We start from the raw sequence: 54,905 nt of genomic DNA, 5'->3' as shown, positions 1-54,905 counted from the left end.
TCCGGGGTAGCCGGGGTGGCGGGCGTGGCAGGCATGGCCGGCGTTGCCGGTGCGGTGGCCGCCGGCTTGGCTGGCGTCGCGGGGGTTGCCGGCGTGGCGGTGGTCTGTGCAAAAGCGCTGGCGGCGATCATCGGGGTGACCAGCGCGCACATCGCGATCAATTTCTTCATGCTTGCTCTCCTGGGTGTGGAAAACTTCATGGCCGCGCGCCATTGCCGGCGTTGCAGCTTCCGTAACGGGCGCGATGCCCATTACAGCACAAAACGGAGCATGCCTGAAGAACGTTGACGTTCTGCGTCAACGCCGTTGTAAGCAAATGAAAACGCCGGCGCTCAGAGCAAGCGGCCCTGGCCGCGCGATACTGCATCGGCCTGCATCGCGGCGCGCTGCCGGTCCATGAAGTCGCGCAGCGTATCGATGCCGCGCAGGCGCAGGATGGTGTTGCGCACCGCGGCCTCGACCAGCACGGCCAGGTTGCGCCCGGCCGCCACCTGGATCTTGACCATGTGGATCGGCAGGCCCAGCACGTCGAGGTATTGCGAATCGAGCGGCAGCCGCTCGAACTCGCCGTCATTGCGACGCACCAACTGCACCACCAGCTTGATCTTCATCTTCCGGCGCACCGCGGTCTCACCGAAGATGGTCTTGATGTCGAGCAGGCCCAGACCGCGTACTTCAAGCAGGTTCTGCAGCAGCGGCGGGCAGCGGCCTTCAATGAAATCCGGCCCCAGGCGCACGAAGTCCACGGCATCATCGGCCACCAGCCCGTGGCCGCGCGAGATCAGTTCCAGGCCCAGTTCGCTCTTGCCCAGGCCCGATTCGCCCATGATCAGCACGCCCATGCCCAGGATGTCGAGGAATACCCCGTGCATGGTCACGCGCGGCGCGGAGATACGCGACAGGTACAGGCGCAGGTGGTCGATCACCGCGGCCGACGACACCGGCGTGGTGAACAGCGGCGTGGACGAGCGCGTGCAGCGCAGTTCCAGGTCGGGCGGCGGCTCCATGCCGTCGGCGATCACCAGGAAGGGCGGCTCCAGCAGGATCAGCTCGCCCATCTGGCGCTTGCGGGTCTCGTCGTCCAGCCGCTGGTAATAAGTGATCTCGGGCTTGCCGAGCACCTGGATGCGGTTGGGGTGGATCAGATTCAGGTGGCCCACCAGGTCGGCGGCGGAGGTGGCTTCGCGGGCGAACTCCACATCGAAGGCGCGATCCGCACCTTCCAGGCCGGCCACCCACGAGAGTTTGATGTCGGCTGCGTTGTCGTCGAAGATGGACTGGGAGGTGACGCCGGTGAGTTCCATGCGGTATGACTGGTGGGGCGGTTTGCGAAGCGCCTTGGCGCCTGCCCGGTCTGGTGCCGGCCCGCTTGAGGGATCAGGGGATCAGGGATGCCATGCGATCAGCAACTGATGGACGGCATCGGGCGTGGGCAGCGTGGCCAGCCCTTCACGCATGTCGCGGTCGGAAAGCAGTTGCGCGATTTCGGACAGGATTTCCAGGTGCTGCTGCGTAGCCTGTTCGGGCACCAGCAGGAAGATCAGCAGCGATACCGGCTTGCCATCGGGCGATTCGAACGGAATTGGTTCGGCCAGGCGCATGAACGCGGCCAGCGGCTGCTTCAGGCCCTTGATGCGGCCGTGCGGGATTGCCACGCCGGCGCCCAGGCCGGTGGATCCAAGCGACTCGCGCGCGAACAGGTTGTCCGTCACGATGGCGCGCGCCACACCATGGTTGTTCTCGAAGAGGAGCCCGGCCTGCTCGAACACACGCTTCTTGCTGGTGACGCTGACGTCGAGGGTGATGTTGCCGGGTGGCAGCAATTTGGCCAAACGATTCATGGGCGATGCGCAGGATTTCAGTTAGCGGGCGGACCGTTCCGCCGGGCAGTGGGCTGGCTCCGGCCTGCCGTTGGCCTGGCCGGAGGCGTCCGGCCCATTATAGAGCAGCGACTACTCCCGCATTGTGCAGCGCAACGGGGCAAGCCGGTGCAGAAAGATACATGGTGATGCAATGGTGCCTCCGCGGCGGGGAGCCGGTGCACCGGTGCGGGGCACGGCCAGGATTCCCTCTCTTTGTATGGCGCAGCATACACCTTGGCGCAGCGCTTGCGAACACCCTTGCTCATTCGGGTGAAAAGCATCGGCTCCGGCGCCACAGCCGGGGCGCGCCGCCAGTGCGGGCGCGGCATGCCGGCGGCAACCGGGAACGCGAGGGCGCAAAAAAGCCGCGCTTCTTGGCGCGGCTTGCCTGTTCAATCCTGATTCAGCAGCCCGCTGCGGGGCTGCCGGGCACGGTCATTGCTGCATTTGCGCTGCGGCCATCTGGTACTTGACCGCTTCGCGGTCGTGGCCTTGCACGCGATCCTTGTAGCGGATCACCTGACGGTCCAGCTTGTCGACGAGTGCGTCGATCGCTGCATACAGGTCTTCGTGATGCGCTTCGACAAAGATGTCCTTGCCCTTGAGATGTAGATTGATTTCCGCGTACTGACGCCGGTCCTTTTCCTTATGGTTGTCGACAGAGAGCAGCACACTAACGCCAATGACTTGATCGAAATGCCTGACGATTCGCTCCAGCTTCGTTTCCACGTACTCACGCAGAGGGGGCGTGATGTCCAGGTGGTGTCCACTGATCTTGAAGTTCATAGCGCTTCTCCTTCTGAAAGAGCCTCACCAGGCAGGCGGTGGGCTCGGCTACAAAGACTTGCGGAGATTGACTGCGGGGATCTTCAGGGCTTCGCGATACTTGGCAACGGTGCGGCGTGCGACAACGAAGCCTTGTTCGCCCAGCAGTTCGGCAATGCGACTGTCGGAAAGGGGATTCCTCGGGTCTTCGGCTCCTATCAGTTGCTTGATCAAGGCGCGGATGGCCGTTGACGAAGCCGCGCCACCGGTTTCGGTGGACACGTGGCTGCCGAAGAAGTACTTCAGTTCGAAAGTACCCATCGGCGTTGCCATATATTTATTGGTCGTCACCCGGGAGATGGTTGACTCGTGTAAACCCAGTGTATCGGCAATCTCCCGCAAAACCAAGGGGCGCATGGCGATTTCGCCGTGGCTGAAAAAGTTCTTTTGACGCTCGACAATGGCCTGCGAGACACGCAGGATTGTGTCGAACCTCTGCTGGATGTTCTTGATCAGCCAGCGCGCCTCCTGCAGCTTCTGCTGCAGCCCGGCGGTGCCGGACTCACCCTTTGCGCCACGCAGGATTTGCGCATACATGTCATTGATGCGCAGCCTCGGCATCACATCCGGATTGAGCTGCGCGATCCAGCCGCCGCCACCCTTGCGCACGAACACGTCCGGCACCACGAAGTCCGCCTCCGGGCGGCTGTATGCATGGCCGGGGTAGGGCGCCAGCGAACGGATCAGTTCGTGTGCGGACTTCAGCGCCGCTTCATCCACCTGCAGCGCCTTCTTCAGCCGCGTGTAGTCGCGTACTGCGAGCAACTCCAGGTGGTTGGTCACGATGTTCAGGGCCAGTTCGCGCTGCGGGTGCGTCAGGCGCCGCAACTGCAGGGCCAGGCACTCGGCGGCGTTGCGCGCGCCCACGCCGGGCGGGTCGAAGCTCTGCAGCAGCGTGAGGATGGCGTGGACCTCCTCGATCTCGAACTCGAGTTCTTCCGGCAACTCCGTGCAGATCTCCTCAAGCGATGCGCTCAGGTAGCCATCGTCGTCGAGCGATTCGATCAGGAAGATGGCCAGGCCCTTGTCGCGCGCCGAGATCTTCAGCGGCGTGAGCTGTTCCATCAGGTACTCGCGCAGCGTGGGCTCGGCTTCGCGCAGCTGCATCGGCGTTTTTTCGTCCTCGTCGCCCTGGGGGCGGCGGGCAAAGTCGTCCAGGCTCCAGTCGCCGCTGCCATAGTCGTCGCCGTTGCCGCTGTCGCCATAGCTGTCGTCGTCAGCCGCGCCGTCGGCGCGGGCCTCGCCATTGCCCTGCGGCTCTGCCGGCGCGGGCGCCGGTGCGCTCTGCAGGTTGACCGAGCCATCGGCCGCCACGCGCAGCGGGCTTTCGATCCAGTCGTTCTCGCGTTCGAGCAGAGGGTTTTCCGTCAGTGCCTGTTCGACCTCTTGCTGCAGTTCCAGCGTGGAAAGCTGCAGCAGCCGGATCGACTGCTGCAGTTGCGGGGTCAGGGCCAGATGCTGGGAAAGGCGGAGCTGTAGCGACGGTTTCATGCGACCTATTCTATGCGCATCTTTCCGTTGTTGGAACGGAAATTGCTATCGCTTATGCGGTCTGATCGCTGCTGGCTGTGGCAGGCCCACGTGCGCCCGCGAATAGGCCTGCCGCTCCATGGCAGGCCGCTGCATCACATGCGGAAGTTCTCACCCAGGTAGACGCGCCGCACTGCGTCATTGGCGATGATTTCCTCGGGCTGGCCCGCGGCCAGCACCGTGCCTTCGCTGATGATGTAGGCGTGGTCGCAGATGCCGAGCGTCTCGCGCACGTTGTGGTCGGTGATCAGCACGCCGATATTGCGTGCCTTGAGGAAGCTGACGATGCGCTGGATCTCGCCCACGGCGATCGGGTCCACGCCGGCGAAGGGTTCGTCCAGCAGGATGAAGCGCGGCGACGACGCCAGCGCGCGCGCGATTTCCACGCGGCGGCGCTCGCCGCCCGACAGCGACAGCGCCGGGTTGTTGCGCAGGTGCGCGATCTGCAGGTCGTCGAGCAGCGAATCCAGGCGGCGCTCGATCTCGGCCTTGGGCAGTGGCTTGCCGTTGCTCACCTGCAGCTCCAGCACCGCGCGGATGTTCTCTTCGACGTTGAGCTTGCGGAATACCGAGGCTTCCTGCGGCAGGTACGACAGCCCCATGCGCGCGCGCTCGTGGATCGGCAGGCCGCTGATGTGGTCGCCGTCGAGCACGATATCGCCTTCGTCCAGCGCCACCAGGCCCACGATCATGTAGAAGGAGGTGGTCTTGCCCGCGCCGTTGGGCCCGAGCAGGCCGACCACCTCGCCGCTCTTCACGTCGAGCGAGACGTCCTTGACCACCGTGCGCGAGCCATAGCGTTTCTTCAGGTGGCGCACGACCAGCGTGCTGCCGCCGGCAAGGACGGTGGAGGCTTCGACGGAAGGCTTGTCGGCGATGGTTGCGGTATCGGTCATTGGCACAGTCTGGCGTTCAGGCGTTTCTGGCGCCGGCCGCATGCGATGCACGCAGCCGGCGCCAGGCGTCAGGGTTTGTTGGCAGGCGCGGGCGCCGGCTTCAGGTCCAGCGGCGAGCCGCCGCTGCCCGTGGCGCCGGCCTTCTGGTCCTGGCGCGGCGACAGCACCGCGCGCACGCGGCCGGACGGATTGGCGGCCGCGGCGTCGCCGCTACCGCCGCCGGCAGCCGTGTAGAACTCCTTGCGGCTGTCGTAGGTCAGCACCGCGCCGCGGATCTCGTCGACCTGCTTGGCGCCCTGCAGGCGCGCCATGCGGGCATTGCCGATCAGCTTGGAGTACTCCTGCTTGCCGTCGTACTCGATGCGGTCGCCCCAGCCGTCGATGTATTCGTCGACGCCTTCGCGCTTCTGCCGGATGTAGGCCTGCTTGCCCGGCTTGGCGGTGGCCACCGCGAACTGGTAGCCCTCGGGATCGGTGCGCAGTTCGGCGGCGTCGGACTTCAGGATCATGGTGCCCTTGGTCAGCACCACATTGCCGGTCAGCGTATAGATCTGCTTGACGTCGTCATAGCTGGCGTTGTCCGCCTCCAGCACCATCGGCTTGTCGCGGTCCGCGCGCTCGGCCAGGGCGGGCTGGGCCAGCAGGCCGAAGGCCATGGCCAGGGCGAGCAGGGCCGGGGCGGTGCGTCGACGGGACGATGTCGTCAGGGAAGCAGTCATGTTGGCAGGGTTGCTTGAGGGCGTCTGGGTACGTTGGTGCGGGTTGGTGCGGCCCCCGGGCCGGGGCTCAGGACCCCGGCGCGCGGCCAGGGGTCGGCCCGGTGATGATGGTGCCGCGTACATTGCCGAGCAATTGTACTTCGCGCGTGACGTTGTTGAAGATCAGGCCGTTGGCGGTCATCACCGACGGGCCGCGCGTCAGCTTGACCGGCTTGTCGGTCTTGACGATGTCGTCATTGACCAGCAGCTGGAAATAACTGGATGCGGCGGTCAGCTGCGGGTCCTTGGACACGTCCACGCCCTGCTGGCGCATGACGAAGCCGTTGCCGTACAGGTCGATCACCGAACCCTCGGCGTTCATGCGGCCCATATCGGCGCGGGCGGTGACCGGCGGGCGGTCCGGCTCATACGCGCGCATGGCGGGCCGGGTCACCTCGTAGGTCTGGTCATCCTCGAAATGGACCATGCGCTCGCCGGTAAAGCGGATTTTGGTGCTGCCGTCCGGCGCCAGCTCAGTGGCCGAGAAGCGGTCCATGAAGTAGTCGGGCTCATGCTTCTTGGCGCTTTGCGCGGCCGGGTCTTCCTTGGGGGAGTTGATCTGGACCAGCCAGAACGTGCTGCCCGCCACGAAGGCCATCAGCAGCAGCGGCAGCAGCCGCATGACGATGCCGCTGAGGGAGGCGAGGAGTGCCTGCATGGTGTCCTTGGCGTTGTGCCGGTTGTGCCGGGCCCGCGCCCGCTCAGATGACCTTGGCGCGGGTCAGGTCGTGGATATGCAGCGCGCCGGTCAGGCGGCCGTCGTCATCCACCACCAGCAGCTGGTTGATGCGGTTGGCCTCCATCACCTGCACCGCTTCGACGGCGAGCTGGTTCTCGTTGACCACGTGCGGGTTGCGGTGCATGACGTCGCCGATGGGAACGGTCTTCCAGTCGCGCGGGGTTTCCAGAAGGCGGCGCAGGTCGCCGTCGGTGAAGACGCCGATGGCGTGTCCGTCCGGGTCCACCACGGCGGTCATGGCCATGCCCTTGCGGGTGATTTCCATCAGCGCCTGGGCCAGCGGGGTGTTTTCACGCACCTCGGGCACGGCGTTGCCGGTGCGCATCACGTCGCGCACATGGGTCAGCAGCTTGCGCCCGAGCGCGCCGCCGGGGTGCGAGCGCGCGAAGTCTTCCTCGCCAAAGCCGCGCGCATCGAGAACCGCCACTGCCAGCGCATCGCCCAGCGCCAGCGCCGCGGTGGTGCTGGCCGTCGGCGCCAGGTTCAGCGGGCAGGCTTCTTTCTCGACCGCCGCGTCCAGGTGGACGTCGGCCAGCTTGGCCAGGTTGGAGTCGGGGTTGCCGGTGACCGAGATCAGCCGCGCGCCGATGCGCTTGACGATCGGGATGATCGACAGCAGCTCGCCGGTCTCGCCCGAATTGGAGAAGGCGATCAGCACGTCGTCGCGCGTGACCATGCCCAGGTCGCCGTGGCTGGCTTCGGCCGGGTGCACGAAGAACGCCGGCGTGCCGGTAGAGGCCAGCGTGGCCGCGACCTTGCGCCCGATATGGCCGGACTTGCCGATGCCCGAGACGACCACGCGCCCGGTGCATTGCAGGATCAGCAGCACGGCACGGGCAAAGTCGCCGTTCAGGCGTCCGGAAAGTGCGGAAACCGCATCGGCTTCGGTCTGGAGAGTGTCGCGGGCGAGCCTGAGTGCTCGATCCGCATCGAAATTGGCTATCATGGCGACGAAGTATACCAACGAATGCGATGGCGCCTGGCCCGACCCATGGCGCACGTCGTGCTTGCCGTGCTCGCCGTATTTTGCCGGCTGGGTGCCCGTGCCGGGTCGGACGCGCGCCTGGCCGGTCACCCAGACCGCCTGATGCATTCTCCGCTGGAACTGACCCTGGTGCTGCTGGCCGCCGCCGTCTTCGGCGTGGTCGCATTCCGCATGCTGCAGCTGCCGCCGATGCTCGGCTACCTGGCCGTCGGCATCCTGATCGGCCCCCATGCGCTGGGGCTGGCCAGCGACACCGCGCAGACCAAGTACCTGGCCGAATTCGGCGTGGTCTTCCTGATGTTCTCGATCGGGCTGGAGTTCAACCTGACCAAGCTGCGCTCGATGAAGCGGCTGGTGTTCGGCCTGGGCGGCTCGCAGGTGGTGCTGTCGATGCTGGCGGTGGTGCCGGCCAGCTGGGCTTTCAACTGGCTGTTCCCGCTGTCCTGGCAGGCGTCGGTGGCGCTGGGCGGGGCGCTGGCGATGTCTTCCACCGCGATCGTCTCCAAGATGCTGTCCGAGCGCATGGAGCTTGAGAGCGAGCAGGGCCGCAATATCATCAGCATCCTGCTGTTCCAGGATCTGGCGGTGGTGCCGCTGCTGATCGTGATCCCGGCGCTGTCGCGCGATCCGGGCGACCTGATGGTGGCGCTGGGCCTGGCCACGGTCAAGATCGTGGTGGCCCTGGGCGTCATCTTCTTCCTGGGCCAGCGCCTGATGAGCCGCTGGTTCCACGTGGTGGCGGCGCGCCGCTCGCAGGAACTGTTCATGCTGAACCTGCTGCTGGTGACGCTGGGCATGGCGGCGCTGACCGAGCGGCTGGGCCTGTCGATGGCGCTGGGCGCCTTCATGGCGGGCATGCTGATCTCCGAGACGCCCTACCGCCACCAGGTGGAAGAGGACATCAAGCCGTTCCGCGACGTGCTGCTGGGACTGTTCTTCGTCACCATCGGCATGCTGCTCAATATCCGCGTGGTGCTCGACCACGTATGGCTGGTGCTGGCGCTGCTGGTGGTGCCGGTGCTGTTCAAGCTGGTGCTGATCGCGCTGCTGGCGCGGGTCTTCGGCTCGCGCCAGGGGGTGGCGATCCGCACCGGGCTGGGGCTGGCGCAGGCCGGCGAATTCGGTTTCGTGCTGCTGAACCAGATCGACGGCCTGAACCTGGTCGACCCGGTGCTGATCCAGGTGATCCTGGCATCGATGCTGCTGTCGATGCTGGCCGCGCCCTTCCTGATCCAGTACAGCGACGCCATCGTGCTGCGCTTTGCCGCCAACGAATGGCTGATGCAGTCGCTGAACATGACCCGCATTGCCGCGCAGAGCCTGCAGACCGAGAAGCACGCGATCATCTGCGGCTTCGGCCGCAGCGGGCAGAACCTGGCGCACATGCTCGAGCGCGAGGGCATCAACTACGTGGCGCTGGACCTGGACCCCGATCGCGTGCGCGAGGCCGCCGCGGCCGGCGATACCGTGGTCTACGGCGACGCGGGCCGGCGCGAGGCGCTGATCGCCGCCGGCATCCACCGTGCCGCCGCCCTGATCGTCACCTATGCCAACACCCCATCGGCGCTCAAGGTGCTGCACCACGTGCAGGAACTGGCGCCGGCGCTGCCGGTGATCGTGCGCACGGTGGACGATTCAGAGCTCGATACGCTGCAGAAGGCCGGCGCCACCGAAGTGGTGCCCGAGATCATCGAGGGCAGCCTGATGCTGGCCTCGCACGCGCTGGTGCTGCTGGGCGTGCCGATGCGGCATGTGCTGCGCGGCGTGCAGGAGGCGCGCGACGCGCGCTACAGCCTGCTGCGCGGCTATTTCCACGGCCGCGACGATGATGAGGACATGGTCGAGCGCGATTCGGTACGGCTGCATTCCGTGTCGCTCGGGCCGCAATCCACGGCGGTGGGGCGGCGTCTTGGCGTGCTGGGGCTGGAGCGGATCGGCGTGGAGGTGACCGCGGTGCGCCGGCGCGGCATCCGCGCCTTCGATCCGGAGCCCGAGACCGTGCTGGAGCCGGGCGATATCGTGGTGCTGCGCGGCCCGCCCGAGGCGCTGGAGGCTGCGGAAACGCGCATCCTGAACGGCTGAGCCGGGGCGTCGTGCGCGTCAGTGCGGACGCGCCTCGACCCAGGATTCCGGCAGGTTGTCGAGCACGGCGCGTGCGTCCAGCGAGCGGATCGGCACGCTGGCATCGGCCGGGATGCGGCCTTCGCCCTGCAGCATCAGGTAACGCAGGCAGCACACGCGCAGGAAGGACGAGAAATTGCCGGCCACCGCCTCGCTGCCGCGATGTTCGGTCAGTTCATCGTGCAGGCGCGTGATCAGCTGGTTGACGGTCATGTCGTCGCGCCGCGCCAGTTCTTCCAGCACCTCCCAGAACAGGCTCTCCAGCCGGATGCTGGTGGCCACGCCATGCAGGCGCAGCGAGCGCGACTGGCTTTGGTACGACGCCGGATTGGCGCGGATAAAGATTTCACACATGGATGCTCCCGTGCGGGCGGCGCAGCCTGCGGGCATGTGCACGGCTCGCGGATGGGGCGGGCCGTGCCTTCACGCGTGGGGGCGCCGCGTGCGGAAAGCTCTAATGTACGATCCGCGTGCCCAGCACGGCAAGGAACTGCGCCAGCCAGGCCGGATGCGCGGGCCAGGCCGGGGCCGTGACGAGGTTGCCGTCGGTATGGGCCTGGTCGACGGGAATATCGGCATAGGTGCCGCCGGCCAGCTTCACCTCGGGCGCACAGGCCGGGTAGGCGGAGCAGGTCTTGCCTTCGAGCACGCCTGCCGCGGCCAGCAGCTGGGCGCCGTGGCAGACCGCGGCGATCGGCTTGTCCGCCTGGGCGAAGTGGCGCACGATCTCCAGCACGCGCGCGTTCAGGCGCAGGTATTCCGGCGCGCGGCCGCCGGGGATGACCAGTGCGTCGTAACCGGCGGGGTCGATCTCGGCAAAGCTCGCGTTGAGGGTGAAGTTGTGGCCGCGCTTCTCGGTGTAGGTCTGGTCGCCCTCGAAGTCATGGATAGCGGTGGCGCAGGCGTCGCCCGCCTGCTTGTCCGGGCAGGCCGCATGCACGGTGTGGCCGACCATCTGCAGTGCCTGGAACGGCACCATGGTTTCGTAGTCTTCGGCGTAGTCGCCCACCAGCATCAGAATCTTCTTTGCCATCGCGCTCTCCTGTATGGTTACGGGTGTCCGGCGGGTGCCGGACGCGGCAGCCCGGCCCCTGGCCAGCCAAGCGGGCCGGCAGGGCCATTGTGCTGGCCGCCCCGATGGCGCGGGTGGTAACTGGTTACCGCGCCGGCGGCCATCCTGCCGCGACCCACTGCGACCCCTCTTTCTGATTGGCGCGCCACGCTGCGCGCCTACCGTTTCCAGACCCCTATGGCAGACTCCATCATCCAGTCCCCCGAGCTCGGCGACGTCACCGGCTACCTGCGCGAGCGCATCCGTACGGTGCCGGACTGGCCCATGCCGGGCGTGATGTTCCGCGACATCACCCCGCTGCTGCAGAACCCCAAGACGCTGCGCGTGCTGATCGATGTCTTCGTGCACCGCTACATGGATGCGCAGCTCGACCTGGTGGCGGGCATCGACGCGCGCGGCTTTATCCTGGGCGCGATCGTCGCGTATGAGCTGAACCTGGGCTTCGTGCCGATCCGCAAGAAGGGCAAGCTGCCGTTCCAGACCGTGGCCGAGGAGTACGAGCTGGAATACGGCAGCGCCACCGTCGAGATCCATGCAGACGCCTGCAAGTCCGGCGACCGCGTGCTGCTGGTCGACGACCTGATCGCCACCGGCGGTACCATGATGGCCGGACGCAAGCTGCTGGAGCGCCTGGGCGCGACGGTGGTGGAGGGCGCCGCCATCGTCGACCTGCCCGAACTGGGCGGCTCGAAGCTGCTGCAGGACGGCGGGCTGCCGCTGTTCACCGTGTGCAAGTTCGAAGGGCACTGAGCCACGTGACCGGCCCGCAAGATTTCCACGCAAGGAGACCCCATGCCTGACCTGTTGCTGTTCCTGCTGACTTCAATTGCCGTGACTGTGGCCCCGGGGCCCGACAACCTGCAGGTGCTGGCGCGCGGCATGGCGCAGGGCCGGCGCGCGGGGCTGGTCGCGGCACTGGGCTTTTCGGTCGGGTGCCTGTTCCACACCGTGATTGCGGCGGTGGGGCTGGCCGCGGTGCTGCGCTCGTCGCCGCTGGCGTTCCAGCTGATCAAGTATGCGGGCGCGGCCTACCTGATCTGGATCGGCATCCAGGCGCTGCGCGCAAAGGGCGGGCTGGCGCAGGGCGGTGATGTCGATGCGGTGCCGCTCGCGCGCGTGTTCCGCCAGAGCGTGCTCGGCAACATCATGAATCCCAAGGTGACGCTGTTCTTCCTGGTGTTCCTGCCGCAGTTCGTGCGCGCCGATGCCGCGCACCCGGGGCTGCAGTTCCTGCTGCTGGGCGTGGTCTTCATGCTGCAGACGGCGGTGGTGTTCTCGCTGTTCGGGCTGTGCGCGGGCTGGCTGGGCGCCTGGCTGCGCCGCCGCCCGGCCACCGGCCGCTGGCTGGACCGCGCCGCCGGGGCGATCTTCGTCGGGCTGGGGATCAAGGTCGCGCTGCCCTGAGCGGCGCCGCTGGCGCGCATCCGGGCGCCGGTGTTGCCCGTTGCCCGCGCGCCGCGCCCATGCCGTTGCCGCTGTCGGGTGACGGGCGCATAATGCCTCATTGACAACTACACGATGACCGGGCCTAGCCTCCAGGGTTTTGTCGGCACTGGTCACACAAAGGCGCACCATGGGCGTACTCCTTCACCTGCTATCAGGCGTTGCCCTGCTCGTCTGGGGCACCAACATCGTCAAGGTCGGCATCCTGCGCGTCTACGGCGCGAACCTGCGCCATGTCCTGTCGACCAGCGTCTCCAACCGCTTCACCGCCTTCCTTGCCGGGCTTGGCGTCACCGGGCTGGTCCAGAGCAGCAACGCCACCGCGGTCATCGTCAGCTCCTTCGTCGGCCAGGGCCTGATCGCCGTGGCACCGGCGCTGGCCATCATGCTCGGCGCCAACGTCGGCACCGCGCTGATGGTGCAGGTGTTCTCGCTGGACCTGTCCTGGCTGTCGCCGCTGCTGATCTTTGTCGGCGTGATCTGCCATCTGACCTGGAAGGGCAGCAGGGCCGGCCACGTCGGCCGCGTGCTGATCGGCCTGGGCCTGATCACGCTGGCGCTCGAGCTGATCTCCATCGCCACCCGTCCCGTGGTGCAGGCTGCCGGCGTCAAGGTCTTGTTCGCCTCGCTGACCGGCGACGCGGGGCTGGACATGCTGGTCGGCGCCTTCCTGACCATCCTGTGCTATTCCAGCCTGGCCGTGGTGCTGTTCTGCGGCGCGCTGGCCTCGGCCGGCGTGGTGTCGATCCACGTGGCGCTGGCGCTGGTGCTGGGGGCCAACCTGGGTTCGGGCATCTCGGCGCTGCTGACCACCTCGGGCAACAACCAGCCGGGCAAGCGCGTGACGCTGGGCAACCTGCTGTCGCGCCTGCTGGGCTGTCTGGTGGCGCTGCCGCTGCTGGGCCAGGCCGAGGAGCTGCTGGCGCTGCTGGACCATGACCCGCAACGGCTGATCGTCAATTTCCACCTGCTGTTCAACGTCGCGCTGGCGGTGCTGCTGCTGGGCGCCACCGCGCCGCTGGCGCGGCTGTGCGAGAAGGTGCTGCCCGGGCGCAACACCGGCGACAGCCAGGTCACGCCGCGCCACCTCGATACGGCCGCGCTGTCCACGCCCACGCTGGCGCTGGCCAACGCCGCGCGCGAAGTGCTGCGCATCGGCGACCGCGTCGAGCAGATGCTGGACAACATGCTGCGCGTGCTGCGCACCAACGACGCCAAGCTGGCCGACGCCACCTGCCGCATCGACAACGAGGTGGACGACCTCTACACCGCGATCAAGCTCTACCTGACGCGCATCAGCCTGGAAGCGCTGGACGAGCGCGACGGCCAGCGCTGGACCGAGATCATCTCGCTCACCATCAACCTGGAACACGCGGGCGACATCATCGAGCGCATCCTGCTCGATACCAAGGACAAGAAGATCGCCCACAACCTGATGTTCTCGGAGGCGGGAATGCAGGAAATCGCCGAGATGCACGCGCGCCTGGTCGCCAACCTGCGGCTGGGCCTGTCGGTGTTTCTCAACGGCGACCTCAAGAGCGCCCAGGCGCTGATGGCGGAAAAAGCGAACTTCCGCGAGCTGGAGCGCAAGTACGCGCGCACCCACCTGCAGCGCGTGGCGGTGCAGACCGCCGAGAGCATCGAGACCAGCTCATTGCACCTGGATGTGATCAGCGAGCTCAAACGGCTGAATTCGCTGTTCTGTGCGACGGCTTATCCGGTGCTGGAGCAGGCTGGGGTGCTCAACCGCAGCCGGATGAAGGAAGACGATGTGCCGGCGGTGCCGGCGGTGCAGGCAGCGCAGCACTGAGCGGCGACGCTAGAGCTTGTAGCCGAACTTCCGCAACAGCGCCTTGCGCTCGGCCACATCGGCATCGGTCTCGATCCCCAGCGGCGAGGCACCATCGATCACGCCCACCACGCCGCGTCCGGCATCGGTCTGGGCGATGATCACCTCGGTCGGGTTGGCCGTTGCGCAGAAGATGCGGCACACCTCCGGCACTGCCCGCACCGCGGCCAGCACGTTGACCGGAAAGAACCCGTCGCCGAGGAAGATCACGAAGGTATGCCCGGCGCCGATGGCGCGGGCGTTCTCGCAGGCCAGGTCGATCAGGTCTTCATCTGTGCCCGACCAACGCACCAGGCGCTTGCCCGAGGCCTCGCAGAACGCCAGCCCGAAGAGGATGCCCGGCACCGTGCCGACCAGCGCCTCGTGCAGGTCTTCCACGGTCTTGATGAAATGCGAATGGCCGAAGATGAAGTTGGTGGCTTCCGGCTTGGTGACCGGTACGACCGTCAGTTCCATGGCTGGCTCCAGAATGGCGGCGCGGCTTGCCGCCATCCGGTTCATGGTAGGGCGCGGGGTGGTGAATGCAAGCGGGCAGGGATCCTCGCATGGCACGCGTACCTGCTATACCGGATGGACTGGCCCGTCACCGGAGACGCCGATGCCGCTTGTTCGCCTCTTCCTCGCATGGCTTGCCATGCCGCCGTGCGTGGCCGCCGCCCAGGTCGTTCCGGCATCACAGGGCGAAATCGCCGTCAGTGAACTGAAGCGCCCCAATGTCGTCGTCGTGCTGCGGCATGCGAGTGCGCCGGGGGTCGGCGATCCGCCGGGCTTCAAGCTGGACGACTGTTCGACCCAGCGCAACCTGGACGCGAACGGCCGGCAGCAGGCGGCGAGGCTCGGTAGCAGCTGGAAGGCGGCGGGCTTCCGGCCGACGCGGGTCTACAGCAGCGCCTGGTGCCGCTGCCAGGACACCGCCCGCCTGATCGACCTGGGTCCGGTGCGGGTCCAGCCATTGCTCAATTCATTTTTTGGCGCGGATGCACAGCGCCGGGAAGCGCAGACCGCGCAGCTTTCGCGCTTTATCGACGGGCTCGATCCGCGCGGCGGGCCTTACCTGCTGGTCACGCACCAGGTGGTGATCACCGCGCTGAGCGGCCACGGTGCCGACAGCGGTGGCGGCGTCGCGATCGAACTGCAGCCGGGCGGAGCGCCGCGCCGCGCGCGGGTGCTGCCCAACGCCGGGCTGGACTGAAGGGGCAGGCCCGCCTCAGCAGCGGCAAGCTCACCTCATCTTGATACACCTCAACTTGTGCAATCGCTTGCGTAAGCGAGTCGCGACAATTCTTGCCGGGCCTGTATCCGAAAATTCCTAAGGCCTTACCGCTCCAGCAATGGCTTCAGATACTTGCCCGTAAAGCTCGCCTTGCTCCTGGCCACATCCTCCGGCGTGCCGCGCGCGATCACCTGGCCGCCACCGGCGCCGCCTTCCGGCCCCATGTCGATCAGCCAGTCCGCGGTCTTGATGACATCGAGGTTGTGTTCGATGATGACCACGGTATTGCCCTGGTCGCGCAGCTTGTGGATGACCTTGAGCAGCAGCTCGATATCGTGGAAGTGCAGCCCGGTGGTGGGCTCGTCCAGGATATAGAGCGTGCGCCCGGTGTCGCGCTTGGACAGTTCCAGCGACAGCTTGACGCGCTGCGCCTCGCCGCCCGACAGCGTGGTCGCCGACTGGCCCAGCCGGATATAGCCCAGGCCCACGTCCAGCAGCGTCTGCAGCTTGCGCCGCACCACCGGCACCGCGCTGAAGAACTCGTGCGCCTGCTCGACGGTCAGGTCCAGCACCTCGGAGATGTTCTTGCCCTTGTACAGAACTTCCAGCGTCTCGCGGTTGTAGCGCTTGCCGTGGCAGACATCGCACGGCACATAGACGTCGGGCAGGAAGTGCATCTCGACCTTGAGCACGCCGTCGCCCTGGCACGATTCGCAGCGCCCGCCCTTGACGTTGAACGAGAAGCGGCCCGGGTCGTAGCCGCGCTCCTTGGCCGACGGCACGCCGGCGAACAGTTCGCGGATGGGCGTGAACAGGCCCGTATAGGTGGCCGGATTGGAACGCGGCGTGCGCCCGATCGGGCTCTGGTCGACGTTGATGACCTTGTCGAAATGCTCGAGCCCCTCGATGCGGTCGTGCGGCGCCGGCTCCGGCGTCGAGCCGTACAGGTGGCGCGCCACCGCATGGTAGAGCGTGTCGTTGATCAGCGTCGACTTGCCCGAGCCGGACACGCCGGTGATGCAGGTCAGCAGGCCCACCGGCACTTCGGCGGTGACGTTGCGCAGGTTGTTGCCGCTGGCGTTGACGATGCGCAGCAGGCGCTCATCGTCGGGCGCGGCGCGCTCCTTCGGCACCTCGATGCGGCGCTGGCCGGACAGGTACTGGCCGGTCAGCGATGCCGGCGACTCCTCGATCTGCCGCGGCGTGCCCTCGGCCACGATCATGCCGCCGTGCACGCCGGCGCCCGGGCCGATGTCGACCACGTAATCGCAGGCGCGGATCATGTCCTCGTCGTGCTCGACCACCAGCACCGAGTTGCCGATGTCGCGCAGGTGCTTGAGCGTGCCGATCAGACGGTCGTTGTCGCGCTGGTGCAGGCCGATCGAGGGCTCGTCCAGCACATACATCACGCCGGTCAGGCCCGAGCCGATCTGCGACGCCAGCCGGATGCGCTGGGCCTCGCCGCCCGACAGCGTATCGGCGCTGCGCTCCAGTGACAGGTAGTCCAGCCCGACGTTGTTCAGGAAGTTCAGCCGCGCCGAGATCTCCTTGATGATCTTGTCGCCGATCTCGCGTTTGGCGCCGTGCATGTCCAGCGTCAGGAAGTAGGTCAGCGCGTCGCGCAGCGGCCAGCCGTTGATCTCGAAGATCGCGCGTGCCTGCTCGCCCTCGCCCAGCTTGACGTGGCGCGCCTCGGTGCGCAGGCGGGTGCCTTGGCAGGCGGGGCAGGGCTGGTTGTTCTGGTACTTGGCCAGTTCCTCGCGCACGGCGACCGAATCGGTTTCGCGGTAGCGGCGCTCCAGGTTGGGGATGATCCCTTCGAACACATGCTCGCGCACGGTGGTGCGGCCGCGTTCGTTGATATAGGTGAACGGGATTTCCTGCTCGCCCGAGCCGTGCAGCACCGACTGCTGCACGTTTTCCGGCAGCTCCTCGAACGGGGTCTCGGTGTCGAAGTCGTAGTACGCTGCCAGGCCTTGCAGCATCTGGAAGTAGAACTGGTTGCGGCGGTCCCAGCCCTTGATCGCGCCCGAGGCCAGCGACAGGTTGGGGAAGGCCACCACGCGCTTGGGATCGAAGAAGGTGATCTGGCCCAGCCCGTCGCAGCTAGGGCAGGCGCCCATCGGGTTGTTGAACGAGAACAGCCGCGGCTCCAGCTCCTGCAGCGAGTACGAGCAGATCGGGCAGGCAAACTTGGAGCTGAACATATGCTCCTTGCCGCTGTCGAGTTCCAGCGCAAGCGCGCGGCCATCGGCCAGGCGCAACGCGGTCTCGAACGATTCGGCCAGGCGCTGCTTGATGTCGGCGCGCACCTTGACGCGGTCTACCACCACTTCAATGGTGTGCTTCTCGGTCTTCTTCAGTTTCGGCAGCGCATCGACCTCATAGACCTTGGCCTCGGCCTCGTGCGCGGTGCCGCCGCCCGAGCGGATGCGAAAGCGCACGAAGCCCTGCGCCTGCATGCTGTCGAACAGGTCCGAATGCTCGCCCTTGCGGTCGGCCACCACTGGCGCCAGGATCATCAGCTTGGTGTCCTCGGGCAGGGCCAGCGCGGCGTCCACCATCTGCGACACGCTCTGCGCTTGCAGCGGCAGGTTGTGGTCGGGGCAGTAGGGCGTGCCGGCGCGGGCGTACAGCAGGCGCAGGTAGTCGTGGATCTCGGTGACGGTGCCGACCGTCGAACGCGGGTTGTGGCTGGTGGCCTTCTGCTCGATCGAGATCGCCGGCGACAGGCCTTCGATCAGGTCCACGTCCGGCTTTTCCATCAGCTGCAGGAACTGGCGGGCATAGGCGGACAGAGACTCCACGTAGCGGCGCTGGCCCTCGGCATAGAGCGTGTCGAAGGCAAGCGAGGACTTGCCCGAGCCCGACAGGCCGGTGATCACAATCAGCCGGTTGCGCGGCAGGTCGAGATTGATGTTCTTCAGGTTGTGGGTACGCGCCCCACGGATCTTGATTTCTTCCATATGCCGAAAAGTCGTCGCCAGACAGGCCGCCCTGCCGGGGTTGGCAAGGCTGTCTGAAGGAATCGCAAAACCCAGAAACAAGTACCGTATTTGGCACTTCCGACCGCTGGCGACGGCCGGAATGCGCGCCCGGGCACACGCCCGGGGGCCAGCTGGCATGGCCAGGTGACCCGGGAAGCGCGAAGGAGCAAACCTGTTAATATACCCAACTTCGGTTTCCGGGGTGGCCCGCGCCATGCAGGCGCCCGGCGAAGCCGCCGTCGGCCCCGGGTTCCGGGCGGCAACTTCCCCCCGCGATCCCGATCGAAACTGCCGTTGCGATGCACCGGCAGCCAGCCTGACAGATTCCACGATCCCACGATCGCAATGCCGTCGATCCAGTCTTCTTCCCCGGGTGCGGGTGCCGCTGACGCATCCCAGGCCCCCGCCCGCGAACGCATGACCCGCGCCGAGCTGCGCGCCGCCGTGTCGCTGGCCAGCATCTTCGCGCTGCGCATGCTGGGCCTGTTCCTGATCCTGCCCGTCTTTGCCGAATACGCGCACAGCCTGCCCGACGGGCACGACGCCCAGCGCGTGGGCCTGGCCATGGGCATCTATGGCCTGATGCAGGCATTCCTGCACATCCCGCTGGGCTGGCTGTCCGACCGCATCGGGCGCAAGCCGGTGATGGTGGCCGGGCTGCTGCTGTTCATCGCCGGCGGGCTGGTGGCCGCCTTTTCCGACACGCTCAGCGGCATCATCGCCGGCCGCGCGCTGCAGGGCACGGGCGCGATCTCCGCGGCCATCACTGCCTGCATCGCCGACCTGACGCGCGAACGGCATCGCACCAAGGCGATGGCGATGGTGGGCGGCAGCATCGGCCTGACCTTCGCGCTGTCGCTGGTGATTGCCTCGCCGCTGCTGCACAGCATCGGCATGTCCGGCATCTTCGGGCTGATGTCGGTGCTGGGGCTGGTGGCCATCGGCGTGACGCTGTTCCTGGTGCCGACCCCGCCGCCGCCGCATCCGGTGCGCCTGCCGTTCCGCAAGGTGCTGCTCAACGCCGACCTGGCGCGCCTGAACGTCGGCGTGCTGGCGCTGCACGCTTCCCAGGTGGCCATGTTCATGGTGGTGCCCGCCATGCTGGCCGATGCCGGCATGCCGCTGGACCAGCACTGGAAGGTCTACCTGCCGGTGGTGCTGGTGTCCTTCGTGCTGATGCTGGGCCCGATGATGGCGGCCGAGCGCTACGGCCGCGTGCGCCCGGTGCTGCTGGGCGCGGTCGCGCTGATGACCGCAGTGCAGCTGCTGTTTGCCGCCGTGCACGGGCTGTGGGCCATCGTCGGCGTGCTGCTGCTCTTCTTTGTCGCGTTCAACGTGCTGGAGGCGATGCAGCCTTCGCTGGTGTCGCGCTACGCCGCGGCCGCGCGCGGGGCGGCTCTGGGCGTCTACAACACCACGCAGGCGCTGGGCCTGTTCCTGGGCGGCGCGGCCGGTGGCTGGCTGCTCAAGCACGAGGGGCGCAGCGCCGTGTTCGTCGGTTGCGCGGTGGTGCTGTTGCTCTGGCTTATAATCGCCTGGAGCATGAAGGCGCCGCCGGCGCGCGGGCAGGAAGCTGCACCGGCAACGCCGGCCTGATCCGCATCACATCGTAAAGAATCCGGCCTGGAAAAGGCCTAGCATGATCGCGCCACCCGACGTCTGGCCGGGGGCGCGATGTTCGTTTACGTCGCCGCAGTATCGCGTCACACTACATCCGCTTTACCGTCATCGTATTGCCACGCTTTTCAACACGGCGCGTGGCTTTTGGAGAACATTTCATGGCATCGGTCAACAAAGTCATTCTCGTCGGCAACCTCGGCGCAGACCCGGAAACCCGCTACCTGCCCAGCGGCGACGCCGTGACCAATATCCGCCTGGCGACCACCGATCGCTACAAGGACAAGCAGAGCGGCGAGATGAAGGAGGCCACCGAATGGCACCGCGTCTCGTTCTTCGGCAAGATCGCCGAAATCGCCGGCCAGTACCTGCGCAAGGGATCGTCGGTCTATATCGAAGGCCGCATCCGCACCCGCAAGTGGCAGGACCAGTCGGGCCAGGACAAGTACTCCACTGAAATCGTTGCCGACCAGATGCAGATGCTGGGCTCGCGCCAGAGTGGTGGCGGCGGTGGCGGTGACGAAGGCGGCTACGGTGGCGGCGCAGGCGGCGGTGGTGGCTACAGCCGCGAAGCTTCGGGCGGCGGCTACGGCGGTGGCCGCGGCGGCCAGGGCGGCGGCCAGAGCGGTGGCGCTGCGCGCCGGCCGCAGCAGCCCGCCTCGAATGGTTTCGAGGATATGGACGACGATATCCCGTTCTGAGCACGGACTCGCTTCAAGCATCACCCCCGAAAGCCCGCATAAGCGGGCTTTTTTTGTGTCCGCATTTTCCGCGCAAACCGCATTTCCTCATGCGCACACATTCGTATGCGGATGTGCGGCCACACCCTATATTTTGCATTCTTAATTTGTATGCAAACGGAGGGTGGTGCGTGAAGGTGGGGAACACGAGGCGCAGCCACGCCATGGCGCTTGCCGGCGTGCTGGCGGGGGCGAGCTGCGGCGTTACGCAGCAGGCGCAGGCGCAATCAGTATCGACTTCCATATCGGTCTACGGCCTGATCGACACCATGGTCCGCTACTCGGACAACAACCGCGGGGACGAGCGCCTGGCTGAACTGAGCGAGGGCTACTTCAGCGGTTCGCGCTGGGGCGCGCGCGGCAATGAGGCGCTGGGTGCGGGATGGTCGGCGCTGTTCAACCTGGAAAGCGGCTTCGACCTGGCCTCGGGTACTTCGCTGCAAGGCACCGCGGCGTCGAACTACGGACAGGTTGGCACGCAGGGTACAGGCCGGCTGTTCGGCCGGCAGTCTTACCTGGGGATCGAGCACCAGGCGTGGGGGAAGCTGACGTTCGGACGCCAGTTCACCACGGCCTATGACGCGACCTTCCGCTTCCAGCCCTATGGCCATCCCAATCTCGATGCGGTGGCCATTCTTAACGGCTATACCGGTCCGCGGCAAGACAACATGGCGAAGTACGCGGGCAGGTGGGGCGCGTTCTCGGCGGCGGCGCACTATACCTTCGGCGAAGTGCCGGGCGATGCGGCGGCCAGCAGCAGCCGGGGGCTGGCGCTGGCCTGGACCACGGCACGGATCGACATTGGTGCCCTGTTCCAGAGCACCAATGCGCTGGCCACCGAAGAGAAGCGCACGATCTGGGGCATCGGCGGCAGCAGCCAGCTGGGGCGCGTCAAGCTGGCGCTCGGCTACCTGGACAACCGCTACCACCTGAGCCCGACCCGCAACCATGTGCTGACCGGCGGCGCCACGGTGCAGGCAACGCCCGCGCTGGCGGTGTCGCTGGCGGCCGGCTATGACCGGCAGAGCGCCGCCAGCGGCCACCGGCTGATGCTGACCAGCGTGGCGGAGTACAGCTTGTCCAGACGCACCAGCGTCTATGCGGAAGCCGATTTCAACCGCATCAGCGGCAGCTATGCGCTGCCCGCCTTCATGGGCGTGCGTGGCAACAAGTTCGGCGGCGGCGTCGGCCTGCGCCATCGCCTGTAAAGCCGGAGGGCCACCGTGATTTCGAGAAGACAGTTCCTTGCCGCGGCGCTGGCCGCGCCGGCATTGCCGGGGATGCCGGCGCGCGCGGACAGCGGCGCCGCGGCATGGCCGCGCCATCCGGTGCGGCTGGTGGTGACTTTCCCGCCGGGCGGGTCCAGCGACATCGTGGCGCGGCTGCTGGCACCGGTGCTGCAGGAAAAGCTGGGGCAGCCATTCGTGGCCGACAACCGGCCGGGGGCGGGATCGACGATTGGCGCGGCTGCGGTCGCCGCGGCGCCCAATGACGGCTACACGCTGCTGATGTCGAACTCGGCGGCGCTGAGCATCTCGCCGTTCCTGCTCAGGCGGCCCGCCTACGACCCGGTACGCAGCTTCACGCACGTGCATTACATCGGAGCGGTGCCGACCGTCTTTGCCGTGCATCCGTCGGTGCCGGCGCGCAACCTCGCGGAGCTGGCGGCGTGGATCCGCGCGCAGCGCGAGCCGGTGCCGTTCGGCAGCGGCGGGGCGGCGTCGGTGGCGCATATCGTCGGCGAGCTGTTTGGCCAGCAGGCGGGGTTGCGGCTGACCCATGTGCCATACAAGGGCGCGGGTCCGATGCGCGCCGACCTGCTCGGCGGACAGATCCCGTTTGCGGTGGATGCCCTGCCGCAGAACCTGCCGTTGCTGCAGTCCGGCGCCTTGCGCCTGCTGGCGGTGACCTCGGCGCAACGCGTGCCGCAGGCGCCCCGGCTGCCCACCGTGGCGCAAGCCGGCTATCCCGGCCTGGTGGCCGAAAACTTCGTCGGCGTCTCCGCGCCGGCCAACCTGCCTGAGGACATCGTGCAACGCTTGCATCAACAACTGCAGGTCATCCTGCAACAACCGGCCCTGCGCGGCCGCCTGGAAGCCCAGGGCTTTGTGCTGGCCGAGCGCCGGCCCGATGAGTTTGCCGCCTACGTACGCCAGCAGGCGCAGGCCTGGGGTCCTGTGGTCGTGGCAACCGGGGCGACGCTGTCATGAGCGCGCGCATCCAGGTAGTGCTGTTCGGGCCCGAAGGACGCGGCAGCTTCAATGAAGCCGGGCATGCCGGCGCCATGCGCGCACGCAATGCCGGCCACGACGTGACGGTGACGTGGATTGCCGATCCGGATCCGCAGGCGCGCGCAGCAGCGCTGCTGGCGCTGTGCCAGACCGGCCCGGACCTGATCGTTGCGCATGGCGGACAGGGGGACTATCCCGTTTCTGTTGCCGCGGCTCGCCATCCCGCGCGGCGCTTCGTGGCCACGCAGGGCAGCGTGCTGTGCGCCAACACCGCGAGCTATGAGGTGCTGCAGGAACAGTCCGCCTTCCTTGCCGGCGTGCTGGCGGCGACGGATTCGCGCACCGGCGTGGTCGCCCATTTGTCGGGCGAAAAGGTGCGCCCCGGGCTGAAGGGGCGCGCGGCGTTTCTCCATGGCGTGCGCAGCGTAGTGCCTGGCCTGCCGGCACTCACGACCTTCTGCGGCAACCAGCACGATCCGGCGTTGGCCGGCGACGCGGTTGCCGCGCAGGCCCGCGCCGGCGCAGATATCGTCTTTGCGATGATCGACGGCGGCCGCGACGGTGCCATCGCCGCCTGCCGTGCCGCGGGCATCCGCCAGATCGGCAACGTGGTCGACTGGACCAGCAGGCATCCCGATGTCTTCCTGGCTTCCGCGGTGGCCGACAGCGGCTTGTGCGTCGAGCAGGCGATCGGGGATTTCGAACGGGACCAAATTGCGTGGGGAACCACCCGCAGCTTCGGGCTGGAAGCGCCGGCGGCCGTCCGCCTTGCCCTGGGCCGCGATGTCAGCCAGGCCGCGCGCGCGGCGCTCGACCACTGGAGCCAGCGGTTGCTCGATGGCGGCGTGTCCGTGGCGCAGAGCTATGACGGGCCGGAGTTTGCGGTGGTGGGCACGCCCACGGTTGCTTAGCCGCGCCGGACGGGAGGCACGGCAGCATCATGCCAGCACCGGCAAGCCGGCCTCCCGTTCCCACTCCACGCAATTCCTGCCCTTGTTCTTGGCCGCATACAGCACGTTATCCGCGCGCATCAGCAGGGCTTCCAGGTCTTCGCCGGGCCGCAGCGTGGCCACGCCAAAGCTGGCGGTCACCGTGTGCATGCCCGGCAGGACGTCCATTTCCGTGCTCTCCAGCGTCTGGCGCAAGCGTTCGGCCAGGTGCAAGGCTGCATCGGGCGGGGTATCGGGCAACAGCACGACGAACTCCTCGCCGCCCAGGCGCGCGGCGATATCGCGCCGCCGGATGCCGGCGGCGATGATCCGGCCGATTTGCGCCAGCACCGCGTCGCCGGCGCTGTGGCCGTAGTTGTCGTTGATGAACTTGAAGAAATCGAGATCGCACAGCAGCACGCTCAGCGGCTTGCCCTGAGGTGGCGGGATTTCCCGCGCGGCCAGCGCCTCCAGGCTGCGGCGCGTGTGCAGCTGCGTCAGCGGATCGGTGTCGCGTTCATGCCGCAGGCCGTCGATCACGTCCAGCGTGGTCGCCGCCAGCAGCGCCAGCGCCAGCGTGAGCAGCAGCAATGCCATGGTGACCTGCAGCCACAGCCAGTAGGCCGAGCGGGTGAGGGCGGCAGCGTCCTGTCCGATGACCGGAGCAATGGTCAGCACCGTGCGCGGCAGGAAATGGAGGGCAAACAGCAGGAAGACCCAGAACAGCACCTGGTCCGCGGTGCTGCCTGTGCGCAGGCGGGCCAGCGGCGCGATGCCCAGCAGCAGGATCAGCGCGATGCCGACGTTCAGGATGCAGATGCGGGCGACCAGCTGGGGTTGCATGAAATCAAACCAGGCAAGCGCAGCAAACAGGGCCAGCGGCAGCGACACCAGCGCGCAGGTATCGACGCGCGCACCGATGCGCGCCAGCATGCCACGCAGCATCAGCACGGCGCTGCCCAGGTAGAGCGCACCGGTGACGGTGGCGTTGCCGCCGCCGTTGCGCGGCTGCCAGATGATCTGCAAGGTGATGGCAACCGCGTACAGCAAATAGCAGGCACCTAGCTCCAGCAGGTAGTGCCGCGTGCGCTCATGGTTCCAGGCCAGCAGGAAGCAGAGCGAAAGCAGGATGGCCATGGCGGGATTGACCAGGGCCAGGAATTGACCAGTATCGTGCAACACGGAGAGTCCCCAGTTTTTATTGTTCTCTGGCAGGGACGGGTGCCCGCGTGCGAAGCGCCGTGAACAGGGCGTAAGCCAGGGAACATCGAGGGCGGTACGCGCCCGCGGCGCGGGTCGCGGGGCCGCGGCCCGCTGACAGCTGAGTGGCGGCCGCCCGTAACAAATTGTTTCTGTCAGGACCCATTCTAGTCACGGGTGGCGTCGGCGGCTCCCCCCCAATGGGTGCCAACCGGCAAACAATTGTGAACAATCTGTCAGGGCGCGAATGCCCCGTCGGTCAAATCGAGCGCCAGCGCATGGACGGCGGATGCCGCAGTTGTCCGCATTTGTGACTAATCTGGTAGATGCTGTCCGGATCCTCCGGCAGTTCGGTTTTCCCGTACGCAAGGAGATCACGATGAAGACCAAGAAAGCGATGCCGGCACTGTTGCTGGCGGCAAGCGTGCTGGCGGCGCCGTTTGCGATGGCGCAGGGTGGTGCCAAGTCCAAGCCGATGGCAGATCCCATGGCCGCCTCCGCGCCGGCGGCGCAGAACTCGCCTTATATGCAGGTGCAGCAGTGGAAGAAGGGTGACCGGCTGCCCACCGAGTTCAGGGACCGCCAGTATGTGATCGACGACTACAAGCAATACAACCTGCCCGCGCCGCGCAAGGGCACGCGCTGGGTCGGGATTGGCGCGGAATATTACCTGGTGGCGCCCAACGGTGTGGTCCAGCAGGTTGGATCGGGGTCCTGACCCGGCCTGCTGCGGCGACGACCGCGGGAAAAATAAACAAAGCCGCCACGCCTGGGCGCGTGGCGGCTCTTCTTTGCGATCGGTCTCAGATACCCAGGATCTTTTTCGCTTCGAGCAGCGATTTCATCGATTCGTCATGCTTGCCGGCCTTGTGATAGGCCTCGCCGTCGGCGCGCAGCTTGGCAACCTTGGCGGAATTTTCCGGCGACAGCGCCGGCTTGGTCGACAGTTTGGCGTCGATGGCCTTCATCTCGTTGGGGCAGTTATGGGCCAGCGCCAGGCCGGGGGCGCTGGCCAGCAGCAGTGCCGTAAGGACTAGGACAGATTTGCGCACGATGGCCTCCGTGAGGACGCTGTTGGGATTTCCAGCATAGTCCATCGCCGCGCCATGCTGCGCCTGGCCGTTTGCCGGTGCCGCGCATATTCCCCCACGAAGGGGTAAATGGCGATTATTCGTTTCTCCTTTGAACAGCCCGGAGCCACGCTATCCCATCCGCAACTCAACCGTTCGGGCGAGATATTGCCGGTATTTTCTGGTCGCACCGGCGCGCACGGATGCGGTCGTGTGGTGCTTGAATTCGCCCGCTCTGAATCGGGCCAGGTGCCCGCCGTGTTACCGCCAGGCGCGGCAATCCGGGTATTTTCATAATTATTATCCCGAGTCATCCGGGATTTCAAACGGGCGTTGACGCTATTAGGACGGGGCAGTTTTTCGCCGCTCCGGAAACGCGCTTCATTAATGAAACAGCCCGTGCAAATGCACGATTTATCGGAATCACCGCGATCTCTAGATTGAACTCACCCGGCACAGATCCGGGCATGCCATTCATGAGAAACCGGGGGGCTTCCATCGTGCAACGCATTGACCTGAAACTCGCGGCGATCCCGCTCGCCTGCCTCGCCATCCTGCTCGCAGGATGCGGTGGCGGTGGCGGCGATTCCGCGCCAGCCAGCGCCGCGCCATCCGCCAGCGCGGCCGGCCCGGCCGGCGCGAACGGCAAGACCATCCTGTCCGGCGCCAATGCGCCCGCGGCGGACGTTGGCACGGACGGCGACTTCTACCTCAATGCCTTGACCTCGACGCTCTACGGACCCAAGGCTGACGGGGCCTGGCCTGCCGGCGTGTCGCTGGTCGGCCCGCAAGGCGTGGCCGGGGCGCCCGGCGCCGTGCTGCTGCACGGCGCGGCAGATCCCACCGCTGCCGATGGCAGCGAAGGCAGCTTCTACCTCAATACGGCCACCAATACGCTGTTCGGCCCGAAGACGGCCGAGGGCTGGCCGGCCGGGGTCTCCGTGGTTGGCCTGACTGGCCCGGTCGGGGCGCAAGGTCCGCAGGGCGAGAAGGGCGAAAAGGGCGACACCGGCCCCCAGGGCCAGCAAGGAGAGACAGGCGCCGGCGCGACGATCTATACCGCCAACTTCGCTGTATACGACTCGCCGGATGGCAATGGCACCTATGTCATGACCGGCACCGCGCTGGACCGGCAAAGCAACGATCCGAATTTCGGCGCGGTGATGCCGGTGGGCTGCAGCGGCGGCCTGACCCTGAACGCGAGCCTGGCGGGCCCGGTGCCCGATGACGAGGTCAAGTACACCCTGGCGGCATACCGTGTCGCCAGCGGCGCGGCGCTGGAAACGATCGCCCCGCTTGCCATCACCGATGCGTCCGCCTGTTCGCTCGGCGCCACCGTGCGGACCTGCTCGGCGCCGGCCACGACGGCGGTGGCGGCCAACGACATTGTCCAGGTGCAGGTCAGTGGCAACCGCAACTTCAAATGGGGCGGCGGGCTGTACGTCAACCTCTCCTGCAAGAGCAGCAGCTGATCCATGCGGCGGCTACCCGGCCGCCACCGACCCTCTGCCAGGGCTACGAGCACGGCCGCGCGCCCGCCGCGCCCGCTCCCTGGTTTTCCTGCACGCCTTCCAGTGATATTTTGGAGGGCGGCTTTTTTTTTTCCGCGCTGTTCCCGATCGTCCCGGACACCGACCAGGCCTGCCGCTGCGCATGGAAACTTCCGCCGAACACTATTCGCTGGCCCTGCTGTGCGCCGCCGTCCTGACCGTGACCGTGGTCGGCATCCACTACGAGGCACTGCGGCTGCTGTCAGCGATACACCCCCGGCGCTGGAGCGGGCGCATGAACATCGGCGTGCTGATCGTCTGCATCATCGTGGTCCATTGCCTGGAAGCGCTGGTGTTCGCGCTGGGTTTCTGGTTCGCCGACCAGGTGCTGGGCCTGGGCGGACTGACCGCGATGGGCGTTGCCGGCGTGTCCGGCGTCCACACGCAGCCAGGCGCGCTGGTCTACGCCTACTTTGCGCTGGAGACCTTCACCACGCAGAGCCTGGGCGACATCGTCCCGGTGGGCGCCAGCCGCCTGATCGCCAGCATCGAGCCGCTGGTCGGCCTGATCCTGATCGGCTGGTCCACCTCGTTCACCTATGTCATGATGCGCCGCGACTGGGAGCTCGAGCGGGACGAAGGAGGCGGGCGTCGCGCGCCCTAGCGGAATCTCCGCGCCACAGCTTGCTGTTGGCCGTATTGTCCTGTGGCCCAACCACGGGCCGCTCCCGCCGCCGGTCCGGCAACCGATACGGCTGCTGCCGCCGATGCGCCCGACATGACCATCTGGGACGGTCCGCCCGGACCCGGCGAGCACGCGCTGACCGTGCATGTCTGGACCCCGGTCGGGTCCGCCCGCGGCGAAGCGCGCCGCCAGCCGCTGGTCGACCGCTATATCGCCGCGGTGGACCGCGACGGCGTGATCTCCACCGGCCATGCAGCGCTGGAATCGCCCGAGGGCATCTATATCAGCCTGTACCCGGGCAGGCGCAGGTGGCATCGACGCCGCAAATGCCGGAAATGCCGGTAGTGTCAGACAGGCCGCGAACGATTAAGCTGGCAGCCTTTGCATAATTTCATCGAGCCACAGGAGAGAAGTCATGCCGAGCCAGCGAACCCTGACCCGCATTGCCGCCATCGCCGCCCTGGCGATGGCCTGCAGCGCGCATGCGCAGAGGCCGGACGGGGACAGCGCTGCCGCCGCCGCCATCAACGAAGCGGTGCAGCAGGGCACCACGCCCTACCGTCCCGACCCGGCCGCGACGCCGGGCAGCATCCAGTCGGACGAATGCCGCGCCCTGGCCGCGCAGATCGCCGAAGCACCCAAGCGCGAATACCGTGCCACCCAGCCGGCCATCGAGACCGCGCAGGGCCGCATGATTCCGGAACTGGAGCGTGACCGGCCGAAGAGGTCGCTGCAGCAGGCGTACCGGGAGAAGTGCACGCAGTAGTGATGAGTGACTGGGGGCCACCCTCACTCGCGCCCCGCCACCACATACGCCCCGGTCCGGTGCAGCTCGCCCTCGGCTTGTTCCAGCGCGCGGATCGCGCCCTTGCCCTTGCGCGCCAGCAGCTGCTCGACCAGGGCCTCGACCACGGCCACGCCGGCGGTGACTGACGGGAAGAACGACGGGCTTTCCACCGAGAACAGCAACGTGCAGTCCGCCGCCAGCGCGATCGGCGCGACCGTGCTGTCGGTCAGCGCGATCACCTTGCAGCCGCACTCGCGCGCGGCGGCGGCGACGCGGATGCTTTCCTGCGAGTAGGGGGCGAAGCTGACCACCAGCACCGCATCCTTGGGCGCCAGGCCGCGCAGCTCCATCTCCAGCGTGCCGGCATCGGCGCGGATCAGGTGCACCGTGCTGCGGAACAGCCGGTAGACATAGTGGAAGGTGAACGCGATCGGAAAGCACGAGCGGAAGCCCGCCACATGCACGCACGCCGCATGCGACAGCAGTTCCGCCGCTTGCTGCAGCGTCTTCTCGTTGTTGGCGGCGATCATGTCCAGGTTGTGGTGCTGCGCGTCCAGCATCTCGCCCAGCATGCGGCTGGAGCTGCTTTCACGCACCACCTTGCGCGCGCGGCGCGCGTACGGCTGGCTGCCGCCGCGCAGCGCATCGACGAACAGTTCACGCAGCCCCTGCCAGCCCTCGAAGCCGAGATGCTGCGACAGCCGCACCAGGGTGGCAGGCTGCACCCCGGCACTGGCCGCGATCTTGCGCATCGACAGCACCGGCACGTCCTGCGGATGGTCGAGCAGGTAGCGCGCGCCGCCCTGGAACTGCGTGCTGAGCGTGGGGAAGTTGCTGCGCAGCAGCGCCAGCAGGGCGTCCAGATCCTGCGGCGGCGCTTGCGGCGATGGGGTAGGGCTGTCGGGCGGCATGGGCATTCCGGATTCGGTGTTTGTAACGATTGTTGCACAGGTGCGCCCGGGCGCGCATCGGGCCGGTCGAACAGGGCGGGTCAGGGTTCCCCCTCACTGACGGTTAACGTCTGCATATGCCTTGGCTGTATGTCCTGAGCAGGTCTCGTAACACCACTGTCTGTTCGCTACAACGCCGGTCGGCCGGCATCATATTTTCCTTACCCGCTTAGCAGATCGTGACTTACACTCCGCGCCATAACCTCCGGAATTGGTCATCCGGAACATAATTGGTATCGGAGCGCGGCATGGGACATAGAAGCCCGGCAGTGCGACACGGCGGGAGGGTCAACCCGTCGTTTCGGGTCATTGGGGAAGTTGGGGCAACCGGCAATCCGTGCCGGGGCTGGCGCCTGCGCGGCGCCAGGGCAGCGCATGGCTTCACGCTGATCGAGGTGATGATCACCGTGGCGGTCATTGCCATTCTTGCCGCCGTCGCCATTCCAAATTACAGCCGTCACGTCGTGCGCTCGCACCGGGCCGCGATCGAGTCCTTCATGCTGGAGGTCTCGAGCGCCCAGGAGCGCTACCTGGTCGACAACCGCGCCTATGCCGCCAATCTGGGCGCGCTGGGCATGTCGGTGCCGGCCGCGCAGGCAACGCGCTACGACGTCGCCGTGACGCCGAACGCGGCGCTGCCGCCCGGCTACAGCATCGTGGCCACGCCCAAGGGCAGCCAGCTCGCCGGCGACGCCGACTGCGGCTCGCTGACGCTGACCAGTGCCGGCGCGAAATCGGCGTCTGGTTCAGGCACCGACTGCTGGAACTGACCATGCGGCGCGCCACGTTCCCGCCGTCTTCGCCCGGCCGGCCCACCCGCCGCGGCTTCACCCTGGTCGAACTGCTGTGCGCCATGTCGGTGCTGGCGATCCTCGCGGTCGCGGCGGCGCCGTCGTTCTCTTCACTGATCGCCAACCAGCGCGTGCGCGGCGCCTCACATGACCTGACCTCGGCACTGCTGCTGGCGCGCAGCGAGGCAGTCAAGCGCAATGCCACGGTCACGCTGGCAGCCACCGGCGCCGCATGGACTGCCGGTTGGGCAGTCACCGCAGGCGCCGAGACGGTGCGCAGCTTCGGGCCCTACGGCGGCCTGACCATCACGCCCAGCGCTGCCGGGGCCCTTGCGCTTGGCAACGACGGCCGCCTCACGGGCGCGGCCATGACTTTCGAAGTGGCGCCCAACGGCGATACGGCAGCGGCGTCGCGCGTCTGCGTGCAGGTCAGCGAGACAGGCCGCGTCGCTTCCGACACGGGAGCCTGCTCATGAAGCAAAGAATTCCGCGGCTGCGGCCGAGCATGCCTGTCCGCCGCACGCAGCGCGGCTTCCTGCTGATCGAGGTGCTGGTGGCGGCGGTGATCCTGCTGGTCGCGCTGCTCGGCACCGCCGGGCTGGTGGCGCGCTCGGGCCAGACCGAGATGGAGTCCTACCAGCGCGTGCAGGCGCTGGCGCTGCTGCAGGACATGGTTGCGCGCCTCAACGCCAACCGCCAGGTGGCATCGTGCTATGCCAACGGCGCGACCGGCATGCAGCTGGGCAGCGCGGCGGCGCCGCCGGCGGCGTGCACGCAGGGCACCGCCGCGCAGAAGGCTACCGCCGATGCGGACCTGCAGGCCTGGAACACCGCGCTGCTGGGTAGTGCCGAGATGCGCCTGGGGGCCAGCGCCGCTGATGCCGCCCAGGCCGTCGGCGCCATGATCGGCGCGCGCGGCTGCATCGAGACCGTCGACGCCGTCAACAATATCTACCGCATCACCGTGGCCTGGCAGGGCCTGGCCACCACCGGCGCGCCCGCGCTGGGCTGCGGCAAGGGCCAGTACGGCAACGATGCCTATCGCCGCGCGGTCAGCACGCAGATCCGTATCGGCACCCTGGGAACCGTGTCATGAGCCCCCTGCGCCTGTCCGCGCGCCGCCTGCGCCGCCAGCGCGGCATCTCGCTGGTCGAGCTGATGATCGGCATCACCATCGGCCTGGTGCTGCTGACCGCGCTGGCGAGCCTGTACCTTGCCAACAGCCTGTCGCGCACCGAATTCACCAAGTCTGCCGAGCAGGTCGAGAACGGCCGCTACGCGCTGGAGCAGATCCGGCGCGAAGTGGAGCTGGCGGGGTTCTTCGGCGTCGGCAACATTGCACGCAGCACCAAGGCCGCGGATCCGGCGCTGTGCGCGACGGATGCAGCCGCCCTTGGCTTCTCGCCTGCTGCCGAAACCGTGCCGGTGGCGCTGACCGGCTATGCGCCGGGCGTGGCGGCACCATGCCTGCCGGACCTGGCGCCGACTTCCGAGGTGCTGGTGATTCGGCGCGTGTCGACCACGGCGGTTGCCGCCCCGGCACCGGGCGTGCCCTACCTGCAGGTATCGGCCTGTTCGCAGGACACGCAGACCTTTGTCTTCGATGCCAGCGGCGCGGCGGCCTTCGGGCTGCGCACCAAGGCCTGCGATCCGGCCCAGCCGGCTGAACTGCGCCGCGCCATGGTGCGCATCTTCTACCTGGCCGGCTGCGACCGCTGCAGCAACGGCGGCGACGGCATCCCCACGCTGAAGATGGCCGAACTGGTCAACGGTGCGTTCCAGTCGCGCTCGGTCGCGCAGGGGGTGCAAGACATGCATGTGCTGTACGGTGTCGACCAGGACAGCAACGGCTCGGCCGACTGCTACGTGTCCGATCCCCGCGCGAACAACAGCGCCGTCTGCACCGCCGTTCCCGGCTATGACTGGGGCGTGGTGCTCAACAACCTGGCCAATGTCACCACGGTGCGCGTGCACCTGCTGGCGCGCACGCTGAAGCCCTCGGGCGGGCATTCAGACAACCGCACCTATGACCTCGGCCGCGCGGCGGCCGCAGGCCCGTTCAATGACGGCTACAAGCGCCACGTCTACGCCCAGGTGGCGCGGCTGGTCAATGTGGCCGGGCTGCGCGAGCAATAACGCCATACCGATTCAACACAGCGAAGAGCGAGCAATGATGAAGTCAACGGGCAGGCCGCTGCGCCGCAGGCAATCCGGGGTCACGCTGGTGGTGACGCTGGTGTTCATGGTGCTGTTCCTGCTGGTCGCCGTGGCCATGGTCAATTCGGGGCTGGTCAACGTCAAGGTGGCGGGCAACCAGCAGCACAGCGCCGAAGCACGCGACGTGGCGCAGCAGGCGATCGAGCAGGTGATCAGCGACGACTTCACCAAGGCGCCGGTTGCGGTGGATGTGCCGGTGGACGTGACGGGTGACGGCAAGGCGGATTACATCGCGCAGGTGGCGGCACCGACCTGCGTGACCAGCAAGCCAGTGGCCAAGGTGATCGATCCGGAAAAGCACCCGGAGGATGCCGAATGCACGCTGGGCAGCAGCACCGGCAATGGCAACCTGGTCATGGGCGCAAGCGGTGTCAGTGCGATCAGTTCGCTTTGCAACGATACGCAGTGGGATGTAGCAGCCACCGTCAATGACGTCAATACAACCGGCGCCGTCGCGACGGTGCACCAGGGCGTTGCGGTGCGCACGCTGTATGGCTCCACTTGCCCCTGAAGTCTCGGGCCAGATCCGGATCTTGAAAGGAAGAACCAGCATGTCCATGCCCGCTCGCCGGCTTCGCGCTTCCGCTGCCTGTGCCACAGCCCTGCTCGGGCTGGCTGCCGCGCCCGCGGCGATAGCCGAAGACATCGACCTGTTCACCGGCCTGCAGGCCAACTCCGGGTCGCGTCCCAACGTGCTGCTGATACTCGACAACGCATCGGCGTGGAATGCCAATGCCCAGGTCGATTGCGAAACGCAGAACGTGGTGAGCGCCAACAACGATAACAACAACGTCGGCGCAGAGCAGTGCGCACTGTACAAGGCGGTGTCGGACCTGATCAATGATGACAAGACGAACGGCAAGATCAACCTTGGCGTGATGATGTTCGGGCAGGGCACCAATACGGGTGGCCAGTTCCGCTTCCCGAAGGTGACGCCGCCCACCGCGCCGTCCGGGCTGGTGCTGATGGAGAAAGGTGCGGGCGGACAGGACATGCTCGACTACATCAAGACCATCGACCGTACCAAGGACAGTGCCAACAACTCGCAGGTCGGCGGCGCCATGCAGGAGGCATGGGCCTTCTTCTCCGGCAAGACGGGATTGTCCGGCACCACATACAAGTCGCCGATCACCAACCCGTGCCAGAAGAACTTCATCATCTACATTGCCAACGCGCTCAACAACGGCAAGCCGCAGGACTCCGGCCAGGATGCCTACAACAAGCTCAAGGAGGCGGGCGCCACCACCGCGCAGCTCACTCCGATCCCGCTGCCCAAGGGCAACAACATCGACAACTGGGGCGATGAGTGGGCGCGCTTCCTGAACGACCTGGACCTGAACGCCGCCAACAACGCGGGCTCGACCACGGCGACGCGCCAGAACATCATTACCTACACCATCGGCGTCACTGACGGCAGCCAGCAAAGCCAGGACTACCTGCAGTTCGTCACCAGCATGGCCCAGAAGGGCGGGGGCGGCAACTTTACAGTCCGGGCCGGAGATGACGACGCGCTTTCGAAGGCGCTGAAGGACATCTTCAACGAGATGCAGGCGGTCAACAACGTATTTGCCTCGGTCAGCCTGCCGGTCAGCGTGAACGGGCAGGGTTCGTACCTGAACCAGGTCTATATCGGCATGTTCCGCCCGGACGGTAAGGCCCGTCCGCGCTGGGTGGGCAACCTCAAACAGTACAAGCTGGGCTATGACAGCAACGGCAATCTGGTGATGCTCGACGCCGGGGTGCAAGGCGCGATCGACCAGCCCCCGAAGAATGCGGTTAGCAACGCGGGGACCGGGTTTATATCGCCCAATGCCCGCAGCTACTGGACCGAGGATCCGCCGAAGGCGGTGGGCAGCTCCAGTATCGTGACGGACTGGCCCTCGGACGGGTTCTGGAAGAATGCCTCGTCGCTGCTGCGCAATGCCAAGGATTCACCCGACGGCGAGGTCGTCGAGAAGGGCGGCGCAGGAGAAATGCTGCGCGCAGACTACCTGACCAGTCAGGCCGGGCGCCGGCTGCTGACCTGCGCCGACGCGAAATGCAGCAAGGGGACCGCGCTGGCGAATTTCGATACCGCCAACAAGGCCCTCACCGAGGGCAACGGTCCGTCGCTGCTGAAGACCACTGCCGCGGATGTGGCCAATATGATCAGCTGGGTGCGCGGCAAGGACGTCTTCGCCACGCTGACCGGCACCGACCCCAAGAAAGAGGCGGAGCCCGGCCCCGGCGGCAACGTCACGGTGCGCGGCTCGATCCACGGCGACGTGCTGCATTCGCGCCCGGTGGTGGTCGACTACGGCGGCACCACTGGCGTAGTGGTTTTCTACGGTGCCAATGACGGTGTGTTCCATGCCGTCAACGGTAACCGCACTGCAGCCATTTCCACCACCGCGGGCACGGTGCGCGCGGGCGGTGAACTGTGGGGCTTCATCGCTCCCGAGTTCTACGGCAAGCTGGCGCGGATCTATAGCAACGCTCCCGAGGTGCGGCTGACGGGCAGCCCCCAGGACACCGCCGAGGTCCAGTTTGTTCCACGCGACTATTTCTTCGACGGCACCACGACGGTCTACCAGGACCTGAGCACCCCGGCCACGCCCCAGGTAAAGATCTACCTGACAGCACGGCGCGGCGGTCGCCTGATTTATGCATTGGACGTCAAGGATCCGGCAAAGCCGGAGTACCTTTGGAGCAAGACCAACGCCGACATCCCTGAACTGGGGCAGACCTGGTCGCAGCCGCGGGTGATGCGCGTGCGCGGCTACCCGACGCCTGTGCTGATCATGGGTGCGGGCTACGACCCCGATGGCGAGGATACCGACCCAGCGCTCAATGGCATCGCCACGGCGACGAACAAGCAAGGCCGCGGCGTGATCGTGCTCGACGCCGGGACGGGCGATGTGGTCTGGGCAGCCCTGGCCAATTGCGCTGGCATCAGCACGGGCACCTGCGTCACCATCAACAGCCGCGCGATTCCTTCCGACGTTGCCGTGGTGGACCGCAATGGTGATGGCTATGCCGAAAAGGCTTATGTCGGCGACGTCGGCGGCAATGTCTGGCGTATCGACTTCGGATCGACGGATACGGATACTCCGTCGACGTGGACGGTCGGCAAGCTCGCGCAATTGGGCGGCGCAGTGGACACCAACGAGGCGCGCAAGTTTCTCTATCCGCCCGATGTCGTCGCGACCGGCAAGTACGACGCGGTGATGATCGCCTCGGGCGACCGCGAAAAGCCGCTGTACTCGCTGAGCCAGACCCCTGGCGCGGCGCAGAACGTGCAGAACCGCTTCTTCATGGTCAAAGACCCGAACGTCGATGGGAGGCTGCCTTCGACCTGGACGGCGGTCAAGGCGGCCGATCTTGTCGATGCGACCAACGTGGCCTACCGCGATTCGGCGGTGGCTAGCGGCTTCTACTTGTCGCTGGAATTCGGCGAGAAGGCGGTCAATGCGCCGCTGACCGTGGCGGGCTACACGTACTTCGGCACCAACACGCCTTCCAAGGTCGAGCCCGGAGCCTGCTACCCCGACCTGGGCGTTGCGCGGGGCTACGCGGTGTCATTCCTGAGCGGGCTTGGCATGAACAACGGGCCGCGGTTTGTCAGGTTCGACAACGGCGGGCTGCCGCCGTCGCCCGTGTTCGGCATGGTGTCGGTCACGCAGACCGACGGATCGACCCGGCTGGTCCCGGTGCTGATCGGGGGCGGCAAGGCTGGTGCCTCGGGCGGCGACGACAAGTCATCGCTGGGCGGCCAGGAGGTGAAGCCCGCCAGCACCGGCAAGCGCAAGCGCACCTACTGGCACACGCAGAGCGACAAGACCTAGCCAGCCGCCATCACCGCGGTGCTGCCGCCACAGCGCCGCCTTCCTCCTCCCACCACCCACCCCCCAACGCCTGCAGCAGCGCGGCCGAATCCGCCAGCCGGTCGGCGCGCGCCTGCGCCAGTTCCAGCGACGCCTGGCGCGACTGCCGTTCGGCATCCAGCACCGTCAGCTGGCTGACGCCGCCGAGCCGGTACTGCTCCGACACCACCGCCAGCGTATCGCGCGCCTGCCGCGCGCTGTCGGCGCGTTCGCGCAGCGCGGCGGCATCGGTTTCGAGTGCGCGCAGCGAATCGGCCACGTTCTGCAGGCCCTGCAGCACGGCTTGCCGATACGCGGCCAGCGACTGCTCATAAGCCGCCTCCGCCGCGCGTTTGCGTGCCTGCAGCTCGCCGCCGCGGAATACAGGCTGCACCAGCCCCGCGGCCAGGCTCCATACGTTCAGGCTGCTGAACAGGTCGCGCGCCGCGGTGGCCTGCGTGCCGCCGCTGGCGCTCAGCGTGATCTGCGGATAGAGGTTGGCGGTGGCCACGCCGATATTGGCCGAGGCCTGGTGCAGCAGGGCCTCGGCCGCGCGGATGTCGGGACGGCGGCGTGCCAGCGTGGCCGGCAGGCTGACCGGCAGCGTGTCGGGCAGGTGCAGGTCGTCGAGGCGGAATTCGGGCAGCGTGGCCGAGGCCGGGGTCTGGCCCGTGTACACCGCGAGCTGGTGCCGCGTGGCATCGAGCTGGCGCTGCAGGGCCGGCACCAGGGCCTGGGCTTGCGCAAGCTCCGCGCGCTGGCGCTGCACGTCGACGCGCGCGACGCCGCCCGCGCGCAGGCGTTCCTCGGTGATGCCAAGCTGGCGCTGCTGGGCCGCCGCCACGGCGGCGGTATCGGCCAGTTGCGCGCGCAGGCCGGCTTCGCGGATGGCCGCGGTGGCCACGTTGGCGGCCAGCGCCAGGCGCGCGGCTTCCAGTTCATAGCGCTGGTAGTCCACCGCTGCCTGCAGTCCTTCCAGTTCGCGCCGCTGGCCGCCGAACAGGTCGAGCACGTACGACACCTGCACCGTGGCGCCGTAAAGCGTGAACGGGCCCGGGCTGGGGATCGCGGTGATGCCCAGGGACTGGAAGTCGACCTGCTGGCGCGTGGTGTTAAGTTTTGCGTCGACGGCGGGCCAGCGCGTCGCGCCGGTGCGCGCGGCCAGGTTCTCCTGCGCCTCGCGCAGCCGGGCGCGCGCCTGCGCCAGCGTCGGGCTGGCATCCAGCGCGCTGCGGATGGTGGCGTCCAGCGCCGGGCTGCGGAACAGCGTCCACCACTGCGCGGGCACGTCAGCGCCGGCGGCCAGGGTTTGCGCGTGGGATTGCCCGGCGGCGTCGGCGCTGTCGGCCGCGACGGTTGCCACCGGCTGCGGTCCCGGCACGTAGCCGGCGTCATCGGGCGGCGCGGGCGCGCGGAAGTCGGGGCCGACGGCGCAGCCGCACAACAGTGCCGCGGCGGCAAACAGAGGCGTGAGTCGTTGCATGGCCAACCCCTTCAGTCCAGCGTGCGGCGGTAGAAGCGCACCGCAATTGCCATCACCACCACGATGAACAGCGCCATCGGCCACACATTGGGCCATAGCTCGACCCAGCCGTTGCCCTTGAGCAGGATGCCGCGCACCATGCGGTGGAAATACGTCATCGGCAGGATGTTGCCGATGGCCTGCGCCCAGCCCGGCATGCCGGCGAACGGGAACATGAAGCCGGACAGCAGGATGTTGGGCAGGAAGTAGAAGAACGTCAGCTGCATCGCCTGCAGCTGGTTCTGCGCCAGCGACGACAGCGTGATGCCCACCGTCAGGTTGGCCGCGATAAACAGCAGCGCCGCCAGGTACACCGCGAGCACCGAGCCGACGAACGGCACGCTGAAGATCCAGCGCGCGGCCAGCAGCACGATGGTCGCCTGGATCAGGCCGATGAAGATATAGGGCACGATCTTGCCGGTCATCACCTCGAGCGGCCGCACCGGCGTGGCCAGCAGGTTCTCCATGGTGCCGCGCTCGCGTTCGCGCGTCATGGCCAGGCCGGTCATCATCACCATGGTCATCGTCAGGATCACGCCCATCAGGCCGGGAATGATGTTGTATTGCGTGATGCCTTCCGGGTTGTAGAGCCGCTGCACCTGCACGTCGAAGGGCGGCTTGCCGCCGGCCAGCGGCGCCAGCGATCCCTTCAGGTCATGCGTGGCCACGCGGTAGGGCAGCTGCGGTAGCGCGGCGATGGCCTGGCCGGTGGCGGAGGGATCGGTGGCATCGGCCTCGACCAGCAGCGCGGGCCGTTCGCCGCGCAGCAGACGGCGCGTGAAGTCGGGCGGGATGGTCAGCACGAACTGCACCTCGCCCTTCATCAGCGCCTCGCGCCCGGCCTGTTCGTCCGGCAGCGTGCCGACAAGCTTGAAATACGTCGATTGCTCCATGCTGGCGATGAAGGAACGCGTGAATTCGCTCTGGTCGGCGGCAATCACCGCAGTCGGCAGGTGGCGCGGATCGGTGTTGATGGCAAAGCCGAACAGCAGCAGCTGCATGATCGGCAGCCCGATGATCATGCCGAAGGTGACGCGGTCGCGCCGCAGCTGCAGGAATTCCTTGAGCACGATGCTCCACCAGCGTTGCAACGAGAAGCGCTGTTGCGCGGCCGGGTTGCGGGCGGCGGCTGTCATGACGCCTCCCTGGCCTTGCGGGCTGCCATATTGTCTTCGGCCCCGCTCATCATGTGGATGAACACGTCTTCCAGGCTGGTCTGGGTTTGCTCGACGCGCCGGCCCGGTCCGGCCAGCCGCGCAAGCGTATCAGCCAGCGCCTGCGCATCGCGCCCGGTCACATGCAGCGCGGTGCCGAAGGCCACGGTCTGCTCCACGCCCGGCGCACCCTGCAGCTGCTCGGACAGCGCGGCGAGGTCGTCGCCTTCCACGCTCCAGGTCGACAGCTTCTGGCTGGCCACCACTTCATCGGCGGTGCCCTGCGCCAGCAGCTTGCCGTAGGCGATATAGGCCAGCTTGTGACAGCGCTCGGCCTCGTCCATGTAGTGCGTGCTGACCAGCACCGAGATGCCGCGCGCGGCCAGCTGGTGCAGCTGCTCCCAGAAGTCGCGCCGGGCCTTGGGGTCCACGCCCGCGGTGGGTTCGTCGAGCAGCAGCAGTTCGGGCTCGTGCAGCAGGCACGCCGCCAGCGCCAGCCGCTGCTTCCAGCCGCCAGACAGCGCGCCGGCCAGCTGCGCCGAGCGCGTGGCCAGGCCCAGGTCTTCCAGCGCGCGGTCGACCGCCTCGCGCCGGTTCGGCATGCCGTAAACGCGCGCGACGAAGTCCAGGTTCTCGCGGATCGACAGGTCGTCCCAGTAAGAGAACTTCTGCGTCATGTAGCCGACGCGGCGCTTGATCTCGTCGGACTCGCTGCGGATGTCGTAGCCCAGGCAGGTGCCCTCGCCGGAATCGGGCGTCAGCAGCCCGCACATCATGCGGATCGAGGTGGTCTTGCCGCTGCCGTTGGGGCCGAGGAAGCCGAAGATCTCGCCGCGCGCGACCTGCATGCTGAGGTCGTTGACCACGTGCTTGTCGCCGAAGTGCTTGTTCAGGCCGCGCACGTCGATGGCGAGTGCGGCCGCGCCGCCGTTCGCTCTGGTGTTCATTGCCGCACCACCTCGACGGGCTGGCCCGGCCGCAGCTTGGGCGCATCGGCCGCCGCCGGGCGCGCTTCGACCAGGAACACCAGCTTGCGCCGCGTCTCGTTGCTGTAGATCACCGGCGGCGTGTATTCGGCCTCGTTGGCTACGTAGCTGATGGTGGCCGCCACCGGCGCGGCGCAGCCGTCGCAGCGCACCTGCACCGCCTGGCCGTTGCGCAGCGCGCCCACCACCGTCTCCGGCACATAGAAGCGCACCTTGACGTTGCCCGGTGGCAGCATGCGCACCACGGGGCTGCCCGCCGGCACCCACTCGCCGAGGCGGTAGGGCGTGTCGTAGACCAGCCCCGCCTGGGTCGTGGCCACGGTCTTGCGCGACAGCTTCCACTCGGCCTGCGCCAGCGCCGCGCGCGCGGCCGCCACCTGCGCGGCCTGCGCGGCTTGCTGCGCATCCCGGCCCGGCAGCCGGGCCACGTCGATATCGCGCTGCAGTTCGCGCACGCGGGCGGCGTCGCTGCTGGCCTGTGCGCGCGATTCGTCCAGCTGCGCCTGCGCGATGCCGCCGATCTCATACTGGCGCTGGTCGCGCCGCAAGGCCGCGGCACTGCGCTGCGCCTGGGCCTGTGCCTGCGCCAGCTGGGCGCGGCTGACCTCGACTTCGACCGGGCGCTTGCCGGTCTTCATGTCTTGCAGCTGTGCCTCGGCTGCGCGCAGCTGGTCTTCGGCCTGCTGGCGCGCGGCGCGCTCGTCGTCGGATTCGAGTGCAAACAGCGCGGCGCCCTGGCCGACCTGCTGGCCGCGCTGCACCGACAGCGTGTCGAGGCGCCCGGCGAACGGCGAGGCCACGCTGACGAATTCGCCTTCGACATAGCCTTGCCAGGTGTCGGCGCGTTCACGGCTGCAAGCGGCGAGCAGCAGCACCGCCGCCACCTTGCGGCCTTCCGCCATCAGGATGTTGTAGGTGCGGCAGGCGGCCTGCAGGTCCATGGCGTCCACCCCGACATGGCGGCGCGACAGCGACGCGGTCAGGCGCGGGTGCGGGAAGCGCAGCCGCGAGCCGGTGCCGAGCAGCACCACTTCGGGGCCGAGTTCCACCAGCTGCTCGAAATGCGCAGGCTCCAGGTCTTCGAAGCGGCTGACCGGCCAGGGCCGGACCTCGCCCTCGGGCATGACCAGGACCGAGTTGGTGTGACGGACGAGGTTGATCTCGATGTAGCCCGGCCCGTAGGCCGTGACGGTATTGAGCGATTGGGGCTGGTCGGCGTGGAGTTTCACTTGGAGGCCTCTGCGGCGGCCGCCACGGGCTGGCGGGCCGGCCCGTGGGGCGGATGGCCGGCACCCCGGGCGGGTACGGTGTGGGCGACAGGATGGACGACAGTGCGCAGGCGCCTGGCGTGTGCGCCGCAAGCGCACGCTGCAATGCAAGAATCCCTGCCGAAGTCTGTCATAATCCGATAAATTATAGCTTTTGCCTCCCTGTCTGCCACGTTCGCGTTGCATTGCAGCGGACGTCGCCCCGGCGCGGGGCTTCCGCACGGGGCTTCGGCATTAATTCAGATTCGCCCAGATTCCCTGTCCGGTGCCGCCGACGCGGCACGCTACGCTTGCCCGACATCGCCGTGAAACCCATCCAGAAATCCAACAAACTCAATAACGTTTGCTACGACATCCGCGGACCGGTGCTGGAAAAGGCCAAGCAGATGGAGGAAGAAGGGCACAAGATCATCAAGCTGAATATCGGCAACCTGGCCGTGTTCGGCTTTGACGCGCCGGAAGAGATTCAGCAGGACATGATGCGAAACCTGCCGAATTCGGCAGGTTATTCTGATTCCAAGGGCATTTTCGCCGCACGCAAGGCGATCATGCACTATACCCAGCAAAAAAATATCGAAGGCGTTGGCCTGGACGATATTTATGTGGGCAACGGTGCCTCCGAACTGATCGTGATGGCCGTCAACGCGCTGCTCAATGCCGGCGACGAAGTGCTGGTGCCGGCGCCGGACTACCCGCTGTGGACCGCCGCGGTGAGCCTCTCGGGCGGCACGCCGGTGCACTATATCTGCGACGAGTCCAACGACTGGATGCCCGATCCGGCCGATATCCGCGCACGTATCACGCCGCATACCAAGGCCATCGTCATCATCAACCCGAACAACCCCACCGGGGCGCTGTATTCGGACGAGCTGCTGCTCGAGATCGTCGCCATCGCGCGCGAGCACGGCCTGATCATCTATGCCGACGAGATCTACGACAAGGTCCTGTACGACGGCCACACCCACACCTCGATCGCCTCGCTCTCGACCGATGTGCTGACCGTGACCTTCAACGGCCTGTCGAAGAACTACCGCTCATGCGGCTACCGCGCCGGCTGGATGGTGGTGTCGGGCGACAAGCGCCCGGCCATCGACTATATCGAAGGCCTGAACATGCTGTCGTCGATGCGCCTGTGCGCCAACGTTCCGGGCCAGTGGGCGATCCAGACCGCGCTGGGCGGCTACCAGAGCATCAACGACCTGGTCAATGAAGGCGGACGCCTGCGCCGCCAGCGCGACCTGGCCTACGAGCTGATCACCGCGATCCCGGGTGTTACCTGCGTCAAGCCCAAGGCGGCACTGTACCTGTTCCCCAAGCTCGACCTGTCGATGTACCCGGTGCAGGACGACCAGGAGTTCATCTACGAACTGCTGCAGGAGTCCAAGGTGCTGCTGGTGCAGGGCTCGGGCTTCAACTGGGCCAAGCCCGATCATTTCCGCATCGTGTTCCTGCCGCACGAGGAAGACCTGCGCGAGGCCATCGGCCGCATCGCGCGCTTCCTCGAGGCGTACCGAAAACGCCACGGCAAGGCAGCGGCCTGATTTCGCGGGCCGCGCCGCAATTCATCCTTAGCAACTCAGAAGATTGTCCATGAACCCCATCAAAGTTGGCCTGCTCGGCATCGGTACCGTCGGTAGCGGCACGTTCAACGTGCTCAAGCGCAATCAGGAAGAAATTCGCCGCCGCGCCGGCCGCGGCATCGAGATTGCCATCGTGGCCGATCTCAACACCGAACGCGCGCGCGAACTGACCAACGGGGAAGTGGAGATCGTCAGCGATGCCAACGAGGTGGTCAACCGCCCCGACATCGACATCGTCATCGAACTGATCGGCGGCTACGGCATCGCGCGCGAGCTGGTGCTCAAGGCGATCGAGAACGGCAAGCACGTGGTCACCGCCAACAAGGCGCTGCTGGCCGTGCACGGCAACGAGATCTTCGAAGCCGCGCGCCGCAAGGGCGTGATCGTGGCATTCGAGGCTGCCGTCGCCGGCGGCATCCCCATCATCAAGGCGCTGCGCGAAGGCCTGACCGCCAACCGCATCCAGTGGATCGCCGGCATCATCAACGGCACCACCAACTTCATCCTGTCCGAGATGCGCGACAAGGGCCTCGATTTCGACGTGGTGCTGAAGGAAGCCCAGCAGCTCGGCTACGCCGAAGCCGACCCGACCTTCGACATCGAAGGCGTCGATGCCGCGCACAAGGTCACGCTGATGAGCGCGATCGCCTTCGGCATGCCGGTGCAGTTCGACAAGGCCCACGTGGAAGGCATCACCAAGCTGTCAGCCATCGACATCAAGTACGCCGAGGAACTGGGCTACCGCATCAAGCTGCTGGGCATCACCCGCCGCCGCGACGACGGTGTCGAGCTGCGCGTGCATCCGACGCTGGTGCCGGCCTCGCGCCTGATCGCCAACGTCGAAGGCGCGATGAACGCGGTGCTGGTGCAGGGCGACGCCGTGGGCGCGACGCTCTACTACGGCAAGGGTGCCGGCGCCGAGCCGACCGCCTCGGCCGTGATCGCTGACCTGGTCGACGTGACCCGCCTGCACACCGCCGATCCCAACCACCGCGTGCCGCACCTGGCGTTCCAGCCGGACGAGCTGTCGAGCGTGCCGGTGCTGCCGATCGAAGAGATCAACAGCTCGTACTACCTGCGCATGCGCGTGGCCGACGAGACCGGCGTGCTGGCCGAGATCACCCGCATCCTGGCCGAGGGCGGCATCTCGATCGACGCCATGCTGCAGAAGGAATCGCGCGAGGGCGAGCCGCAGACCGACATCATCATCCTCACGCACATCACGCGCGAGAAGCACGTCAACGCGGCGATCGCCAAGATTGAGGCGCTGCCCACCGTGCTGTCCGCCGTGACGCGCCTGCGCATGGAAGAACTGAACTAAGGGCCGGACCTGCTGATTCACATGAAATACCAGTCGACCCGCGGCCATGAGATGCCGCAATCGTTTTCCGAGATCCTGCTGGGCGGCCTGGCGCCGGACGGCGGGCTGTACCTGCCTACGCAGTACCCGCAAGTCACCGCCGACGAACTGGAGGCCTGGCGCAAGCTGTCGTATGCCGACCTGGCCTACGAGATCCTGCGCAAGTTCTGCGACGATATTCCTGCCGAGGACCTGCGCGCGCTGACGCGCAAGACCTATACGCCCGAGGTGTACTGCAACGCGCGCGAGGGCGACAACACCGCCGACATCACGCCGCTGCGCACGCTCGGCGAGGAAGGTGGCACCAGGCTGCAACTGCTGGGCCTGTCCAACGGCCCGACGCTGGCCTTCAAGGACATGGCGATGCAGCTGCTCGGCAACCTGTTCGAGTACGCGCTGGGCCGCGCCGGGCAGGAGCTGAACATCCTGGGCGCGACTTCCGGCGATACCGGCAGCGCGGCAGAATACGCCATGCGCGGCAAGCGCGGCATCCGCGTGTTCATGCTGAGCCCGCACCGCAAGATGAGCGCGTTCCAGACCGCGCAGATGTTCAGCCTGCAGGACGCCAACATCTTCAACCTTGCCGTCGAAGGCGTGTTCGACGATTGCCAGGACATCGTCAAGGCGGTCTCCAACGACCTCGACTACAAGGCGCGCCAGAAGATCGGCACGGTCAACTCGATCAACTGGGCACGCGTGGTGGCCCAGGTGGTGTACTACTTCAAGGGCTGGCTGCTGGCCACCAGCGGCCCCGGCCAGAAGGTGTCGTTCTGCGTGCCGTCGGGCAACTTCGGCAACGTCTGCGCCGGCCATATCGCGCGCATGATGGGCCTGCCGATCGACAAGCTGGTAGTGGCCACCAACGAGAACGACGTGCTCGACGAGTTCTTCCGCACCGGTGCCTACCGCGTGCGCAAGTCGGCCGAGACGTACCACACCTCGAGCCCGAGCATGGATATTTCCAAGGCCTCGAACTTCGAGCGCTTCGTGTTCGACCTGCTCGGCCAGGACGCCGGCAAGCTGGTGGCGCTGTTCCGCGACGTGGAAGAGAAGGGCGGCTTCGACCTGTCGGGCACGCCGGAATTCGACCGCATCCGCGAGTTCGGCTTTGTCTCGGGCCGCAGCACGCACGACGACCGCGTAGCGACCATCCGCGACCTGTCTTCGCGCTACGACATCACCATCGATACCCACACCGCCGATGGCGTCAAGGTGGCGCGCGAGCATCTCAGCGCCGGCGTGCCGATGGTGGTGCTGGAAACCGCGCTGCCGGCCAAGTTTGCCGACACTATCCGCGAAGCGCTCGGCCACGAGCCGGAGCGCCCCGCAAAGTTCGAGGGCATCGAGAGCCTGCCGCAGCGCTTTGAAGTGATGCCGGCCGACGCCGCACAGGTCAAGGCCTATATCGCCGGCCACACCGGCCTGTAAGCGCGCGGGCGCGTGCAGCCCGCTGCGGCGCTGCCGCATGCCGGGCCCGCGCCAACTCGCTACAATCAGGCTGCGGGCCCGATCTTCGGCCCCCGGATTGCCTGCCCCAACCAAGTGGTGCCGGCAATGCGCGGGCCGTTTTTCGTGGGCCAACACTTTCCCACATCGCACCATGACCCAAGCCGCAGCACCTTCCCGCCCCCCGATGCTGACCATGGCCCAGGCGCTCGACGCGCTGCTCGGCGCCGCCCGTCCGCTGGCGCAGCTTGAATCCATCGACACGCTCCACGCCAACGGCCGCGTGCTGGCCGCGCCCGTGACCAGCACGCTGCGCGTGCCGCCGGCAGACAATACCTCGATGGACGGCTACGCCATGCGCGCGGGCGATGTGCCCGCTGCCGGCACGCGGCTGCGCGTGTCGCAACGGATTCCCGCCGGCCATGTCGGCACCGCGCTGGAACCCGGCACCGCCGCGCGCATCTTCACCGGCGGGCTGATCCCGCCGGGCGCCGACGCCGTGGTGATGCAGGAGCAATGCACCGCCGAGGGCGAGGACGTGATCGTCAACCACGTGCCGCAATCCGGTGAATGGGTGCGGCGCGCGGGCGAGGATATCGAGGCCGGCAGCGTGATCCTGCCGGCCGGCACGCGGCTGACGCCGCAGGCGCTGGGGCTGGCCGCATCGGTCGGCCAGGCGAAGCTGGACGTGGTGCGGCGCGTGCGCGTCGCCGTGTTCTTCACCGGCGATGAACTGGCGATGCCGGGCGAGCCGCTCAAGCCGGGCGCCATCTACAACTCCAACCGCTTCACCCTGCGCGGCCTGCTGGAAAACCTGGGCTGCGAGGTCAGCGACTTCGGCATCGTTCCCGACACGCTGGCCGCTACGCGCGAGACGCTGCGCCGCGCGGCGCAGGGACACGACCTGATCATCACCTCGGGCGGCGTTTCGGTCGGCGAGGAAGACCATATCAAGCCCGCGGTCGAGGCCGAGGGGCGGCTCGACATGTGGCAGATCGCGATCAAGCCGGGCAAGCCGCTGGCGTTCGGGCAGGTCAACAACGATGCCGGGCCGGCGTTCTTCCTGGGTTTGCCGGGCAACCCGGTGTCCAGCTTCGTGACCTTCCTGCTGTTCGTGCGCCCGTTCATCCTGCGCCTGCAGGGCGTGGCCGGCGTGACGCCGCGGCGCCTGCCGCTGCGCGCGGACTTCGAACTGAACAAGGGCGACCGCCGCAATGAGTTCCTGCGCGCGCGCATCAATGCCGAGGGCGGCCTGGACCTGTTCCCCAACCAGAGCTCGGGCGTGCTGACCTCCACCGTCTGGGGCGACGGCCTGATCGACAATCCGCCCAACCAGCCGATCGCGCGCGGCGATACCGTGCAGTTCATTCCGTTTGACGGCCTGCTCGCATAGCCGGCCAGCGTTACCAGGACACAGAAGCTGTGATGACCATCGAACTCCGATTCTTTGCCAGCGTGCGCGAGCAGCTGGGCGTGGCCGAAGAGCGCGCCGAGGTGCCGGCCGACGTGCGCACCGTGGGCGAACTGCGCCAGTGGCTGCGCCAGCGCGGCGGCGCCTGGGCCGAGACCCTGGCTGAAGGCCGCGCGCTGCGCATGGCCGTCGACCATGCGGTGGCGCGCCCCGATACGGCGATTGCCGACGGCTGTGAAGTCGCCTTTTTCCCACCAGTGACCGGAGGCTGAGATGAGCGTCAGGGTGCAGCGTGAGGATTTCGATCTCGGCGCGGAAGTCGCTGCGCTGCGTGCCGGCAATCCGGCGGTCGGCGCGGTGGCCAGCTTTATCGGCACGGTGCGCGATGTCAGCGACGGCAGCGCGGTCAGCGCGATGGAGCTTGAGCACTATCCGGGTATGACCGAGAAGGCGCTGGCGCAGATCGAAGCGGCTGCGTGCGCGCGCTGGGCGCTGCTGGGCGTGACCATCATCCACCGCGTCGGGCCGATGCAGCCGCTGGACCAGATCGTGATGGTCGCGGTGGCGTCGGCGCATCGCGGCAATGCCTTTGCCGCGTGCGAGTTCATCATGGACTACCTCAAGTCCGAAGCGCCGTTCTGGAAGAAGGAAGACACCCCGGAAGGGGCGCGCTGGGTCGACGCCCGCGTGACCGACGAAGCCGCCCTCCAGCGCTGGGGGATCGCATCGTTCAATGCCAGCGGCGACGATGCTGGCGCACCACCGGAGAAGCAGGGCGGGAGCCAGCCCTGATGGGGCCGCTCGGCTTTGTCGCCGTGGGCGTAGGCGCCGCGGCGGGTGCGTGGCTGCGCTGGGGCTTTGCGGTGCTGTGGAACGCGATCAATCCCGCGCTGCCCTATGGCACGCTGGCGGCCAACCTGCTGGGCGGCTACCTGGTCGGCCTGGCGGTCGGGTTCTTCGATACGCACGCGGGCCTGCCGCCGGAATGGCGCCTGCTGGCCATCACCGGCTTCCTTGGCGGGCTGACCACGTTCTCGACCTTCTCCAGCGAGGTGGTGGCGAACCTGATTGCCGGCGACTATGGCTGGGCGGGGCTGCACCTGCTGCTGCACCTGGGCGGCTCACTGCTGCTGACCGCGTTCGGCCTCTGGACTTACCGCCTGCTGGCCTGACGCGGCCCGGGCGATCAGGCCCAGCAGCGCGGCATTGAATGCCTGCGGCTGCTCCATGTGCGGGCTGTGGCCGGCGCCGGCCACCACGCTGAATCCCGCTCCGGGCCGCAGTGCGAGCGTGGCGGTGCCCACCGCGGGCGCATAGAGCCGGCTGGCTTCCCCGTACAAGTGGAACAGCGGCAGCCCGGCACCGCGCAATGTCTCCCGGAAATCCTGGCGCGCCATGTCTTCCCATAAAGCGGCAAGCGCCCACGCATCGCACTGGCCCGCCATGTGCGCGATGCGCTGCATCGCGGCGCCTTCCGGGCGCCTTCCCGCCGACCACATTCCCAGCGCGACTGACGGCGCCAGCCGGGGCCAGTCGGCCCGGATACGGGCCGCCATCTGCGCGGCGTGCGCAATCTCATAGTGGCCGTGCAGGCCATGCGGCCAGGCCGCATCGGTCACCAGCCTCGGTGTCATGTCGATGCTGCCGACCGCTGCCAGCGGAAGACCCGGATGGTCGCGCAGCAGCGCCCATGCCACCATCGCCCCCATCGACCAGCCAGCCACCACCACGTCTGTCAGCCCGAGGTGCGCAACCAGTCCGGCGACGTCGCGCGCCAGCGCCGTGATCGTGGTGCCGTCGCGCTCGCGCGACAGGCCGTGGCCGGCATGGTCGGGCGCGATCACGCGGAATCCCGCCAGTGCGAGCGCCCGCTGGCCATCGAAGGCCTCGCCGGTGACGGACCAGCCGTGCAGCAACAGCAGCGGCCGTCCCTGGCCGGTTTCGCGCCAGCCTGGCAAGGCGCCGCGTGCCGGGTGGCTGGCGAACGGCGGCGAAGCGGGGCCGGCAGGTGCCGAATCGGGAGCGTCCAACGACGGTTCTCTCCTGGCAGGAGGGTAAAGGGCAGCGGCCTGGATGCCACCGGGTGAGGGTGCCTCTCTATTGACATCCACGGTGGGCAATTTATACGATGAAACATGAATCAGCTATCAGGTTTTGCCTGAGTGGCGATTCCCGGCGCAGGCAGGCGCGGAGGAGGCACCTGCCTGCGCCGGCATGACATGAAGCGGCTGGCATTCCAATGACAAGGCGCGCAGCGCCACCGGAGACAAGATGTCCCAGACCGACACGGGCGCACCGCCCGAAACCGGCGCAACCCGCGAACCCGGCCATGCCGGCGGCATCTGCCCGCCCAAGACCGCGCGCGGGCAGAAGACGCGCGAGGCGCTGCTGCGCGCGGCCGAGAAGGTGTTCGGTGAGAAAGGCTATTACGCCGCGTCGATCTCCGAGATCACGCAGGAAGCCAAGGTCGCGATGGGCACTTTCTACCTGTATTTCAAGGACAAGGAGGACATCTTCCGCGCGCTGGTCGCGCACATGCTGGAACTGGTGCGCGCCCACCTGCGCAAGCACGTTGCCGCCGCGGCCACCCAGATGGAAGCCGAGCGCCTGGGCCTGAAGGCATTTCTCTCTTTCGTTTCGCGCCACAAGAACCTGTACCGGATCGTGCTGGATTCGTACTCGGTGGACGAGACCATCTACAGCAGCTATTTCCAGGTGTTTGCCGAGCTCTACAGCCGGCGCCTGACGCGCGCCGAGGAGCAGGGCGAGATCGTGCCCGGCGATGCCGAGGTGCGCGCCTGGTGCCTGATCGGCATCAGCAACTTCCTGGGCATGCGCTATGCGCGCTGGAAGCGCCCGCCTTCGATGGAGAAGGTGGTCGACACCGCCTTCGACCTGATCTCGCACGGCCTGCAGCCGCGATGAACGCTGACGCAGAACCCCTGGTGCAGTGGGAGCGCGCCGTCGATGGCGTGGCGCTGCTGCGCCTGAACCGGCCGCAGCGGCACAACAGCCTGGTGCCCGAGTTGCTGGAAGCGCTGCTCGCCGCGCTGGACGAGATTGAAGCCGACCCGGCGATCCATGCCGTGGTGCTGACGCATGCCGGGAAAAATTTCTCCACCGGCGGCGATGTCGCGGCATTCGCTGCGCAGGGCGACGCGATAGCCAGCTACGCCGACCGGCTGCTGGCACTGCTGAACCGTTCGATCCTGCGCCTGGCAGCGCTGCGCTGCCCGGTGGTGGCGGCCGTGGAGGGCTGGCTGACGGGCGGCTCGCTGGGTTTGGTGCTGGCGTGCGACATGGCGGTGCTGGCGCGGGATGCGCGCATCGCGCCGTACTACACGGTGGTTGGCTTCAGCCCGGACGGCGGCTGGACCGCGATGCTGCCGCAGCTGGTCGGCACGCCGCGGGCGCGCGCGTGGCAGCTGAACAATACGATCGTCGCCGCGCCGGAGGCAGAGGCACTTGGCCTGGCCACCGCGCTGGCCGCACCGGGTTCGGCCGAGGCCGATGCCGCGACGCTGGCGCGCGGCGTCATGCGCAAGGTGCCGGGCAGCGTGGCCCGCACGCGCGCGCTGTTGCGCTGGGACGCCGACACCCTGGCGGCCGGCCTTGAGCGGGAGCGCGCGGCCTTTGTCGCACAGATCGCCAGTGCCGAGACCGCCGACGGCATGCGGCGCTTCCTGGCAGGGCGCGCGCGCGAATAGTCTGTAGAGCTTTCCCAGGCAGTTGCAGCAGGTTTCATCCAGACAAACACAAACGAGACCGAACACAGGAGACAGCAATGCAACGCAACCCACTCGCCGTACGTGCCCTGGTCATGGCCGCCGGCCTGCTTGCCGCCGGCACCGCGCTGGCCAAGGACATCCGCATCGCGCACGTCTATGACAAGACCGGCGCGCTCGAAGCCTACGCCAAGCAGACCCAGACCGGCCTGATGATGGGCCTGGAGTACGCCACCAACGGCACCATGACCGTCAACGGCAACAAGCTGGTGGTGATCGAGAAAGACACCCAGGGCAAGCCGGACGTGGCCAAGGCCCAGCTGGCCGCCGCCTACAGCGACGACCGCGCCGATATCGCGGTCGGCCCCACCTCTTCCGGCACCGCGCTGGCGATGCTGCCGGTGGCAGAGGAATACAAGAAGGTGCTGCTGGTCGAACCCGCGGTGGCCGACTCGATCACCGGCGACAAGTGGAACCGCTATATCTTCCGCACCGGCCGCAATTCGTCGCAGGACGCAATCTCCAACGCCGTGGCGCTGGACAAGCCGGGCGTGCAGATCGCCACGCTGGCGCAGGACTACGCTTTTGGCCGCGACGGCGTCAAGGCCTTCAAGGGCGCGCTGAAGAACGCCAGGATCGTGCACGAGGAATACCTGCCGACCAGTACCACGGACTTCACCGCAGGCGCGCAGCGGCTGTTTGATTCGCTCAAGGACAAGCCAGGCCGCAAGGTGATCTTCATTATCTGGGCCGGTGCCGGCAACCCGTTCAAGATCGCGGATCTGGATCCCAGGCGCTACGGCATCGAGATTGCCACCGGCGGCAACATCCTGCCGGCGATGGCCAGCTACAAGAACTTCCCGGGCATGGAAGGGGCCACGTACTACTACTTCGGCATCCCCAAGAACAAGGCCAATGAGTGGCTGGTGTCCAACCACTACAGCAAGTTCAAGGCGCCGCCCGACTTCTTCACGGCCGGCGGCATGACCGCGGGCATCGCGCTGGTCGAGGCGCTGAAGAAGACCAGCGGCGAGACCGGCACCGAGAAGCTGATCACGGCGATGGAAGGCATGTCATTCGACACCCCCAAGGGCAAGATGACCTTCCGCAAGGAAGACCACCAGGCCATGCAGTCGATGTACCACTTCAAGATCAAGGTGGATCCGGCCTTCGCCTGGGGCGTGCCTGAGCTCGTGCGCGAGATCAAGCCCGAAGAGATGGCCGTGCCCGTGCGCAACCACCGCTGATGAACGCGCCAGCCTCCTTCGCCCGGTCCGTGCCGGCGCCGTCGCAGCCGGCCGCCGGGCACGCCGGCGCGACTGCCGTCGGGGCGCAGCCGCTGCTGGAGACGCGCGGCCTGACCATCCGCTTTGGCGGCCACGTGGCCGTCAATGCGGTGTCGTGCGCGTTCCGGCCCGGCGAGCTGACCTGCATCGTCGGCCCAAACGGCGCCGGCAAGACCACGTATTTCAACCTGGTCTCGGGCCAGTTGCCGCCCACGGCCGGGCAGATCCTGCTGGATGGCGAGGACGTGACGCGCCTGCCGGTGTCGCAGAAGACGCGCCGCGGCATCGGCCGCGCCTTCCAGCTGACCAGCCTGTTCCCGCAGCTGTCGGTGCTGGAGAACGTGCGCCTGGCGGTGCAGGCGCGCCAGCAGCGCGGCCTCGACCTGTTCTCGATGTGGACCAGCCACCGCGACGTGCAGGCGCAGGCCATGGCGATCCTGGAGCGCGTGGCGCTGGCCGGCAAGCGCCAGCTGACGGTGGCCTCGCTGCCGCACGGCGACCAGCGCAAGCTGGAGGTCGGCATCCTGCTGGCGCTGCAGCCGCGCGTGTTCATGTTCGACGAGCCCACCGCGGGCATGAGCGTTGATGAAGTGCCGGTGATCCTTGACCTGATCCGCGAGATCCGCCAGGACCGCAGCAAGACCGTGCTGCTGGTCGAACACAAGATGGACGTGGTGCGCTCGCTGGCCGACCGCATCATCGTGCTGCACAACGGCACCCTGGTAGCCGACGGCGACCCGGCCGAGGTGATCGCCTCGCCGGTGGTGCAGCAGGCTTACCTGGGCATGCCGGAAGAGGAGGGCAGCCATGGCTGACGCACAAGCAACCGGGCCGATCCTGCGGCTGCAGGGCGTGCAGACCCATATCGGCCCGTACCACATCCTGCACGGCGTGAGCTTCGAGGTGCCGCGTGGCGGCGTGACCATGCTGCTGGGGCGCAACGGTGCCGGCAAGACCACCACGCTGCGCACCATCATGGGCCTGTGGCAGGCCAGCGCGGGCACGGTGACCTTTGACGGCACCGACATCACGCGCCACAGCACGCCCGCGATCGCGCAGGCCGGCATTGCCTACGTGCCGGAGAACATGAGCGTGTTCTCCGACCTGACCGTGGCCGAGAACATGCGCCTGGCAGCGCGCACCGGCGCCATCGACGAGCGCCGGCTGGACTGGGTGTTCCGCATGTTCCCGGCGCTTAAGACCTTCTGGCAGCAGCGCGCCGGCGTGCTGTCGGGCGGGCAGAAGCAGATGCTGTCGGTGGCGCGCGCCATCATCGAGCCGCGCCAGCTGCTGATCGTCGACGAGCCCACCAAGGGCCTGGCGCCGGCCATCATCCAGAACATGATCCATGTGTTCCGCGAGCTCAAGCAGACCGAGGTGTCGATCCTGCTGGTGGAGCAGAACTTCCATATGGCGAAGTCGGTGGGGGATACGGTGGCGGTGATGGACGATGGGCGGACGGTGCACACGGGAACGATGGCGGCGCTGGCTGAAGACGAGTCTCTGCAGCAGAAGCTGCTGGGGCTGTCGCTGGCTGCGCACCAGTAAGGCGGGACAATACACATGACCACTTCAACGACTTTGCCGGCCGCCGCACCGTCGGACCTGCCCAAGGTGTGCCTCGACTGGACCCCGCTGGCGCTGGCGCCGCTGCTGATGCTGCTTGCCTATCCGCTGGTCGGCAGCCCGTCGACCTGGCTCACGCTGACCATTGCCGGCCTGGCGATGGGCATGATCATCTTCGTCGTCTCCTCCGGCCTGACGCTGGTGTTCGGCCTGATGGACGTGCTCAACTTCGGCCACGGCGCCTTTATCGCGCTGGGCGCCTACGTGGCGGCGTCGGTGCTGCTGCCGATGGCGGGCTGGGTCGAGGCCGACAGCCTGGCGCAGAACCTGGCCGTGTTTGCGCTGGCAATCGCGGCGGCCATGGTGGCCGCGGGCGCGGTCGGGCTGTTCTTCGAGCGCGTGGTGGTGCGCCCGGTCTACGGCCAGCACCTGAAGCAGATCCTGATCACGATGGGCGGCATGATCGTGGCCGAGCAGCTGATCAAGGCAATCTGGGGCCCCGAGACCATCGCGCTGCAGGTGCCCACCACTTTCCGCGGCGCGGTGCTGCTCGGCGATGCCGCCATCGAGAAATACCGGCTGATCGCGATGGCGCTGGGGCTGGTGATCTTTATCGCCATGCTGTTGCTGCTGAATCGCACCCGCATCGGCCTGCTGATCCGCGCCGGCGTGGAGAACCGCGAGATGGTCGAAGCGCTTGGCTACCGCGTGCGGCGCCTGTTTATCGGCGTGTTCGTCGCGGGTGCGGCGCTGGCGGGGCTGGGCGGGGTGC

55 protein-coding genes and 1 pseudogene (1 of these 56 running past the window's edge) are annotated in these 54,905 nt (G+C 67.3%); 35 read left to right on the top strand and 21 right to left on the bottom strand.

All coding sequences use genetic code 11. From position 1 onward, the window contains the following. The 9 genes from AC3WQZ_RS18335 to AC3WQZ_RS18295 all read right to left on the bottom strand — a co-directional run. Positions 1–170 carry the 5' end (the start) of a PsiF family protein gene (locus AC3WQZ_RS18335; RefSeq protein ID WP_010814383.1) on the bottom strand. The gene continues 223 nt to the left of window position 1, outside the view, so only the first 170 of its 393 coding nucleotides appear in the window; it begins with the start codon at positions 168–170; its stop codon lies off the left edge, out of view. Between the two features lie 162 nt (positions 171–332). Then, complete coding sequence (hprK, locus tag AC3WQZ_RS18330) at positions 333–1,304, bottom strand: HPr(Ser) kinase/phosphatase (protein WP_010814384.1); 972 nt, start codon at positions 1,302–1,304, stop codon at positions 333–335. An 81-nt stretch (positions 1,305–1,385) separates the two neighbouring features. After that, entirely contained in the window at positions 1,386–1,841 is a 456-nt protein-coding gene (gene ptsN / locus AC3WQZ_RS18325; RefSeq protein WP_010814385.1) for a PTS IIA-like nitrogen regulatory protein PtsN, read from the bottom strand. Positions 1,842–2,297: 456 nt separating this feature from the next. Further along, complete coding sequence (gene hpf / locus AC3WQZ_RS18320) at positions 2,298–2,648, bottom strand: ribosome hibernation-promoting factor, HPF/YfiA family (protein ID WP_010814386.1); 351 nt, start codon at positions 2,646–2,648, stop codon at positions 2,298–2,300. Between the two features lie 48 nt (positions 2,649–2,696). Beyond that, a complete protein-coding gene (locus AC3WQZ_RS18315; protein ID WP_439671233.1) occupies positions 2,697–4,178 on the bottom strand; it encodes an RNA polymerase factor sigma-54 in 1,482 nt (493 codons plus the stop codon). 134 nt (positions 4,179–4,312) lie between these two features. After that, a complete protein-coding gene (gene lptB, locus AC3WQZ_RS18310; protein WP_010814388.1) occupies positions 4,313–5,113 on the bottom strand; it encodes an LPS export ABC transporter ATP-binding protein in 801 nt (266 codons plus the stop codon). A 68-nt stretch (positions 5,114–5,181) separates the two neighbouring features. Then, positions 5,182–5,832, bottom strand: coding sequence for a lipopolysaccharide transport periplasmic protein LptA (lptA, locus tag AC3WQZ_RS18305; RefSeq protein ID WP_011614488.1), 651 nt, complete (start codon positions 5,830–5,832; stop codon positions 5,182–5,184). A 67-nt stretch (positions 5,833–5,899) separates the two neighbouring features. Next, positions 5,900–6,529 (bottom strand): LPS export ABC transporter periplasmic protein LptC, encoded by a 630-nt coding sequence (gene lptC, locus AC3WQZ_RS18300; protein WP_010814390.1) that lies wholly within the window; start codon positions 6,527–6,529, stop codon positions 5,900–5,902. Between the two features lie 43 nt (positions 6,530–6,572). Continuing rightward, positions 6,573–7,556, bottom strand: a complete 984-nt coding sequence (locus tag AC3WQZ_RS18295; protein ID WP_010814391.1) for a KpsF/GutQ family sugar-phosphate isomerase — start codon at positions 7,554–7,556, stop codon at positions 6,573–6,575. A 141-nt stretch (positions 7,557–7,697) separates the two neighbouring features. Between AC3WQZ_RS18295 and AC3WQZ_RS18290 the strand changes: the two genes are divergently transcribed. After that, positions 7,698–9,677 carry a monovalent cation:proton antiporter family protein gene (locus tag AC3WQZ_RS18290; protein ID WP_010814392.1) on the top strand — a complete coding sequence of 660 codons (1,980 nt, stop codon included), beginning with the start codon at positions 7,698–7,700 and terminating at the stop codon, positions 9,675–9,677. An 18-nt stretch (positions 9,678–9,695) separates the two neighbouring features. Here AC3WQZ_RS18290 and AC3WQZ_RS18285 read toward each other — a convergent pair whose 3' ends face one another. Then, positions 9,696–10,070, bottom strand: coding sequence for a ribbon-helix-helix domain-containing protein (locus AC3WQZ_RS18285; RefSeq protein WP_010814393.1), 375 nt, complete (start codon positions 10,068–10,070; stop codon positions 9,696–9,698). Positions 10,071–10,170: 100 nt separating this feature from the next. Beyond that, positions 10,171–10,749, bottom strand: coding sequence for a DJ-1/PfpI family protein (locus AC3WQZ_RS18280; RefSeq protein WP_010814394.1), 579 nt, complete (start codon positions 10,747–10,749; stop codon positions 10,171–10,173). A 216-nt stretch (positions 10,750–10,965) separates the two neighbouring features. On the opposite strand from AC3WQZ_RS18280, the gene AC3WQZ_RS18275 reads away from it, so the two are divergent. From AC3WQZ_RS18275 to AC3WQZ_RS18265, 3 genes are all read left to right on the top strand, one after another. Continuing rightward, the gene (locus tag AC3WQZ_RS18275; protein WP_010814395.1) at positions 10,966–11,538 is read left to right on the top strand and encodes an adenine phosphoribosyltransferase; all 573 of its coding nucleotides are present in this window, start codon (positions 10,966–10,968) and stop codon (positions 11,536–11,538) included. Between the two features lie 42 nt (positions 11,539–11,580). After that, positions 11,581–12,192: a LysE family translocator gene (locus AC3WQZ_RS18270; RefSeq protein WP_010814396.1), complete on the top strand. Its 612-nt coding sequence runs from the start codon at positions 11,581–11,583 to the stop codon at positions 12,190–12,192. 169 nt (positions 12,193–12,361) lie between these two features. After that, the gene (locus AC3WQZ_RS18265; RefSeq protein ID WP_010814397.1) at positions 12,362–14,041 is read left to right on the top strand and encodes a Na/Pi cotransporter family protein; all 1,680 of its coding nucleotides are present in this window, start codon (positions 12,362–12,364) and stop codon (positions 14,039–14,041) included. A 9-nt stretch (positions 14,042–14,050) separates the two neighbouring features. Here the strand turns inward: AC3WQZ_RS18265 and AC3WQZ_RS18260 are convergent, their stop codons facing one another. Then, positions 14,051–14,536: an adenosine-specific kinase gene (locus AC3WQZ_RS18260; protein ID WP_010814398.1), complete on the bottom strand. Its 486-nt coding sequence runs from the start codon at positions 14,534–14,536 to the stop codon at positions 14,051–14,053. Positions 14,537–14,678: 142 nt separating this feature from the next. Here AC3WQZ_RS18260 and AC3WQZ_RS18255 point away from each other — a divergent pair, with 142 nt between their 5' ends. After that, positions 14,679–15,272, top strand: a complete 594-nt coding sequence (locus AC3WQZ_RS18255) for a histidine phosphatase family protein (protein ID WP_492301000.1) — start codon at positions 14,679–14,681, stop codon at positions 15,270–15,272. Positions 15,273–15,397: 125 nt separating this feature from the next. Here AC3WQZ_RS18255 and uvrA read toward each other — a convergent pair whose 3' ends face one another. Continuing rightward, a complete protein-coding gene (uvrA, locus tag AC3WQZ_RS18250) occupies positions 15,398–18,259 on the bottom strand; it encodes an excinuclease ABC subunit UvrA (protein ID WP_010814400.1) in 2,862 nt (953 codons plus the stop codon). A 366-nt stretch (positions 18,260–18,625) separates the two neighbouring features. Between uvrA and AC3WQZ_RS18245 the strand changes: the two genes are divergently transcribed. The 5 genes from AC3WQZ_RS18245 (at position 18,626) to AC3WQZ_RS18225 (ending at position 23,779) form a co-directional block, all read left to right on the top strand. After that, positions 18,626–19,876, top strand: coding sequence for an MFS transporter (locus AC3WQZ_RS18245; RefSeq protein ID WP_037025351.1), 1,251 nt, complete (start codon positions 18,626–18,628; stop codon positions 19,874–19,876). 182 nt (positions 19,877–20,058) lie between these two features. Then, positions 20,059–20,598, top strand: coding sequence for a single-stranded DNA-binding protein (locus tag AC3WQZ_RS18240; protein WP_058697911.1), 540 nt, complete (start codon positions 20,059–20,061; stop codon positions 20,596–20,598). A 203-nt stretch (positions 20,599–20,801) separates the two neighbouring features. Further along, on the top strand, positions 20,802–21,845 hold the full coding sequence (locus AC3WQZ_RS18235; protein WP_231881377.1) for a porin: 1,044 nt from the start codon (positions 20,802–20,804) through the stop codon (positions 21,843–21,845). A 15-nt stretch (positions 21,846–21,860) separates the two neighbouring features. Continuing rightward, positions 21,861–22,847 (top strand): Bug family tripartite tricarboxylate transporter substrate binding protein, encoded by a 987-nt coding sequence (locus tag AC3WQZ_RS18230; protein WP_081050261.1) that lies wholly within the window; start codon positions 21,861–21,863, stop codon positions 22,845–22,847. Further along, positions 22,844–23,779, top strand: coding sequence for a BMP family lipoprotein (locus AC3WQZ_RS18225; protein WP_058697908.1), 936 nt, complete (start codon positions 22,844–22,846; stop codon positions 23,777–23,779). Before AC3WQZ_RS18230 ends, AC3WQZ_RS18225 begins: the two co-directional genes overlap by 4 nt. A gap of 27 nt (positions 23,780–23,806) precedes the next feature. Here the strand turns inward: AC3WQZ_RS18225 and AC3WQZ_RS18220 are convergent, their stop codons facing one another. After that, on the bottom strand, positions 23,807–24,979 hold the full coding sequence (locus tag AC3WQZ_RS18220; protein ID WP_037025345.1) for a GGDEF domain-containing protein: 1,173 nt from the start codon (positions 24,977–24,979) through the stop codon (positions 23,807–23,809). A gap of 397 nt (positions 24,980–25,376) precedes the next feature. Between AC3WQZ_RS18220 and AC3WQZ_RS18215 the strand changes: the two genes are divergently transcribed. Further along, positions 25,377–25,715, top strand: coding sequence for an RcnB family protein (locus AC3WQZ_RS18215; RefSeq protein WP_011614497.1), 339 nt, complete (start codon positions 25,377–25,379; stop codon positions 25,713–25,715). An 85-nt stretch (positions 25,716–25,800) separates the two neighbouring features. Here the strand turns inward: AC3WQZ_RS18215 and AC3WQZ_RS18210 are convergent, their stop codons facing one another. Further along, positions 25,801–26,049, bottom strand: a complete 249-nt coding sequence (locus AC3WQZ_RS18210) for a PA2433 domain-containing protein (RefSeq protein WP_492294495.1) — start codon at positions 26,047–26,049, stop codon at positions 25,801–25,803. A gap of 108 nt (positions 26,050–26,157) precedes the next feature. On the opposite strand from AC3WQZ_RS18210, the gene AC3WQZ_RS18205 reads away from it, so the two are divergent. The 5 genes and pseudogenes from AC3WQZ_RS18205 to AC3WQZ_RS18185 all read left to right on the top strand — a co-directional run bounded on the left by AC3WQZ_RS18205 (position 26,158) and on the right by AC3WQZ_RS18185 (position 29,008). Then, on the top strand, positions 26,158–26,364 hold the full coding sequence (locus AC3WQZ_RS18205) for a hypothetical protein (protein ID WP_143010711.1): 207 nt from the start codon (positions 26,158–26,160) through the stop codon (positions 26,362–26,364). A gap of 203 nt (positions 26,365–26,567) precedes the next feature. Beyond that, positions 26,568–27,539, top strand: coding sequence for a collagen-like domain-containing protein (locus tag AC3WQZ_RS18200; protein ID WP_010814409.1), 972 nt, complete (start codon positions 26,568–26,570; stop codon positions 27,537–27,539). Between the two features lie 181 nt (positions 27,540–27,720). Next, positions 27,721–28,221, top strand: a complete 501-nt coding sequence (locus AC3WQZ_RS18195) for a potassium transporter Kef (RefSeq protein ID WP_010814410.1) — start codon at positions 27,721–27,723, stop codon at positions 28,219–28,221. Positions 28,222–28,338: 117 nt separating this feature from the next. Beyond that, positions 28,339–28,539, top strand: a pseudogene (locus AC3WQZ_RS18190) (DUF308 domain-containing protein); the annotation flags it as partial. A gap of 118 nt (positions 28,540–28,657) precedes the next feature. Continuing rightward, on the top strand, positions 28,658–29,008 hold the full coding sequence (locus AC3WQZ_RS18185; RefSeq protein ID WP_010814412.1) for a hypothetical protein: 351 nt from the start codon (positions 28,658–28,660) through the stop codon (positions 29,006–29,008). Between the two features lie 23 nt (positions 29,009–29,031). On the opposite strand, the gene AC3WQZ_RS18180 is transcribed toward AC3WQZ_RS18185, so the two are convergent. Beyond that, complete coding sequence (locus AC3WQZ_RS18180) at positions 29,032–29,940, bottom strand: MurR/RpiR family transcriptional regulator (RefSeq protein ID WP_010814413.1); 909 nt, start codon at positions 29,938–29,940, stop codon at positions 29,032–29,034. Between the two features lie 287 nt (positions 29,941–30,227). On the opposite strand from AC3WQZ_RS18180, the gene AC3WQZ_RS18175 reads away from it, so the two are divergent. From AC3WQZ_RS18175 to AC3WQZ_RS18150, 6 genes are read left to right on the top strand one after another with little or no spacing between them, the layout of a single operon-like run. Beyond that, positions 30,228–30,749 carry a type IV pilin protein gene (locus tag AC3WQZ_RS18175; RefSeq protein ID WP_058697904.1) on the top strand — a complete coding sequence of 174 codons (522 nt, stop codon included), beginning with the start codon at positions 30,228–30,230 and terminating at the stop codon, positions 30,747–30,749. A gap of 2 nt (positions 30,750–30,751) precedes the next feature. Then, on the top strand, positions 30,752–31,246 hold the full coding sequence (locus tag AC3WQZ_RS18170; protein ID WP_010814415.1) for a GspH/FimT family pseudopilin: 495 nt from the start codon (positions 30,752–30,754) through the stop codon (positions 31,244–31,246). After that, positions 31,243–31,866: a type IV pilus modification PilV family protein gene (locus AC3WQZ_RS18165; RefSeq protein ID WP_010814416.1), complete on the top strand. Its 624-nt coding sequence runs from the start codon at positions 31,243–31,245 to the stop codon at positions 31,864–31,866. Before AC3WQZ_RS18170 ends, AC3WQZ_RS18165 begins: the two co-directional genes overlap by 4 nt. Then, entirely contained in the window at positions 31,863–32,906 is a 1,044-nt protein-coding gene (locus AC3WQZ_RS18160) for a PilW family protein (protein WP_010814417.1), read from the top strand. The genes AC3WQZ_RS18165 and AC3WQZ_RS18160 overlap by 4 nt, the downstream gene beginning before the upstream one ends. Positions 32,907–32,940: 34 nt before the next feature. Beyond that, a complete protein-coding gene (locus AC3WQZ_RS18155; RefSeq protein WP_010814418.1) occupies positions 32,941–33,498 on the top strand; it encodes a pilus assembly PilX N-terminal domain-containing protein in 558 nt (185 codons plus the stop codon). A 40-nt stretch (positions 33,499–33,538) separates the two neighbouring features. Next, entirely contained in the window at positions 33,539–36,811 is a 3,273-nt protein-coding gene (locus AC3WQZ_RS18150) for a pilus assembly protein (protein ID WP_492300997.1), read from the top strand. A gap of 10 nt (positions 36,812–36,821) precedes the next feature. Here AC3WQZ_RS18150 and AC3WQZ_RS18145 read toward each other — a convergent pair whose 3' ends face one another. From AC3WQZ_RS18145 to AC3WQZ_RS18130, 4 genes are read right to left on the bottom strand one after another with little or no spacing between them, the layout of a single operon-like run. Beyond that, the gene (locus AC3WQZ_RS18145) at positions 36,822–38,312 is read right to left on the bottom strand and encodes an efflux transporter outer membrane subunit (RefSeq protein ID WP_492300995.1); all 1,491 of its coding nucleotides are present in this window, start codon (positions 38,310–38,312) and stop codon (positions 36,822–36,824) included. An 11-nt stretch (positions 38,313–38,323) separates the two neighbouring features. Continuing rightward, on the bottom strand, positions 38,324–39,487 hold the full coding sequence (locus tag AC3WQZ_RS18140) for an ABC transporter permease (protein ID WP_010814421.1): 1,164 nt from the start codon (positions 39,485–39,487) through the stop codon (positions 38,324–38,326). Next, positions 39,484–40,452, bottom strand: a complete 969-nt coding sequence (locus AC3WQZ_RS18135) for an ABC transporter ATP-binding protein (protein WP_011614509.1) — start codon at positions 40,450–40,452, stop codon at positions 39,484–39,486. The genes AC3WQZ_RS18140 and AC3WQZ_RS18135 overlap by 4 nt, the downstream gene beginning before the upstream one ends. Next, positions 40,449–41,945: an MTH938/NDUFAF3 family protein gene (locus AC3WQZ_RS18130; RefSeq protein ID WP_492300993.1), complete on the bottom strand. Its 1,497-nt coding sequence runs from the start codon at positions 41,943–41,945 to the stop codon at positions 40,449–40,451. Before AC3WQZ_RS18130 ends, AC3WQZ_RS18135 begins: the two co-directional genes overlap by 4 nt. A 119-nt stretch (positions 41,946–42,064) precedes the next feature. Between AC3WQZ_RS18130 and AC3WQZ_RS18125 the strand changes: the two genes are divergently transcribed. The 7 genes from AC3WQZ_RS18125 to crcB all read left to right on the top strand — a co-directional run bounded on the left by AC3WQZ_RS18125 (position 42,065) and on the right by crcB (position 48,728). Further along, positions 42,065–43,300, top strand: coding sequence for a pyridoxal phosphate-dependent aminotransferase (locus AC3WQZ_RS18125; RefSeq protein WP_010810474.1), 1,236 nt, complete (start codon positions 42,065–42,067; stop codon positions 43,298–43,300). A gap of 49 nt (positions 43,301–43,349) precedes the next feature. Then, entirely contained in the window at positions 43,350–44,660 is a 1,311-nt protein-coding gene (locus tag AC3WQZ_RS18120; protein ID WP_010810475.1) for a homoserine dehydrogenase, read from the top strand. Between the two features lie 21 nt (positions 44,661–44,681). After that, positions 44,682–46,127: a threonine synthase gene (gene thrC, locus AC3WQZ_RS18115; RefSeq protein ID WP_010810476.1), complete on the top strand. Its 1,446-nt coding sequence runs from the start codon at positions 44,682–44,684 to the stop codon at positions 46,125–46,127. Positions 46,128–46,299: 172 nt separating this feature from the next. Further along, positions 46,300–47,538, top strand: a complete 1,239-nt coding sequence (locus tag AC3WQZ_RS18110) for a molybdopterin molybdotransferase MoeA (protein ID WP_037024094.1) — start codon at positions 46,300–46,302, stop codon at positions 47,536–47,538. A 32-nt stretch (positions 47,539–47,570) separates the two neighbouring features. Further along, entirely contained in the window at positions 47,571–47,828 is a 258-nt protein-coding gene (gene moaD, locus AC3WQZ_RS18105) for a molybdopterin converting factor subunit 1 (protein ID WP_010810478.1), read from the top strand. A 1-nt stretch (position 47,829) separates the two neighbouring features. Beyond that, positions 47,830–48,348: a molybdenum cofactor biosynthesis protein MoaE gene (locus tag AC3WQZ_RS18100; RefSeq protein WP_011615581.1), complete on the top strand. Its 519-nt coding sequence runs from the start codon at positions 47,830–47,832 to the stop codon at positions 48,346–48,348. Then, complete coding sequence (gene crcB / locus AC3WQZ_RS18095; protein WP_010810480.1) at positions 48,348–48,728, top strand: fluoride efflux transporter CrcB; 381 nt, start codon at positions 48,348–48,350, stop codon at positions 48,726–48,728. The genes AC3WQZ_RS18100 and crcB overlap by 1 nt, the downstream gene beginning before the upstream one ends. Here the strand turns inward: crcB and AC3WQZ_RS18090 are convergent. Beyond that, positions 48,678–49,586, bottom strand: a complete 909-nt coding sequence (locus tag AC3WQZ_RS18090) for an alpha/beta fold hydrolase (protein WP_010810481.1) — start codon at positions 49,584–49,586, stop codon at positions 48,678–48,680. The two genes, crcB and AC3WQZ_RS18090, sit on opposite strands and share 51 nt — an antisense overlap. Positions 49,587–49,827: 241 nt before the next feature. On the opposite strand from AC3WQZ_RS18090, the gene AC3WQZ_RS18085 reads away from it, so the two are divergent. The 6 genes from AC3WQZ_RS18085 to AC3WQZ_RS18060 form a co-directional block, all read left to right on the top strand. Beyond that, on the top strand, positions 49,828–50,481 hold the full coding sequence (locus AC3WQZ_RS18085; RefSeq protein ID WP_010810482.1) for a TetR/AcrR family transcriptional regulator: 654 nt from the start codon (positions 49,828–49,830) through the stop codon (positions 50,479–50,481). Beyond that, positions 50,478–51,263, top strand: a complete 786-nt coding sequence (locus AC3WQZ_RS18080; protein WP_439670713.1) for an enoyl-CoA hydratase/isomerase family protein — start codon at positions 50,478–50,480, stop codon at positions 51,261–51,263. The genes AC3WQZ_RS18085 and AC3WQZ_RS18080 overlap by 4 nt, the downstream gene beginning before the upstream one ends. A 77-nt stretch (positions 51,264–51,340) precedes the next feature. Then, positions 51,341–52,528: a substrate-binding domain-containing protein gene (locus AC3WQZ_RS18075; protein ID WP_010810484.1), complete on the top strand. Its 1,188-nt coding sequence runs from the start codon at positions 51,341–51,343 to the stop codon at positions 52,526–52,528. A gap of 92 nt (positions 52,529–52,620) precedes the next feature. Further along, positions 52,621–53,382: an ABC transporter ATP-binding protein gene (locus AC3WQZ_RS18070; RefSeq protein WP_037024138.1), complete on the top strand. Its 762-nt coding sequence runs from the start codon at positions 52,621–52,623 to the stop codon at positions 53,380–53,382. After that, positions 53,375–54,115 (top strand): ABC transporter ATP-binding protein, encoded by a 741-nt coding sequence (locus tag AC3WQZ_RS18065; protein WP_011615577.1) that lies wholly within the window; start codon positions 53,375–53,377, stop codon positions 54,113–54,115. The genes AC3WQZ_RS18070 and AC3WQZ_RS18065 overlap by 8 nt, the downstream gene beginning before the upstream one ends. Positions 54,116–54,130: 15 nt before the next feature. Next, positions 54,131–54,905, top strand: a 775-nt coding sequence (locus AC3WQZ_RS18060; RefSeq protein ID WP_492300990.1) for a branched-chain amino acid ABC transporter permease, incomplete at its 3' end; no start/stop codon positions are given.

This window comes from Cupriavidus sp. FW305-26, from assembly GCF_058787975.1.
Note: the sequence above shows the minus strand (reverse complement) of the source record. Positions and strands in the feature narration are given on the sequence as shown.

Bases quoted from the DNA above. Each gene is read 5' to 3' on its own strand.
- hprK (WP_010814384.1), bottom strand. From the start codon at position 1,304: ATGGAACTCACCGGCGTCACCTCCCAGTCCATCTTCGACGACAACGCA.
- ptsN (WP_010814385.1), bottom strand. From the start codon at position 1,841: ATGAATCGTTTGGCCAAATTGCTGCCACCCGGCAACATCACCCTCGAC.
- hpf (WP_010814386.1), bottom strand. From the start codon at position 2,648: ATGAACTTCAAGATCAGTGGACACCACCTGGACATCACGCCCCCTCTG.
- AC3WQZ_RS18315 (WP_439671233.1), bottom strand. From the start codon at position 4,178: ATGAAACCGTCGCTACAGCTCCGCCTTTCCCAGCATCTGGCCCTGACC.
- lptB (WP_010814388.1), bottom strand. From the start codon at position 5,113: ATGACCGATACCGCAACCATCGCCGACAAGCCTTCCGTCGAAGCCTCC.
- lptA (WP_011614488.1), bottom strand. From the start codon at position 5,832: ATGACTGCTTCCCTGACGACATCGTCCCGTCGACGCACCGCCCCGGCC.
- lptC (WP_010814390.1), bottom strand. From the start codon at position 6,529: ATGCAGGCACTCCTCGCCTCCCTCAGCGGCATCGTCATGCGGCTGCTG.
- AC3WQZ_RS18295 (WP_010814391.1), bottom strand. From the start codon at position 7,556: ATGATAGCCAATTTCGATGCGGATCGAGCACTCAGGCTCGCCCGCGAC.
- AC3WQZ_RS18290 (WP_010814392.1), top strand. From the start codon at position 7,698: ATGCATTCTCCGCTGGAACTGACCCTGGTGCTGCTGGCCGCCGCCGTC.
- AC3WQZ_RS18285 (WP_010814393.1), bottom strand. From the start codon at position 10,070: ATGTGTGAAATCTTTATCCGCGCCAATCCGGCGTCGTACCAAAGCCAG.
- AC3WQZ_RS18280 (WP_010814394.1), bottom strand. From the start codon at position 10,749: ATGGCAAAGAAGATTCTGATGCTGGTGGGCGACTACGCCGAAGACTAC.
- AC3WQZ_RS18275 (WP_010814395.1), top strand. From the start codon at position 10,966: ATGGCAGACTCCATCATCCAGTCCCCCGAGCTCGGCGACGTCACCGGC.
- AC3WQZ_RS18270 (WP_010814396.1), top strand. From the start codon at position 11,581: ATGCCTGACCTGTTGCTGTTCCTGCTGACTTCAATTGCCGTGACTGTG.
- AC3WQZ_RS18265 (WP_010814397.1), top strand. From the start codon at position 12,362: ATGGGCGTACTCCTTCACCTGCTATCAGGCGTTGCCCTGCTCGTCTGG.
- AC3WQZ_RS18260 (WP_010814398.1), bottom strand. From the start codon at position 14,536: ATGGAACTGACGGTCGTACCGGTCACCAAGCCGGAAGCCACCAACTTC.
- AC3WQZ_RS18255 (WP_492301000.1), top strand. From the start codon at position 14,679: ATGCCGCTTGTTCGCCTCTTCCTCGCATGGCTTGCCATGCCGCCGTGC.
- uvrA (WP_010814400.1), bottom strand. From the start codon at position 18,259: ATGGAAGAAATCAAGATCCGTGGGGCGCGTACCCACAACCTGAAGAAC.
- AC3WQZ_RS18245 (WP_037025351.1), top strand. From the start codon at position 18,626: ATGCCGTCGATCCAGTCTTCTTCCCCGGGTGCGGGTGCCGCTGACGCA.
- AC3WQZ_RS18240 (WP_058697911.1), top strand. From the start codon at position 20,059: ATGGCATCGGTCAACAAAGTCATTCTCGTCGGCAACCTCGGCGCAGAC.
- AC3WQZ_RS18235 (WP_231881377.1), top strand. From the start codon at position 20,802: ATGGCGCTTGCCGGCGTGCTGGCGGGGGCGAGCTGCGGCGTTACGCAG.
- AC3WQZ_RS18225 (WP_058697908.1), top strand. From the start codon at position 22,844: ATGAGCGCGCGCATCCAGGTAGTGCTGTTCGGGCCCGAAGGACGCGGC.
- AC3WQZ_RS18215 (WP_011614497.1), top strand. From the start codon at position 25,377: ATGAAGACCAAGAAAGCGATGCCGGCACTGTTGCTGGCGGCAAGCGTG.
- AC3WQZ_RS18205 (WP_143010711.1), top strand. From the start codon at position 26,158: ATGGCGATTATTCGTTTCTCCTTTGAACAGCCCGGAGCCACGCTATCC.
- AC3WQZ_RS18195 (WP_010814410.1), top strand. From the start codon at position 27,721: ATGGAAACTTCCGCCGAACACTATTCGCTGGCCCTGCTGTGCGCCGCC.
- AC3WQZ_RS18185 (WP_010814412.1), top strand. From the start codon at position 28,658: ATGCCGAGCCAGCGAACCCTGACCCGCATTGCCGCCATCGCCGCCCTG.
- AC3WQZ_RS18180 (WP_010814413.1), bottom strand. From the start codon at position 29,940: ATGCCGCCCGACAGCCCTACCCCATCGCCGCAAGCGCCGCCGCAGGAT.
- AC3WQZ_RS18175 (WP_058697904.1), top strand. From the start codon at position 30,228: ATGGGACATAGAAGCCCGGCAGTGCGACACGGCGGGAGGGTCAACCCG.
- AC3WQZ_RS18170 (WP_010814415.1), top strand. From the start codon at position 30,752: ATGCGGCGCGCCACGTTCCCGCCGTCTTCGCCCGGCCGGCCCACCCGC.
- AC3WQZ_RS18165 (WP_010814416.1), top strand. From the start codon at position 31,243: ATGAAGCAAAGAATTCCGCGGCTGCGGCCGAGCATGCCTGTCCGCCGC.
- AC3WQZ_RS18160 (WP_010814417.1), top strand. From the start codon at position 31,863: ATGAGCCCCCTGCGCCTGTCCGCGCGCCGCCTGCGCCGCCAGCGCGGC.
- AC3WQZ_RS18155 (WP_010814418.1), top strand. From the start codon at position 32,941: ATGATGAAGTCAACGGGCAGGCCGCTGCGCCGCAGGCAATCCGGGGTC.
- AC3WQZ_RS18150 (WP_492300997.1), top strand. From the start codon at position 33,539: ATGTCCATGCCCGCTCGCCGGCTTCGCGCTTCCGCTGCCTGTGCCACA.
- AC3WQZ_RS18145 (WP_492300995.1), bottom strand. From the start codon at position 38,312: ATGCAACGACTCACGCCTCTGTTTGCCGCCGCGGCACTGTTGTGCGGC.
- AC3WQZ_RS18140 (WP_010814421.1), bottom strand. From the start codon at position 39,487: ATGACAGCCGCCGCCCGCAACCCGGCCGCGCAACAGCGCTTCTCGTTG.
- AC3WQZ_RS18135 (WP_011614509.1), bottom strand. From the start codon at position 40,452: ATGAACACCAGAGCGAACGGCGGCGCGGCCGCACTCGCCATCGACGTG.
- AC3WQZ_RS18130 (WP_492300993.1), bottom strand. From the start codon at position 41,945: ATGCAACGCGAACGTGGCAGACAGGGAGGCAAAAGCTATAATTTATCG.
- AC3WQZ_RS18120 (WP_010810475.1), top strand. From the start codon at position 43,350: ATGAACCCCATCAAAGTTGGCCTGCTCGGCATCGGTACCGTCGGTAGC.
- thrC (WP_010810476.1), top strand. From the start codon at position 44,682: ATGAAATACCAGTCGACCCGCGGCCATGAGATGCCGCAATCGTTTTCC.
- AC3WQZ_RS18110 (WP_037024094.1), top strand. From the start codon at position 46,300: ATGACCCAAGCCGCAGCACCTTCCCGCCCCCCGATGCTGACCATGGCC.
- moaD (WP_010810478.1), top strand. From the start codon at position 47,571: ATGACCATCGAACTCCGATTCTTTGCCAGCGTGCGCGAGCAGCTGGGC.
- AC3WQZ_RS18100 (WP_011615581.1), top strand. From the start codon at position 47,830: ATGAGCGTCAGGGTGCAGCGTGAGGATTTCGATCTCGGCGCGGAAGTC.
- crcB (WP_010810480.1), top strand. From the start codon at position 48,348: ATGGGGCCGCTCGGCTTTGTCGCCGTGGGCGTAGGCGCCGCGGCGGGT.
- AC3WQZ_RS18085 (WP_010810482.1), top strand. From the start codon at position 49,828: ATGTCCCAGACCGACACGGGCGCACCGCCCGAAACCGGCGCAACCCGC.
- AC3WQZ_RS18080 (WP_439670713.1), top strand. From the start codon at position 50,478: ATGAACGCTGACGCAGAACCCCTGGTGCAGTGGGAGCGCGCCGTCGAT.
- AC3WQZ_RS18075 (WP_010810484.1), top strand. From the start codon at position 51,341: ATGCAACGCAACCCACTCGCCGTACGTGCCCTGGTCATGGCCGCCGGC.
- AC3WQZ_RS18065 (WP_011615577.1), top strand. From the start codon at position 53,375: ATGGCTGACGCACAAGCAACCGGGCCGATCCTGCGGCTGCAGGGCGTG.